The sequence below is a fragment of the Afipia sp. GAS231 genome (genome assembly GCF_900103365.1).
GTDB lineage: Bacteria > Pseudomonadota > Alphaproteobacteria > Rhizobiales > Xanthobacteraceae > Bradyrhizobium.
The window spans coordinates 7,441,273-7,498,943 of record NZ_LT629703.1 but is presented as its reverse complement, the minus strand read 5'-3'; the positions used below and the strand labels follow the sequence as shown (position 1 = coordinate 7,498,943).

The window sequence follows — 57,671 nt, the reverse complement described above, 5'->3', positions numbered from 1 at the left end:
CACGCTCCAGTGCGGATCGTAGTTTTGTGCCAGTGGCGCCTTGGTGAACATGGCGTAGGCGTCGCGCTCAGCGGCCGTGCGTTTGCGGCGGGACGCATAGGCGAGCGAATCTTCCTCGGCATAGGGGGAAGCACCCGACGGCGGCGCGGCAGGTGCGCCGCGGCCGTCGATGAAGGGATCGAGCAGGATGCCCAAAAACTGCGTCATCGCATTGAACGTGGTCTGCTGCGAACCGGTCGCGGCCTCGCCGGAGGCCTGCGTCAGGCCGTTGAGCAAGGCATTGCCTGATGCATTGAAGATCGCGTTGAACGCATTGGTAGGATTGTTTCCGGCAAGCAAGGCATTATCGATCGCACCCGCGACCTTGACCTGATTGGCAGGCGCATTGGCAGGCAGGACCGGCGACAACAGCCCGGGCAGCAGCGTGAGCAGCACATTGTCGCCCACATAAGTCAGCACCGCATCGCGGGCAAAATTGTTGTCCAGACGGACCGAGTTGAAGGTCCCGCTCAGCGGGTTGGCCGAGGAGAAGATGGTGTAGGTGGTCTTCTGCGTCAGCCGGCTCAGCACGTCGACCTCGACATTGCCGGCCAGGCTGGCGGCGCCGCGAACCGCGATCTGGCCCGCGTTCGACCCCGACACCTGCACCATATAAAGCGCGCCGGAAGTAAAGGCGAGGCTGCCGCTGACGGTCACAAGCTGCCGCTGACCGACGATAAAGGTTCCAGCCCCAGCGAGCGAGCCGACGCTGAGCCGGTCATCTCCGTTCGGCCCCGAACTGCCCGAAAAATCGATTGTCCCGCCCGCGCCGTTGATCAGATGCGCAGCTCCGCCGTCGCTTCGACCAAAAAAATCAACAAAACCGCTGTTGTTCGTGATGGTGGCGCTGCCGGCCGTGCTGGTGCCGTTGAAAAGGATGGAGCCGTTGTCATTCGTGATCGCGGCGTTGCCGGCCGTGCTGGCGTTGAGGAACTGGGTGAGGCCACCGCTGTTGTTCGCGATGGTGGCGTTGCCGGCGGTACTGGTGGCGTAGAAATAGATGTTGCCGCCGCCGTTGTTCGTGATCGCGGCGCTGCCGGCGCTGCTGGTGGCGTTGAAAAGGGTGCTGCCGTTGTTGTTGTTCGTGATCGCGGCGCTGCCGGCCGTGCTGGTGTTGTTGAACAGGGTGGAGCCGCTGTTATTCGTGATGACGGCGCTGCCGGCCGTGCTGGTGGCGTTGAACTGGGTGCTGCCGTAGTTGCTGTTCGTGATCGCGGCGCTGCCGGCCGTGGTGGTGGCGTTGAAAACGGTGACGCCGCCGTTATTCGTGATGACCGCGCTGCCGGCGCTGCTGGTGTCAGTACCTCCGGATTGACCGAACTGGGTGCCGCCGCCGCTATTGTTCGTGATTGCGGCGCTGCCGGCCGTGCTGGTCTGGAAGAACTTGGTGACGCCGCCGCTGTTGTTCGTGATCGTGGCGCTGCCGGCGGTGCTGGTGGCGTAGAAGGAGGTATTGCCGCTGTTGTTGGTGATGGTGGCGTTGCCGGCCGTGGCATTGGCGTAAAAGTAGGTGAAGCCGCCGCTATTATTCGTGATATGGGCGGTACCGGCGGTCGCGGTGTCGGTCCCTCCCACTGAACCGAACTGCGCCAGGCCGCCGCTATTATTCGTGATCGTTGCGCTGCCGGCGCTGCTGGCGTCGAAGACGTAGGTGCTGCCGTTATAGTTGTTGGTAAGGGTGGCGCTGCCGGCGGTGGTGTGGGCGAGGAAATATGTGCCACCGCCGCTGTTGTTCGTGATATTGGCGGTGCCGGCGCTGGCGGTGTCGGCCCCTCCGAATACACCGAAGCTGGTGAAGCCGCCGAAGTTGTTCGTGATGGTGGCGCTGCCGGCTGTGCTGGCGTTGAGGAAGTTGATGGTAAGGCTGTTCGTGATGGTGGCGCTGCCGCCGTTGATGACAATGCCAGCGCTGGTGAAGTCCAGGACCTGGCTGTTGCTGAAGCTGTAAGCGAACGCGCCCGGATTGAAGGTGAAGCCGCCGAGGGTGGTGTTGGCCGTGAACAACAGGCTGGTGATCGTCGACGGACCGAAAAAGGCGGTGCCGGTCGGCACGAAAGCCGGAGTCCAGTTCGACGCCGTGTTGAAATCACCTGAGCCGGGCGTGGTGCTCCAGGTCGCGTCCGCCACCGGCGCAGCCACCACCGGTCCGGTCCAGATCAGCACGACGCCAGCCAAAAGCGCCCGCCGCGTTTGCATCCTCTTAGCGACGCCCCGAACCAAATCGACCGCGCCGGTCCCCAAAACCGAGCTGAGCCCGGCTCCGACCGCATCGTTCCGCATATTTCACCCACCCCGGGCCGGCCATGCGCGCATCCATTGGCGGAGCGCGAGGCGACCGACGGCCAAGCTAGCAATGGTCGGGCCATACCGGTGAGGTCCGCGCAAAATGTTCCAAATTGTGGCAGGGAAATGTGAAGAGTGTGGCGCGAAATCCACATGCTCCCAAGGGAACGCTCGTCTGGCAGCAGTTCCGCGGACGGAACGGTAAAATATTGCCGAGTCCGGCTTGAAACAATTTGCGTTTATCCGTAGCTGCCGCGGCAGCGAAACCTCAACGCCGGTCCCTGATCGTTTATGTCCTCCCCTTCCCCGTCCGTTACCGGCTCCATTCACACACCCGCAGAAATTCTCGCTCACCCGCGCTTTGCGGCCGCCCGCGCGGCCTTCGTCGAGGCGGTTCTCGTGCTGCACGAGGGCGATCAATTCCGCAGCCGCTTGCTGGTCGAGGCGATGCGACAGATCACGTTCAATCTGATCGTGTCGCTTCATCTCCGCCATGACGCGGCCGATCGAACCACATGGGCGACCCCACAGCGGCTCAAGGACGAAATCAGGACGTTCGGGTTGGCGAGCCCGCGCCGGGTCGATGCGCTGGTGGCCCGGCTTGTCCAGCTTGGCTATGTCGACACCCGCCCCTCGGAGCACGACGGGCGGGTACGCATTCTCATCCCGACCGCCAAGATGATGTCACTCGATCGCGACTGGCTGCACTATCACTATACGCCGCTGCATGTGATGTTTCCGGATCCCGGCTACGGCGAGCCAATGGCGCGGGACGCCGCGTTCCAGCGCGCCCAGCGGCTGGTCGCTCTGGATTTTTCCGCCAAGGGCGCCGAGATCATGGCGAACCATCCGACCGTGATGCGATTCATGGGTCGCGATTCCGGCGTGCTGGTCCTGATCAAGCTCATTCAAATGTCCGTCGCAGGAAATGGGAATGGTCTCTCCTACTCGGATATCGGCGCCAAGTTTGGCATATCGCGGACCCATGTGCGGGCGCTGCTGGAAGACGCGGCGGAGCACGGCGACGTCAACCTTTCCGGCCGCGGCGGACGCCTGGTCGAACTCAAGCCTTCCCTCCTGGGGGCTTTCGACCGCTTCCTCGCCGACGCCATGTCGGGGCACGATATGCTCCACAAGCTCGCGCGCGAGCGGATGGCGAAGGCGCAACGGAGCGCGTAGTCAGGAAAAGACGACCGATCGACCGGCGGGATCGCAATCAGATTTTCGAGCTGGTAACGACGCTGGTAAAAGCTGGCTTTGGGCCGATTTCATCCGTAAAATCAGCGCGATCGAATCCGGCCCCGGGGAGCCGGCAAATTCAATTACTTCTCCGGGGGATCGCGCCACTTTGAGGGCCACATTTAAATGTCTCGCAGCATAGCCGGATTTGCGATCCGGTCACCTAGCGGCCGGACCGAGGTGCCAGCGTCGGGTCGGACCGACGCATGACCCAGGCAATGCCGCCGCATCTTGCGCAGCTCGAGGCGGAATCGATCGCGATCATGCGCGAGACCGTCGCCGAGTTCAAAAAGCCGGTGATGCTGTATTCGATCGGCAAAGATTCGAGCGCGCTGCTGCATCTCGCGTTGAAGGCTTTTTATCCCGGTCTTCCCCCCTTCCCGCTGCTGCATATCGATACGACCTGGAAATTTCGCGAGATGATCGCGTTCCGCGACGACACCGCTGATCGCCTCGGCCTCGAGTTGCTGGTCCACACCAATCAAGACGGTCTTGATCGTGGCATCGATCCGATTGCTTCCGGTTCGACGCTCTACACCGACGTCATGAAGACCGAAGCGCTGCGGCAGGCCATCGACCGCCACGGCTTCGACGCCGCGTTCGGCGGTGCGCGACGCGACGAGGAAAAATGCCGCGCCAAGGAACGGATTTTTTCGCTGCGACGGCGTGGTCATGTCTGGGATCCGCGCGACCAGCGGCCCGAATTGTGGAATCTGTTCAACACCAAACTCCAGCCCGGCGAAACGATGCGGGTTTTTCCGCTCTCCAACTGGACCGAGCTGGACGTTTGGCAATACATCCGGTTTGAGCAGATTCCGGTGGTCCCGCTCTATTTTGCCAGGCAGCGCCCGGTGGTTCGCCGCCAGGGAAACTGGATCGTGGTCGACGACCACCGCCTTCCGCTTTCGCCCGGCGAGCATCCTGAAACCAGGGAGGTCCGCTTCCGGACGCTGGGCTGCTATCCCCTCACCGGCGCCATCGACTCCAGCGCCCGCACCCTCGATGAGATCGTGGACGAGATGCGCACCGCCAGGATATCGGAACGAAACGGCCGCCTGATCGACAGCGACGAGGACGCCTCGATGGAGAAGAAGAAGCGGGAAGGATACTTCTGACATGGAGGCCCGTGACTTCGAGACGCATGCCATCGCGACCGGTGCAGGCGCGATGGCGTCGAATGACATCCTGCGCTTCATCACCTGCGGCTCGGTCGATGACGGAAAATCGACGCTGATAGGACGGCTGCTGCACGACACCCAACTGATCATGGAGGATCAGCTTGCGGCGCTGGCGCGCGATTCCGTCCGCTACGGCACCACCGGCAAGGACACGGATCTGGCACTTCTGGTCGATGGGCTCGAAGCCGAACGCGAGCAAGGCATCACGATCGACGTCGCCCACCGCTACTTCACGACCGGCCGGCGCTCGTTCGTCTCGATCGATACCCCCGGTCACGAGCAATATACCCGCAATATGGCAACGGCTGCTTCGAACGCCGACGTGGCTGTTATCCTGATCGATGCACGCAACGGCGTTCAGGTTCAGACCAAACGCCATTCGTTCATCTGCGCCCTGCTCGGCATCCGCACCGTCGTGCTGGCGATCAACAAGATCGACCTGGTCGATTTTCGAAAGGCCGATTACGACCGCAATGTGAGCGACTATCTCTCCTTCGCCAACGGACTGGACTTCGACCGGATCGTGCCGATCCCGATTTCCGCGCGCTTCGGCGACAATGTCGTCACCGCTTCCGCGAATACGCCATGGTACGACGGCCCGAGTTTGCTTCATTGCCTGGAAACGATGCGGGTGTCGCGGGATGCCGCCGCGCTGGCGTTCCGGTTTCCGGTGCAATGGGTCAACCGGCCGAACGCGGAATTTCGCGGCTATGCCGGCACCATCGCGGCCGGCCGGATCGCCGCCGGCGACGCCGTTGTGGTGGCGGGCTCCGGCCAGGCGACACGGGTCAGCCGGATCATCACCTATGACGGCGATCTCGAGCGGGCAGAAGCAGGTGCAGCCGTCACGCTGACGCTCGAGGATCAGATCGACGTCGCACGCGGCGACCTGCTGGCAGCTCCCGAAAGCCCTCCCAGCGTCGCCGATCAGTTCGCCGCCTGCGTGATCTGGATGGATCAAAAGCCATTGATTCCGGGGCGAGCCTATCATCTCAAGATCGGCACCCGCACGGTATCGGCGACGGTCACGACCCTCAAATACCGGATCGACGTCGGCACCCGCGAGCACATCAGCGCCAGCACCCTGAACCTGAACGAGATCGGCGTCTGCAACCTGTCAACGTCCGTCCCCGTCGCCTTCGACGGGTTCGCCGAAAACCGCAGGACCGGCTGCTTCATCCTGATCGATCGCGCGACCCATCGCACCGCCGGCGCGGGCATGATCGATTTTGCGCTGCGCCGTGCCAACAACATCAGTTGGCAGCCGCTTTCGATTGCCAAAGCCGACCGGGCAGCGCTCAAGAAGCAGAAGCCGATGATTGTCTGGCTCACCGGAATGTCCGGCGCCGGCAAGTCGACCATCGCCAACGAACTGGAAACGCGTCTGGCCGCGGCCGGCTACCACACCATGCTGCTCGATGGCGACAACGTCCGTCACGGACTCAATCGTGATCTCGGCTTCACCGAGCCCGACCGGGTCGAGAACATCCGCCGCGCCGGCGAGGTCGCGCGGCTGATGGCCGAAGCCGGCCTGATCGTGATCTGCTCGTTTATCTCGCCCTACCGCTCCGACCGGGATGCGGTCAGGACGCTGGTGCCGGACGGCGAATTCATCGAGGTCTTCGTCGACACACCGATCGAGGAATGTATCAGGCGCGACCCCAAGGGCCTCTACGCCAAGGCGGCCCAGCGCCAGATCAAGAATTTTACCGGATTCGACTCACCCTACGAGGCGCCGGAGGCGCCGGATGTGTGGCTCAAGACCGTCGGCCGGGCTGTCCCCGATCTCGCCGGCGAGATCTTGCGTGTGCTCAGGGATCGCGGCGCGATCTCTGAGGATCGCGATGCGACCTCTGAGGATCGCGATGCGACCTCGTCCTAGATTACTTTAACGTTGTAGGGATTGCGCGCGGGATCGAGCCAGAAGGAATCGTTCTCGTATTTGCGGATCAGTTCCATCGGCAGCACGCTACGGCGCTCGTTGGCGTGAATGCTGCGCCCGACCCGGTGCAGCCCCGGCGTGCCGATGCGGCGGTCGAACTCCTCGGCGTCGAATTCGATGTTGTTGAAGTCGTGCTTGAACGGCTTCTCGCCGATGAAATCATAGACCGCGGCCAGCGCCTCCGCCGGCTTCGTCGTCAGCGTCTCGTAGGTGACCGCGAGCAGGCACGAGGTCTGCTCGCCACAGAACGCCTCGCGCAGTGCATTCCAGGCAAAGCCGACCATGCCGCCCGGACCGGCGAGCCCGTCCACGCGCGAAAACACCGTTCCGCCGGTGTCGAAATTGAAGATGCCGGAGGGTTGTAGCGTGTTTTTCCGAACCAACCGCTCGATGGAATCCAGCACCCACGGCACCCTGCGCACGCAGCAGATCACCTTCGCCTTCGGGAACAGCTCGGTCAACAGCGGCAGCTTCGCGCACCACACGCGATTGGTGTCGAACACCACATCGCCCTTTGGCATGTCCAGGTAGAACGTCGTGAAAATGTTCTCGATGATCGCGCGGCGCTGCGCATCGCTGATGAAGATCGCGGTCTCATTGTTCATGCTCATGGTGCGCAGCATGCCATCGACCAGCGAGCCGACGGGCCCGGTCATGCTGGCGTGGAACCTGGGGTTCTGCTTGAGAATGGCCGACAGCAAGGTCGATCCGGCACGTGGCAGCCCGGAGATGAAGTGGAGATCAGCTTTCATGAGCGTCAGGAGCCTTGGTTGCAGAAGCTTTGGTTGAACGGGCGAACGGCACCCGTTCGAGCGGGTGATTCGGATAGAGGCGGCCAATCTGGAACCAGAGCCTGCATCAGTGCAAGTGGACGGCGTTGCCGAGCACGGCCTGGAGCTGCTGCGGACTCATGACGGGCACGGCGGCGTCGTGGCCGAGATCGATCGCCGCGTTGTTGTGGCTATCCGTCGTGACCAGCGAATTCAACTGCTCCACAGTTTGCGCGAGCCCAGCCGTATCGTGGCCGGTATCGAGGATGCTGGTCGTCCCGGCTCCCAGGCTCGGCAGGAACGCGAAATTGTTGCCGAGTTCGGTTGCCGCGGTCGGCACCGCTGCTGATGTCGCAGGCGGGTCGAACACCAGCGTGCCGCCGTGGCCGTCGGTGGCGAAGACGAACGTGTCGCTGAAGTTGCTGAACGTCAGGTGGGCGGTGTGGGTACCGTCGCTCACGGTCAGCACGCCGCCGGCATAGGATTGGGTAAAATGACCCGGACCGGCATTGTAGTCGATGCCGGCGAGGTCAATCACGTCGGAATCCGCGGCATCCGGCGCCGTGCCGTGGAAGCCCACGATGGTCCCGTTGAAGCCTCCGGGGTTGTCGAGCTTGAGTTCACCGGTGCCACCATCGAAGGTGACGGTCGTGCCGCTCGCAACCGAGCCGCCGAACTCCAGCGTCGCGCCGGCGGCGATGTGGAAGTCGCCGGTGCCGGTCACGGCGCTGGCAAAATCGAGCGCATGGCTGGTGTCGGAAGCGGTCACCGTGCCGGATACCGCAAGGTTGCCGCTGGCGGCGAAAACGTTGCCGTAGCCCTCGAAGGTCGCACCATTGGCGATATCGATCGCTGTCACGGTCTGGAGGCTGCCGCCGTCGAGATGGAGCGTGCCGGCGGTCAGCGTCAGCCCGCCGCTTAACGCCAGCGATCCCGCGTCGTCCAGCGTGGCATGCGCGTCGTTGATGGTGAGGTTATGTGCATAAGCCGAAGCACCGCTTGCGATCGAGACGGTGAAGTCAGCCGCCGCTCCGGGTGCGATGGTGACGTCATCAGCCGCGGTCGGCACCAGGCCGGGGCTCCAATCGGTCGAAGCGCTGCCGACGATACCCCAATTGCCGCCGGTGCCATTCGCCCAGGCCGTCGCAATGTCGGTGACGGTAATCGTCGTCGTATGGTTCACCGCATCGACGTTGAAGTGGAAATCGCCGAGCAATGTCCCGGCCGGATATTTGAACGTCAGGGACAGCGATCCCGTCGCGCCGGTCAGGGTCAGCAGGCCATTGCTGTAAGTTTCGCCGGTGACCTGGAAGTTGTCGATGACGATCATGTCGGTGGCATCGAAGCCATCGATGGCATTGCCGAACGCCCCCTTGCTGGCGTCGATCTCAAGCGTGGCCGCAGCACCGGATGTGAACCTCACATCGCCCGATCCCGCCCCGTGCGCGCTCGCCACATCCAGCCTGCCGCTATCGAGCGTGACGCCGCCGGTGAAGGTGTTGTTGCCGGAGAGCACCAGCGTGCCGGCGCCGTCGAGCACGAGCGTGCCGGTGCCGGTCTGGCCGGTGTGGTCGTGCGAACCGGTCATGTCGGCGATGTTGCCGCTCAGCGTGATCGACTTTCCGGCATCCGGTGCAAACGTGATGCTCTGGTCGCCCTGGAGGAAGATACCGCTGCCATAGGCCGAACCATTGTTGCCATAGACAACGCCGAGGCCGCCGGTAACACCATCGGACTGCTCGCTTCCGGAGCCGGCAAAAGTCAACGATCCGCCTTGCTGGACGAAGATTGCGCCGCCGGCACCGAGACCGCCGCCGCCGTAGCTGCCATTGCCGTTGGCGCCACCGAAGCCGCCATTGCCCGCGTTGCCGTAGGAGGAGCCACCGCCACCGCCGCCGAAGCCGCCGGTGCCGCCGCTGGGTCCGCCGGCGCCGCCGCCGCCGCCGAAGCCGCCTGCGCCGCCGGATCCAGGACCGGGATAGATCCAGCCGCCGCCGGCGCCACCGCCACCAAAGCCGCCTGTGCCGCCAACGGTCGCGGTACCCGCGGCGCCGCCAATTCCGCCGCCGCTACCTGGCCTGCCATATCCAGCAATTCCCCAATACCCGCTGCTGGTGGTGTAGAAGCCGGTGCCCTGGCCGCCGCCGCCGCCATTGGCCCCACCGAGATAAATCGGCGAATTGATATCGCCCGTCCGGCTGCCGCCCGCGGCCGCGCCAAGGACGATGCCCGTCCCCGCCGGCGTGTGGGCGCCATTGAGGTAGTGATTGCCGGCGCCGTTGGCATGAACGCCAATGCCGCCGCCGCCGGTGAAACCGCCGGCGCCGCCATTGAGGCCGCCACCGCCACCGAGTTGCTGCATGAAGTACGAGGAGTAGCTGCTGTTGCCGCCGACCGCCTGGTCGTTGCCGAAGTTCACGTCCGAAAGCGTGACATGACCCGCTGATGCGATGAACAAGCCGCCGCCGAGGCCCGCGCCGCCACCGCCATAAAATATGCTCGAGCCGCCTCGGCTCACGGCGTTGACGACGCTGAGGTCGTCGATCTCGACATCGCCCGCATAGACGAACAGGCCCGGATTGCCATGGGCATCGAGCGTATGATGGTTGCCGTTGATGGTGAGCGAGGCCCCCTGCGGCAGGTTGAACGCCGGCAACTGATCGGTGAGCGTCAGGTCGCCGACGACGTTGAAGGTATAGTGCGCTCCCGCCTGCGCATTCGAGCCCGAGACATCGATCGCGGCGATGGCCTTGGCGAGATCGTCGGCCGAGGTAATGGTCCAGGTGTTGGCCACCGCCACGACATCGACGTTTGCCGTCGCCGAGGCAGGGCCCTCGACACCCTGAATGCTTTCGGTCGCCGTGATGTTGTGCGAGCCGCCGCTGATCTGCTGGGTGTAGATGTCGTAGTGACCGGTGGAATCCACCGTACCGGTACCGATCACCACGGAGCCATTGTCGGCATAGAGCTTGATGACAGCGCCGACGTCGCCGGTGCCCTTCACCTCCGCGCGCCCCACGACATCCGGGACCGAGACAGCCGAACTGATGACGGGCGCGGACGACGCAACCTGTGCGACGAACGACGCCGCCGGGCCGGTGTGACCGTTGCCGTCGGTCTGCGTTACCGTGACGGTTTGCTGACCCGCATTGATGAGCGACGACTGCGCCGGATTCGACGTCACGTCAAAATGGCCGCTGCCGTCGACAACATCGGTGCCGATGACCGTGTTGCCAAGCATCAGCGTGACCGTGTCGCCAACCTGGCCGGAGCCCGTGAGCTCGATCGTGCCGTGATTGGGCGCGACGCCGACCTGGCCGAGATTGGTGACCGGCGCGGGGTCGACGTACATGTCGAATCCGGTTGACGGCGCGCTGACAGCGGAATTGGCCGTGTCGGTCGCGGTCAGCGTATGCTGGCCGTCGCCGAGCGGCGCCGTCAGAATCGTGAACGAGCCATCGCCGGCCACGGTGCCGCTGCCGATCGCGGTCGTGCCGCCATCGGCATAGATGGTGATGGTCTCGCCAACGTGCTGGCCGGTGCCCTTGACGACGATTCCATGGCTGGCGTCGATCTGTGCCCCAACCGAGGAGACGACCGAGGTAATGGTCGGGGCCGCCGTTGCGACACTCACCTGGATGCTGGCCGAGGAACTGCTGGTGAGACCGTCGCCGTCCTTTTGGCGCAGGGAGATCGCGTGACTGCCGCCCTTGATCGCTAGCGAGAAATCAAAAGCGCCGTTCTGGTCGGTCGTGCCCTGACCGAGAAGCGTGCCGTCGGCAAATACCTGGATGATCTCGTTGGCTTCCGCTGTGCCCTGTACTTCCACCAGTTGTGGCGCAGCGGATGACGAGAGAGCGGCGGAAAGAGTTGGGGCGCTGGGCGCCACGTTCAACGTGAACGCGGTCGCCTGGCTGGTGAAACCGTCGGGGGCGGTGACGGTCGCGGTCAGGTGATGGACACCATCCGTGACCGGTGCCGACGTCAGGAAGTCGAATTGACCGTTGCCGTCGACCAAGCCCGTACCGACGACGCTGCTACCCTCATAGAGCGTGATCGTGCCGTTCGCGATCGCCATGCCCTTGATCTCGGGATTCGATCCGTTGATCGGGGCGCCGACCACAGAAATGGTCGACGGTGCCTGCGGGATGACATCGACGGTAAACGGATCCGATGCGCTGCTATAGAGGTTGCCGGCAGCATTGTACGCTTCCGCCGTCAACGTATGCGCGCCTTCCGCGAACGTCGCAGTCGTCGTGATATCGAACTTGCCCGACGCGTTGGTCGTGCCGGTGCCGATCACGGTGGTTCCGTTGTCCGCAAACAGCACGATCGTGTGGTTGGGCTCGCCGGTCCCCTGGATCCGGACGGCGCCGCCGGCAGCGGGCTGGCCGATCAGGAGGCTGATGCTCGGCGCGGCCGGGTGGACATTGACGACGATATTCGATGCCGCGCTGACGAGACCCTGTCCGTCGGTCTCGGTGGCGGTGACTGTATGGACACCATCGGCCAACGCTGGCGTATTGATGGAGAACGTGGTGCCATTGCCGGTCGCGGCGGTCGCGAACGCGGTGGTGCTGCCGTCGAGATAGAACGAGACGGTGGCGTTGGCTTCGGCGGTACCGCTCACGGTGAAGCTGCTGCCGTTGACGATCGTGCCTGTCACCGGCGCGAGCGCCGGTGCGGTCGGGAGCACATCGACGACGAACGCCGCTGACGTCGCACCACCGGTTTGAACCGCCGTGAGCGAGTAAATACCGTCCGGCAGCGCCGACGTGGCGACCGTGAAATTGCCGTTGGCGTCAGCGACCGCCGTACCCACGGCACTCTGGATGCCCGCGGCAAAAATCTGGACGGTGTCTCCGGGCGCCGCCGTTCCCTGCAACTGGACGCCGCTGCCGTTGACGGGCTGGCCGGTGACGCCGGTGATCGCCGGCGTATTGCTGTCGGTGATGGCGGCACCGCCTGCATAGGGATTGGCGTTGAACTGGTAGCCCGAGTAGTTGAAGCCCGGCGTAAGATGCAGCGCGACGCTGTTTGTGCCATCGGTGACGTTGAGAATATTGCCCGCACCGAGCGTCGCGTGGGTCGTCGCGGCATTGAATCCCGCAAGTTCGATCGTGTCTCCGGGCAGGAAATAATTGATCTGGTTCGACGGATTCAACCCGACATCGATCAGCAACGTCGCAGTGGCGCCGATCGCAAAGCCGATCTGGCCAGTCCCGGCCGCGGAAGCGGAGGCAAGCTCCACCGTGCCGCTGCCATTGAGCATGATCCCGCCGGAATAGGAATCCGTGCCTGAGATCGTGAGGTATCCGTTGTCGGTGACGGCCAGCGCGCCCAATTGGCTGAAATTCGACACGGCGTAGTGCACCGAACCGCCAATCTCCAGGGTGTCGGTGCTCAGATCGGCCGGGAAGGTCACCTGCCCGGTCCCCGAGAGCTCGATCGTCGTGCCGGTGATCGCACCCAGAAAAACGACATTGCCCGGGCCTACGACATCGAGGAGTCCGATGCCGCCGCCGCCGATCGAATCCGAGATGGTAAGTGTCTCGCCCAGCGCCGGCGCGAGGTGGACGGTTTGCGATGCCGTAAACAGGCCGCTTCCAATTCCCTGGCCCGAGCCGGCGGGAGGATCGCCACCTCCGCCGGGTCCGGCTCCGCCCGCACCGCCCGTCACGCTGTTGCCGTAAAGCGATCCGCCGCCGATCGTCAGCGATCCGCCCGTTGCCACGAAGATGCCGCCGCCAAGGCCGGCGCCGCCGCCCCCGTTAGAGCTCGTCAGGAAGAAGGGCGGCGACACGCCGCCGGTCCCGCCGCCGTAGCCTGCGGGACCACCCGGCCCCGGGCTATTGTAGGCAGCGGCGCCGCCGCCGCCGCCAGCGCCGAAGCCGCCGCTGCCGCCCGGATGGGCCGGGCGGGTTGTGCCCTTAACCCCGTAGCCGCCGAGACCGAATCCACCCGAATACCGACCATCGAGCGATCCCCCGGCTCCGTTGTGAACAAAGCCGCCGCCGCCTAACGCCGTGCCGCCGGCGCCGCCAAACGCGCTGTCGTTGGTAAAATTGACATGGTTGAGCGTCGCGGAAGCGCCGGAGCCGATGAACAGGCCGCCGCCGGCGCCCAATCCACCGCCGCCGGCCCCGCCATAGATCGAATCACCGCCCTTGCCGCCGCGTTCAAAGAAGCCTTCGACGGTCACGTTCGCTAGCGACAGGTTGCCGGATTGCAGGAAGAGGCCACGCGATTGGCCGCCACCGTTGATCGCGTGAGTCTCGCCGTTGATGGTCAGTGTGTCGCCGCTACCGAGCAGGATCGTCGGAAGATCGCCGGTGATATTGGCATCGGCGGTCAGGTCGATCTCATAGTTGACGTTCGTGCCGTAAAGGGCGCCGCCGACGCTGATCGACGCCAACACGAACTTCAAGTCTGCGCCTGACCCGACCAAGAATGTCACCGGCGAACTGCCGCTCAGGATTGCCGGCCCGCCGCCTGCAGGAGGTGAAAAGACAAGACTGGATACCAGCACGCCATGGAGGATGTGGCCGTTCGGATTGATCGTCAGAGTGTCGCCGGCGGCGAGACTGATGCCTGGCACCCAGCTGTCCACATCGGCGGTGAGATTGACGGTGTAATTAACACCACCAAGCTGCCCGATCGCGTTGTTATTGACGGCATTGATCGCGTTCGCGAGGTCCGAGGCGGTCGCCACACTGTAGATCGGCTCAATGGTCAGCGTGCCCGAACCCGTGTCGTGAACGGTCTGGCTGCCGAAGAACGCCCCGGTGAGCGTCAGATTGCCGGCACCGACGAAATCGATCGTGCCGTTGCCCGTGATCGAAAGGTTCTCAGTCACCGTCTGCCCCGCCGGGACGTCGAGCGTGAGATTCCCGCCATTCAGGGAAAGGTCGGAACCGCTGATGTTATCGAGAGCGAGGCCCGACAGCGTCACGTTGCCGGATACCAGATTGAGACCGCCGAAGCTGCCCGCGCCGCTCAGGCTGAAGCCATTTCCGACAATGGACAGCGTATCACCGGCTGCAAGCGCGATCGGAGGCAGGTTGGCCGCCAGCGTCAGGTCGGCGCCGATGTCGATCTCATAGTGGGTGTTCGGCGACGAGAGGATGCCGCCCGAATTGATCGCCTGAATGACGTGCGCCAGATCGGCAACCGAGCTAACGCTGAAGCTCGGCTGGACGTCGGCTGTCAGGACGGTGCTGCCGCCCGGGCCTGACGCCGTATAGGTGAAATTGCCGTTGGTGCCGTTGGTGGCGCCGTCAAAAAGATGGCCGTTGGTAGCGATCGTCAGCGTGTCGCCAGTCCCGAGGGCGATCGACGACAGGTTGGCCGTCAACGCGATATCGCCGTGCAGGTTCATGACGTAGTTGGTGTCGGTGGAGGCCAACAGGACGCCCAAACCGATCGCCTGAATGGCAGCCGTAAGGTCGGCTACCGTCGAGATTTCGAAAGTCGTCGGCTGCGAATTGCCTACCAGGACGGTGCTGCCGTTCGGGCCGGTCGGCGTAAAGACGAGATCGGGGGTCGTGGCGCCGTCAAGAAGATGGCCGTTGGTGTGGATCGTCAGCGTGTCACCCGCCCCAAGGGTCAGCCTGGACAGGTTGTTCGTCAGCCCGATATCGCCGGTCAGATTGATGACGTAGTTGGTGTTGGTGGAGGCGAAAAAGCCGCCGGTGCTAATCGCCTGGAAGGCGGACGCCAGGTCGGTGGCCGACGCGACGGCGAAAGTCGGCTGCGTGTTGGCAGCCAGAACGGTGTGGCCGCCCTGGTCCGTCGTAAAGGTGAAATCTGCGTCCGTCGCGTTGGTGGCGCCGTCCAGCAGATGGCCGTGGGTGTCGATCGTCAAAGTCGAGCCCGACTTGAGCGCGAAAGCCGGCTCGTTGACGGTCAGCTGCACATCCGCGGTCAGATTGACCACGTAGCTGGCGTTGGCGAACAGGCCGCCATTGACGGCGGCGGTCGCACCATACAAATCGCTTGCCGACGCGACGGCGAATGTCACCGGCCCGCCGCCGGTCAGCACCGTGCTGCCGCCCGAGTCTGTCGCGTAGGCGAGATGGGCGTTCGAGGCGCCTTCGAGAAGATGGCCGTTGGTATCGATCGTCAGCGTGTCGCCGGCGGCAAGCGTGACGTTCAGCGGCCCGATGATCGCCGCCACATCGGCGGTGACGTTGATCTGATAGTTGACGCCGCCAAGCTGTCCGATCGGATCGGTGGCGATGGCATTGAGCACCGCGAAGAGATCGGCCTGTGATGCCACCGTGTAGACCGGGTGGACACTCAGCGTCCCCAAACCGGTATGGTTGATGGTCTGGCTGCCGAAGAAGGCGCCGGTCAGCGTGACATTGCCGTTGCCGGTGATATTGATGGTCTCGGTTCCGGAGTCGAAGCCGCCGATCGCGACATCGCCATCCCCTGAAATATTGATGGTGCCGCCGGGGCCGCCGATCGAGTTGGCCACGGTGATGGTGTGGCCCGCGGACTGGGTGAAATCGACCGTGCCGCCGTTGAGCCAGAAGGCAGCCCCGGCCGCCGCCGTATTGCCGGAGAGCGAACCGTCGCTGAACGTCAGGGTACTGCCTGCGGCGACCGCGATCGCGCCGCCGAGGCCGCCGTTCGCCTGGTTTCCAATGAAGGTGACATTGGACAAACTGGCAGAGACGTTCGCGCCCATGTTCAGCGCGCTGCCGTTGCCGCCCGTTTGTGAGATGATCAAGTCGCTGATCGAAAGGCTGCCGGCCTGCTGAATAAAGGCGGTGAACGCAGCACTGCCGTTCGACGCGCCGCTGATCGTGAAGCCGTGGCCGACAATGGACAGACTGTCGCCGCTGGCGAGACGGATCTCCGGCAAGTTCCCGGTCAGGGAGAACGAGGCCGTCAGGTCGATCTCGTAGTTCGTATTGGTTTGCGAATAAATGCCGCCGACGTGGATCTGGTTGATGATCGCAGCCAGCTGCGCCGCATTGCTGACGGTGAATACCGGGATGTTGTGCATCCGCACGGCGGCGCCGCCCAAGCCGTCGGCAACGAGCACGAGCGCATCCGACGACAGGTCCAGCGACGGATCGAAATGCAGCGTGCCGAGCGTCGCACCGGTTGACGAGGTCAATTTATAGTTGTTGCCGCCGAGCGAAGCGATGCCGGCCGCAGCGATCCCGGCGAGGTCGATGACGTCGCCGTCCGCCAGGCCGAAGAACGTCGTTGTGGGCACGCCGCTCGCGACTGTCAGCACCGTGTTGGGCTGGGTGAACGTGATAGCGCCGGTGCCGGTCACGGCGCCGCCGATGCCGACGACCTTGCTGCCAAGCGTGATGTTGCCGTTGTCGACGACCGTCTTGATGCTACCACCGGCCAGATTGAGCGTGGCACCGGATGCGACGGTCGTGCCGCCGGTATAGAAGTTCGCCGAGGTGAACGTGACCGTCCCGCCACCGATGACAATGGAGCCGCCATTACCGTTGTCGGCGATTTCGCCGATGGTCGAAGACTGGCCGGCGGAAGCGGACAGCGTAATGCTGTTGTTGCCGAGGATGCCGAGGCCATAGAACTGCGTACCAGCGATCGACAGGTCCTTGATGGCGACTCCGGCCGAATTGTCGAGGAATCCGGTGTAAGTGTTCGCGCCGTCAAGGTCGAAGCCCGCGCCGTTGATGAGGAGCGTGCTGCCGCTGCCTAGATTGATCGTCGAAAGCTGGCCGGAGAGCGACGCCAGCGAGATATTGCTGGTGAAGGTAATCGTATAGGTAGCGCCGATAGAATAGTCCGCACCGCCCTGGCTGATAACGGCGAGCGCCGCATTGAGATCCGCAGCCGAGCCGACCGAGAACGCGGTCTGGATCGCGCTGAGCTGGGTCCCCCCGTGGCCGTCCGACTGAATGCCGACGTGCATACCGGTCTGCGTCGGATCGAAGTTCAACGTGCCGAGCGTCGTGCCGTTGGCGCTCTTGAGCGTCAGGATATTGTTGGCACCGAGCGTAGCAGTGGCGGCCGCGATGCCGCGCAGGTCGATGATGTCGCCGTAGGTAAAGCCCTTGATCGTTCCGGTCAGCAGACCGCTGTTGATCTGGGCGGTCGAGTTGTAGCCGCTGCCGAACGTAAACGTGCCGCTGCCGGAAACCGAAGTAAAGGTGGTGGTGCCGTTGTTGTCGAGCTCGATGCCGCCATTGCCGTCGACGCCGGCGGCAAAGACGCTCGCGAATTTGACGTTCAGACTGCCGTTGTCGTGAACGGTCGTGTTGAACTGTGTCCCGGCATTGACGTTCATCGTGCCGTTGTCGGTCAGGACGCCAACCATGGTGGCCCCGCCGTTCAGGTTCAGCGTGCCATTGTTGGTCAGCGTATTGCCGAATGACGAGAATCCGTAATTCAGATTCACCGTTCCGTTGTTGACGACGCTGCCCGAACTGACCGAGCCTGCGGCGTCGATGTCGAAGATTGCGCCGGCATCGACGGTCGTCGTCCCGGTGTAGGTATTGGCGGCGGCAAAATGCACATGGCCCAGGCCTGCGATTTCGACGTTGCCAGTGCCGGCGTTTGCGCCGGTGCCGCCGCTACCGCTCTGGTCGGCGATGGTGTTCGCAACCGTCAGGGTCTCGCCGACCAGCGGCGCGAATTTGAGGGTCTGGTTGCCGTTGATGAATATGCCGGAGCCGAACCCTTGGCCGCCCTGGGCGCTACCACCACCTGACCCACCACCGGCCACGCCGTTGCCCGACAGCGAACCGCCGGCGAGCGTCAGCGATCCGCCCTGCTCCACAAAGATGCCGCCGCCGGCACCGAGCCCGCCACCGCCGCCGCTGTAGGCACCGCCGCTGGCGCCGTTGCCGGCGCCGAATCCGCCGTGACCGCCGTAACCCGCGGTACCGCGGCCGCCGCCCCCGCCGAAGCCGCCGTTACCGCCCACTCCGCCGGCATTGACCGAGCTACCCCACTGCGCCGCGCCGGCTCCGCCGCCGCCACCGAAGCCGCCGTTGCCGCCCGGCGAGAAGCTCCTCGAGTCCGCGAAGGTTTCGTAGGTGCCGCCGCCGCCCCCGCCCCCAAAGCTGCCGGTTTGTGCCTGAGTGACGCTGCCAAAACCGGCTGGAGGACGGAAGATATAAAAATTGCCGCTGTCACTGTTCACGTATTGGACGAAGTAACCCCTGTAATGAACAACGACGTTGCCCTGGTTCCCGTAGCCGCGAGAGCCGACGGCGTTGGTGCTACCGACGGTCGTGATGTTCGGCCGGCTCCCGATCGCGCCGTTTGCGTAGCTGCCGTGACCTGAAACATTCAGACCGAGCGTTCCGCCGTTTCCGCCTCCAAAGATTTGCGCGAGCTCGCTGCGGTTTGGGAACGAGTAGGAAGTATTCGACCTGTTGTGGACGACATACGATTTTCCGATCTGGGTTCTGAAGACGGAATCGCCGCCCGCGATACCCATGCCGCCGCCGCCGCCGCCGGAATACAGGCGAGCCCCTCCTCGGAAAGCACTTCCGCCATTACCTCCGACCGCCGCGTCGCCGCTGAAATTGACGTTGTCGATCGTCACGGCCGCACCCGTGCCAACGAACAATCCGCCGCCGAGCCCGGCGCCGCCGCCGCCGCCGGGGAAACCGCCCGTGCCGCCGCGCGCCAGCGTGTGATTGATATTCAGATTGTCGATCGCGACATTGCCGGAAAAGACGAAAAGGCCCCTGAACTGGCCGGCGCCGTCGAGATTGGTATTGTTGCCGTTGATGATGAGCGAGGTGTTGCTGCCGAGATTGATGGCCGCGAGATTGGAGGTCAGCGTGATGTTCGCGGTGAAATTGAACTCGGCGAAGGAAATGTACGAATAGATGCCGCCGACGCTGATATTGTTGATCGCGTTGACAAGGTCCGCCTGGCTCCCGATGTTGAAGACAACCGGCGAAATGACGACGCCCAACGGTGCGCTCGCGGCCGAGGCGGTCGTGCCGTCAGGAGCGGTGAAGGTGGCGACGGCCTCGATCAAATTGCCGATGTCGCTGAGCTGAATCGCGTAGTTCTGACCACTACCGATCGCGTGCGAGTAGCCATCTACCGAGCTGAACCATTGATAGGTGACGTTGGTCGGGTTGCCGCTTTCGAAGGCGCTGATCGTGTCAGTTGGCCGCAACACGTTGGACCCCAGCGTATCGTTGCTGGAGATCGTGGGCGGCGTGATCGCGGTAATGTGCTCGATCGCCGTGCTGCTGCTGGTCTGCCCGTCGCTGTCATGTTCGGTGACGGTCGCAGTGAGCGAGAACGCACCGTTGGTGGTCGGTGTGAACGTCAGGCCGCTGTAGTTCCAGCCGGTGACGTCGAGTGAACCACCCGTCACGGTCACGTGGTGACCGCCGCTCCCGTCGGTCAACGTCGCGCCGTTGGGGATGCTGCTGATGACGACCGAGGATATCGAATTGTGCGAGCCGTCGCCGTTCGGACCACCCTCGCCGCCTGGCGCCACGCTGAGCCCGATCGCGGTCGGCTGGCCGGTCGCGCCCGCGACCGAAGCCGAGGCGAACGAAACCACCGGCGGCAACGGATTGACCGTCACGCTCTCCGTACCTGTCGCGGAATACGAATAGCCCTGAGCGTCGGTCGCCGTAACGATCGCCGCCAGCTGGAAGTTGGTGTCGTTTGCTGGCGTGATGGTCAGCGAAGCGAGATTCCAGCTGTGAATATCGACCTGGCTGTGGGTTGCGTCCGCGGTAAAGCTGTGGCCGAGGCTGTCCCTCAGGATCGCGCCGGGGGGGATGCCGGAGATCAGATACGAGGTCAACGACGTGCTGGCATCGATATTGGTATTGAAACCGATCGCGATCGGTGCCCCTTCGGCGCCAGCGCCTGGCGTGCCGCTGCTGACATGCACGAGCTGCGTCGCGACCTTGAGGTCGGTGCCGCCGTGGCCATCGGTCTTGAACGCAAACGTATCGCCCGACGGCAGCCCGCCGGAGACGGTAAAACCGAGCTGCGAGCCATTGATGAACAGCTTGTTGCCGTCCCAGATCGAGCTGGTGACGGTGACACCCTTGAGATCGATCGTGTCGTCGGTATCGATCCCGGCGAGGGTCAGATTGAATTGGGCGCCGGCCTCGATATCGAGCTCCGCGGCGCCGACAAAGGTCAGCGTATCCGTGCCTGAGAAGGTGTCGCCGGCGCCGATGTCGACGATCCCGGCGTTGGAGATGCTGACATTGGTCAGTGTCGAATTGTCGACCTCGAGCGTGCCGTCGTCGCCGACATGGATGGTGCCGCCGGTGACGGTGGTGCCGCTCTTGAGCAGCAGCGTCGTGGTGCCGGGATCGACGATGACGTTGCCGTGGTTGACGAGATTGACGCCGCTCAGGATGACGAGCGAAGGATCGACCTGCAGCGTGCCTGTGGTGTCGATGGTCAGCGTGCCGCCGGTCATGGACGTGCCGCCGTCCATGGTCAGCGTCGACGTGCCGGCCTTGCCGATCTCGATGCCGTCGGCAGCGTCGTGGGCGGTCACGGTCACGCCATGCAGCGTGGCCCCGGTGACGCTTTCCACGTTGACCGTACCGGCGCCGCCGACGCCGAGCGCGAGCGTACCGTTGGAGAGCGAGGTGCCGTTCTTCAGCAGCAGCTTCGACGTGCCGGTCTGACCGACCTCGATGATGTCGGTAGCGTCGTATGCCGTGACCGCGACGCCGTCGAACGTGGCGCCGGAAGCGCTTTCGACGTCGACCGTCCCGATGTGGCCTGCCGCGCCAATCGCGAGCGAACCGCCCGTGATCGACGTGCCGTCATTCATCAGCAGCGTCGCCGCGCTGGTCTGACCGACCTCAAGGATGCCCTTCGTGAGGTACGAGGTGACGGCCACGCCGTCGAGCGTTTCAAGCGAAGTGCCTTCGAAATCGACCGCGCCGGTACCGGCCGCGGAGCCGAGCGCGAGCGTCCCGCCCGTCATCGACGTGCCGTCCTTCAACAGCAGCGTCGCGTTGCCGGTCTGCCCCACATCGATGGTGTTGAGGGCGCCAGCTGCGGCGACGGTGACAGCATCAAACGTCGCGCCGGCGGCGCTTTCGACGGCGACGGTGACAGCATCAAACGTCGCGCCGACGGCGCTTTCGACGTCGACGGTACCGGTGCTACCGACGGCACCGATGAGAAGCGTCGCGTTCGTGATCGAGGTGCCGTCCTTCAGCAGCAGCGTGGACGCACCGGTCTGTCCGACTTCGACGATGCTGAGCGCATTAGAAGCGCCGACAGTGACGCCGTCGAGCGTCGCCCCCGCAGCACTCTCGACGTCGACCTTGCCGCTGCCACCGGCCGCACCCAGCACGAGCGTGCCGCCGGCCATCGACGTGCCGTCCTTCAGCAGCAAAGTCGACGCGCTGTTCTGTCCCACTTCGATCGTATCAGCGGTGGCGAAGGCCGTGACCGTGACGCCGTCGAAGGTGGCGCCGGACGCCGTTTCGACGTCGACCGTGCCGGTATGGCCGGAAGCGCCGATGACGAGCGAACCGCTGAGGATTCGGGTGCCGTCCTTCAGCAGCAAGGTCGACGGACCGGTCTGTCCCACCTCGACGCCGTCGGCCGCCGCAAAGTTCCTGACGGTGACGTCATCGAGCGTCGCACCGGCTGCGCTCTCGACGTCGACCGTTGCCGCATTGCCCGCAGCGCCGATCACGATCGTCGTGCCGCTGACCGAGGTGCCATTCTTCAACAGCAGCGTCGATGGGCCAGCCTGACCGACCTCAATGCTTTCGGCGATGGAGTTGGCCGTCACCGCGACATCGTCAAGCGTCGCACCCGCGTCGCTCTCCACATCGACGGTGCCGCCGGCCGCGCCGAGGACGAGCGAGCCGCGCGTGATGGACGTGCCGCCCTTCAGGAGCAGCGTCGATGTAGTGGCCTGACCGACCTTGATGGTGTCGGTGGCGTCATATGCCGAGACCGTGACGCCGTCCAACGTGGCGCCATCAGCGGTTTCGACATCGACCGTACCGGTGTGGCCCGTCGCACCGACCGCGAGCGAGCCGCCCGTCATCGCGGTGCCGTTCTCCAGCAGCAAGGCCGACGCGCTGGTCTGTCCCACTTCGATCACGTCAGCGGTGGCAAAGGCCGTGACCTTGACGCCGTCGAACGTGGCGCCATCAGCGGTTTCCACGTCGACCGTGCCGGTATGGCCGGAAGCGCCGATGACGAGCGAACCGCCCTTGATGGAGGTGCCGTCGTCCAGCAGCAGCGTGGCCGTCCCAGTTTGGGCGATCTCGATGGCATCGGTGACGGAATAGGCCGTGATGGCAACGCCATCCAGCGTCGCGCCGGCAGCGCTTTCGACATCAACGGTGCCGACCCCACCGGCAGCGCCAATGGTGAGCTTGCCGCCTGTGATCGCCGTGCCGCCCTTCAGCGCCAGCGTCGCGGCACTGGTCTGGCCGACCGCGATGCTGTCGGCCGAAGTTCCGGTCGTCACCGCGATGCCGTCGAGCGTGGCGCCGTGCGCGCCCGAGCCTGTGCCCTGCTCGACGTCGAGCGTCGAACCGGACTTGATCTCGATCGACCCGATCCCGGAGATCGCCGTGCCGTCGTCGAGCGTGAGAATAGCGGGCGTCCCGCTCGCACCGATTTCGATCGCGCCTTTATCGGTGACGGCCAGGCCGTCCAGCCGTGCGCCGGTACCGCCGGGGCCAGTTCCTTGCTCGACGTCGATCCTGGAGCCGGACTTGATGGTCAGGGTGCCGATGCCGCCGATGACGGTGCCGCCGCCGAGCGTCAGCGTCGTGGTGACGTCATCGCCGACGTCAAAGTCGCCGTTGTCGGTGACCACGACACCATTGAGAGTCGCCGTCGTTTCGGTATCGACCTTCGACCCGGCATTGACCTTCAGCTTGCCGGTGCCGCCGCCGTCGATGCTGGTGCCGCCGCCCACTACGAGGGTGGTGCCGGTCTCGGTGTCGCCTACATCGATAGTGCCCTGGTCAACGACGCTGAGGCCGCTGAAGACCGCGCCAAAATCCGGACCGCTGCCATCGCCCTTCTCGACATCGATCATCGAGCCGGAGTTGACCGTCAGTGTGCCGCCGCCGCCAATAATCGTGCCGTCCTCGAGCTTCAGCACCGCGCCCGCAACGTCGCCGACATCGAACGCGCCGGCGTCGGTCACGGCAACGCCATCCAGCTTGGCGCCGTGAGCGCCCGTGCCGGTGCCCTGCTCGATATCGAGCGTCGAACCGGATTCGATCGCGAACGTGCCCGACCCGGAGACCGACGTGCCGTCCTCGAGGGTGAGGACCGCACCCGTCGCCGTCGCGCCGATATCGATCGCGCCGCTGTTGCTGACGGCGACGCCATCCAGCGCCGCACCGTGCGGGCCGTTGATATGGACGCCATATTCGATATCGAGCGTACCGACACCGTTCACCGTCAGCGAGCCGCCGTCGATGGCGGTGCCGTCTTCGAGCACCAGCGTTGCCGGATCGGCCAGGTCGACGATGATGGCGCCGACGCTGTTGTCGACATGGACTCCGTCGAACTGCACGGTGTCTTCGATGTGCAGCGTGGCGCCGGTCTCCATTACCAGCTCGCCGCCGGCAACGGTCAAGCCGCCTTCCATCGTGTCGGTGCCGTTGACCTGCACCACGTGGTGGTTCGAGACCAGCCCGCCATCCAGCGTGGACCAGACCAGTTCGAGCAGGCCTGAGAGGTTGACCGAGATCGTCCCGAAATTGTGGATCGTGCCGGTCAATTTCAGCGTGGCGTCGACATCGACTTCGCTGCCCGACGTGATGGTCAGATCCTTCAAGGTGCTGATGCCGCCGACCGCGACGATCAGGCCGCCGGAAGCGCTCGTGAGCTGCCCGCCGGTCACGTCGCCATCGTCGAAATCGACCGTCGAGCCGATGCCGGTCGCCCAGATCACACCGCCATTGTTATGGACATCGGTATGATCAAAATAGACGGCGCCATTCAGCCGCGCCTGGATCGTACCATCGTTGTCGACGCGGTCCCGATCGAACCTGACTTGCGAGTCCTTGCCGGCCGCTTCGATCGTGCCATCATCGTTGTTGTCGATATGCGATTTGGTGAACTTCACCTCGCCGCCGTGTTCGGCCTCGATGTGCCCTGAATTCTCAACGTGATCGCGGTCGAACTTGACCGCCGAACCGCTTCCATCGGCTTCGATCGTGCCGCCGTGCGCGTCCTTGATCCAGGACTGCTCGAACAGGGCGAAACCGCCCCATGTCGCCGATATCTCGCCCCGGTTGTTGACGCGGTCACGCTCGAACTTGAGCTCCGAGCCCCGCCCGCGCGCTTCGATCTCGCCGTCATGATGGTTATCGACGTGCGACTTGATGAACGTCACTTCGCCGCCGTGCTCGGCCTCGATGCGTCCGGCATTGTCGACGTGATCGCGGTCAAACCTGACTTCCGAACCGCGGCCGTCGGCCTCAATCGTGCCATGGCTGCCATTGTCGACATCGGACTTGTCGAACGTGACCTCGCCGCCGCGTTCGGCCTCGATGCGACCGGAATTGCCGACATGGCTACGGTCGAACTTGACCTCCGAGCCGCGACCGTCGGCCTCGATCGCACCACCGCGCTCGTTGTCGACATGCGATTTGGTGAATTTCACTTCGCCGCTATGCGCCGCCTCGATGCGGCCGGCATTTTCGACGTGATCGCGATCGAACTTGACCAGCGAACCGCCACCATCGGCCTCGATCGTGCCCCAGCGCTCGTTCCGGATACGGGACTCGTCGAACAGCACGTAACCGCCCGAGGCGGCAGCGATGTCGCCGGAATTATCGACCCGATCGCGCTTGAACTCGACGCGCGAGCCACGTCCGTCCGCCTCGATGGTGCCGCGGCTGTCATTGTCGACGTGCGATTTGGTGAACGTCACCTCGCCGTCATGCTCGGCTTCGATACGGCCGGAATTGTCGACATGGCTGCGGTCGAACCTGACTTCCGAGCCGCGGCCGTCGGCCTCGATCTTGCCGTGACGCTCGTTGTCGACGTCCGACCTGGAAAACGTCACTTCGCCATGATGACCGGCCGTGATGTGGCCGGAATTGTCGACGTGATCGTGCTCGAACTTGACCTCTGAACCGCGACCGTCGGCCTCGATCGCGCCGCTGCGCTCGTTGCTGATCCGGGATTCATCGAACAGCACGAAGCCGCCCGAGGCGGCGGTGATTTCGCCGGAATTGTCGACGCGGTCACGCTTGAATTCGACGCGCGAGCCGCGTCCATCGGCTTCGATCGTGCCGCGACTGATGTTGTCGATGTGCGATTTGGTGAACTTTACTTCGCCGCCGCGTTCGGCCTCGATACGCCCGGAATTGTCGACATGGCTGCGATCGAACTCGACTTCCGAGCCGCGCCCGTCCGCCTCGATCGTGCCGCGACTGACGTTGTCGATGTGCGATTTGGTGAACTTTACTTCGCCGCCGTGTTCGGCCTCGATACGCCCGGAATTGTCGACATGGCCGCGATCGAACTCGACTTCCGAGCCGCGCCCGTCGGCCTCGATCGTACCGTCGCGCTGGTTGTCGACGTGCGATTGAGTGAACGTCACCTCGCCGTGATTTTCCGCCTCGATGCCGCCGGAATTCTTGACGTGGTCGCGGTCGAACCTGACCTTCGAGCCACGGCCGTCGGCTTCGATCGTGCCGCTGCGCTCATTACTGACCCAGGACTCGTCGAGCCGCAGCGAGCCGCCCCACGTCGCCGACATCTCCCCGAAATTATCGACGCGGTCATGCTCGAACGTGACGCGTGAGCCCTTGCCAACAGCGTTGATCGATCCGTCCAGTTCGTTGACGATTTTGGAGTGCTCGAACCTGACTTGTCCGTGCCGCTCGGCCTTGATCTCACCGCTGTTGTCGACGTGGCTGCGGTCAAAACTGATTTTGGAATGATCGCCCTTGGCAACGATCAAGCCGTCGATTTCGTTCTCGACGCGGTCATGACGGAATTCGACCTTGCCGCCGTGCTTCGCAGCGATCACGCCGTCATTGTCGAGCGAGCTATGCCGGATATCGACCTTGGAACCCTTGCCGTCGGCGACAATCCTGCCGGTCGGATCGAGCTTGTCCGCCCCCTCGTTAGTGATGTCGGCATGTTCGAACGAGACGGTGCCGCCGCGCTCGGCTGAGATGTCGCCGGCATTGTCGACGGTGATACGGTCACCGGCGACGCCGCGGAAATCGACGGTCGCGCCCTTGTTGCGCGCGACGATCTTGCCGCCGCTTTCATTGGCGACGTCGGCCTCGATCAGGACTTCGCTTCCGGACCGGGCGATGACCTTGCCGGAATTGTCGAGATCGCTGGCGATTTCGAGCTTTCCGCCATGGGTCGCTTCAAACAGGCCTTCGTTGACGGTCGTATTGGCGCCAAGGTCGATCAGCAGCGTCTGACCGTTGAGGTTGGCGTCGACCGTTCCTTGTTCGTCGTTCTTGAACGCCAGCGCGTCGTCGCCCTGACCGATGGCGCCGGCGCCGGAAATGGTGTTGTCGCGGTTTTCCAGGTTCGTCGTCTTGAAGCCCGGCCCCGCCACGCCGCCGATGATGTCCTGGGCGCCTTTGACTTCCTCGTCGCCTTCTTTGCTGCCCTTGTCGCCATCGAGAATAACGTTGCCGCCGCCCGACAGGATCGCAAACGGCTGGTTGAACAGCAGCAGCGTCTTGTCGCCGGTCGACGCAAGCTCGATCGTGCCGGCGTTCTCGATATCGAAGGGGCTGACAAGCGTCAGCGAGCTGTCGTCGTTGACAACAACCGTGCCGTTGTTGACGAGACTCGGCGTGGTGGTGTTGCGCGTCCCGTTCGACGTGTCGATCCGGTTGACGGTCCCGGAGACGGTCTCGAGCTTGCCGCCGGCGTCGATCGAAAACAGGCCCTGTAAAATGGTGCCATTTTCCAGCAGGATTTCCGAGCCGGCCGCGGCTTCGATCAGGCCGTCGACGGTCTTGCCACCGGTGTCGGCACCCGAATTGACGATCGTGCTGTCCTTGATCGTGACGGTGCCGCCGCCGATGGCCTCGACGAGGCCGGTGTTGACGCTGGTCTTGTTGTCGATGACGACGGAAGATCCCGCGCCAATCGCTTCGACCCGGCCGGAATTGGACAGTCGATCTTCGATCAGCAGTTTACCGCCGAGCGTCGCCTCGAACAGCCCGGAATTGGTCACCGCGTTGCCGGTGTGAACCACCAGCAGTCCGCTGTCGGCGGCATTGATCGGCGTGGCGTCGACCGTTGCCTTGTTGATGAAAGTCAGGTGACCGTCGTCGATCCCGATATTGCCGCTGCCGGCGATCAGGTTGTCGACGTTGGTTAGCACGGCGCCGCCGAGCCCGTAGATGAAATTGCCGGTGGTCGGGCCCAGCATTTCAATGGTGCCGCCACCCGTCAGGGTGATCGCGCCGCTGAGCATCAGCACCGGATCGACGCCCGACGAATTGAGCGCGATCAGGCCGGCGTTGGTGAGGCCTGAGGTCGTGAGCACACCGGCAGTGATGTTGAGCGTGGCGCCGAAATTGACGGTCAGGTTGGCGAGCGTGGAAGTGCTACTGAAAGTCGACTTGCCGGTTTGAATGAAGACGATGTCGATCGAGGAATCCGGCGCAAAGCCCTGATTCCAGTTGAACAGCTCCCGGTCCCAGTTGCCGAGCCCGTTCCAGATGAAAATGTTCGAGGCCGGCTTCGGCGAGTTGGTGTCATTGTGCGACGAGAAGTCGAACGGACTGCCGCCGCCATTGGGGTTGAAATCGAAGGAACGGCCGCTCTGGTTGAGATTAACCGCCAGCGGAAATGACGAGGCGTCGATCGAACTACCGCTGCCGTGCACCCCCACCGCGCCCGGCCTGGCGTCGTTGTTCTGCAGCCACTGCAGCAGATCGGCGAACTCACCCGGGGAATCCAAAGGCAGCGAAATCAGGTTGCCGTCCTGGTCGAGATACGAAACCATGTGCGGATCGGCGATGCTGCCGATCACCTTGCCGCCGGCGACGAGATCGTAGATGTCGTCGGACTGGCCAGCGTGCTTGTGGACCACGGCAAACGAATAGGTCACATGGCCGAGCTTGGTCGAGATCGCCGCGATCTCGCTCGCGGTCAGTTTGTGGGCCCACCCGGTCGAGCCGTCGTGGACGCTCATGGTTGCGACCGGCGTCACGATCTTCATGTTGCCGGCATCGGCGGCCTTGCCGATGACGAACGCGAAGGTACCCTCGATCAGGCTGAACAGCGCCGAATTCGCATCGGAATTGGCGTGATACGAATATTCGCTGAGCGCCATCCGCGTATTGGCGACGAGGTTGACCGCGGTGCCGTCGGCAAAGGAGATACCGACCGAAGACGCGCCACCGGTCTGGATAATATCGCTCTTGTAGACGGCGTCCCCCAGATGCAGCGCAACCACGACGCCGTTGCGCATCACGGTGACGTCGCCAGTGACGTTCTGAACATGGCCGATCGCGTCAGGTCCGGCGTGGTGGTTCGCATCCGACGCTGTTGCGGTCGGCTGCACCTCTGCAAACCTCGCGGGCGCAGCGGGACCTGCAAGCAGTGCGACGACATCGGACGTCAGGCGTCCGCCATTCGGCGCCACCAGCGTCAACGGATGCTCGCTCGCGAAATAGCCGGGAACGATCACGTGCTCGCCGTCGGCGCCGCTCAGATGCAGGTCCGAACCGGCGCGATGAAACGTTCCGCCGAACAACAAATCCGCATCGGCAATTTTGACGACGTCAGGCTGCGAGGAATCCGGATGAGCGACCGTCTGCGCGGCGACAAGATCCTTCTCGGAAGACATAAAATTCATTCGAGGTAACCTGGCGCGCGTGTGAACGCGTGTTCACAATTCTTCAACAAATCCCGATAGATACGGTCGGCCGGCACTTTGCTCGATTCCGGTTTCAGCGCAACAACGTCGTAAATAAATGATTAATTGCAGGCGTAGATTGTATTCGCCAAAATTCTACTGCTAGTCGAAGCATTCGCAGGGCATCCTCCAGCGTGAAGTAACCATGATCGATCGCGTCCGCGGCGGCGTCCTGCCTGAACGGCATTCTGACGTCGCGGCATGCATGTACGATGGGCGCGGCTGTCGCCGCGCCGCTCTACTCACAATACGAAAGCTACTCAGCCAGGAACGACGTCGTCTTGGTCCCGGAGTCGTAACGCAGTCTCAGCACGTTGAACTTGCAGAGATTGACGTTCTTCCACAGCACTGACTCGTTGTAATTCGCCCAGTCGACCTTGATGTTCCAGACACAACCCTCGTCGTCCTCTTCGAATTCGACGTAGGCGGTATCCTGGTTGTTCAGGGTTTTCTCGAGCTCGTTATCCCACTCGTCGAGGCCGTCGTCTGGGCCGTTGAAGCCCAGAAACTTGATGGCATAGCCGGTCTCGTTGATGACCGAGACGTTGCGGCTGTCGGCGGCAAAGGCGCTTCCGGTGGCGAAAGAAAGTCCCAATACGATCAACGCAGAAAAAATAAGCTTCATCCCAACCTTCCAATGGCTCGTCCGGCTAGACCAGTCTAAGCGACATCCGAACATCGGGAAACGCTATCATTTTGTAACTGCGGGTGAGTGACCATTTTTGGGAGGGATGATTTCAGATCGCGAAGCAGATTGTTGACCTGCGTTCACACCGATCGACATTCGGGATGTACCGACCTTATTGCTCGAACACCGCCGCGCAGGCCGGGCTCAAGCTCGCTCGCTGCCGCCGCAGGCAGGCGGTGATTGCCTTGGCATTGGGGATCTCGCCGGCGCAGAGCCGATAGACGTCCGGGGTGCAGGCCTTGCGTTGCTCGGGCGTGCCTTGACCGGTCCCTTGCGCGGACGCCGATCCCGCCGCCAGCAGCGTCAGGAGGAAACCAAGCGTCGACGCCCGGTGGGCGCGGCCGAGCGGTGCCGCACTACGTGCAAACCTTGCTTTCATGACCGCGTCTCCATGATCCGCGTCCGCCTTGACAAGGCAGGCACCGTCACGGCCAATACGCGGATTAAATTTCAAAGAATGTGATTTTTCTCACAATTGCTCCCGCGCTGGCGGGGATACCGTCCACGCGGGGAAACTCTTTAGTAACCAAACCTGCCGCGATCGCGCGTTCATTAAAATGCGAGCGATCTGTTCAATCTGGAAACAAAACCCTTTTGGCATCGTGAGCTCTCGAACCCCGGAGAGCGCGATGAGTGAAGTTGAATTCGACCTATTGCTGGATGCCGTGCAGACGGCAATTGCGCCCGAACCGGAGGATCATTTCTTGGCCCAGTCCCTGCCCCGCTATCAGCCGCCGCGCGCCGCTAATGACAACCGGGCCCCGTGGCCGCTGGTTCCGTTTCCCGAAGGCTGGTACGCCGCCTGCTGAGACACCGGGATTGCTTAAATCCCGGGGAGATTGTAGCTAGTCCGCCGATGGGGCCACGTGGCGGAGTGGTTACGCAACGGTCTGCAAAACCGTGTACACCGGTTCAATTCCGGTCGTGGCCTCCATCCATTAAATCAATAGCTTAGCCTGATTGTGTGAGAGATCGCGGGAACTATCGCCGCGGTGATACCGCACCCGTCGTCGTCCGATTCTCTCGAACAAGTCGGCCTTGGCTGGCGTTCGGCGGCCCGAACTGCAGATATCGGCCAGCCCTATTTGGCGCGCGGTTTTGCAGTCTTTTTCGCGCCTTTCCTGACGCCTTTCCTGCCCTTGTAGCCGCGATAGTCCTTCTTTTTCGGCTTGGGCGCGAGTTCGGGCATTTCGGCCTGCACTTCCCGATAGCGCGCCAGCATCCGCTCAAAACTCGCGTTGAGCGTCTCGGCGATATCGGGCCGCTTCTCGAGCCCCGCCAGCAGCAGGCCAGCGGCCTCGATGGTGGAAAGGCCGTCTTGGCGCGGCTCCTTGCGCAGCACGCCGTAGCGCGACGCCCGCTTCGGGCCGAGGATGACCCGCTGACACTTCAACATCCAGGCATTGCGCCACCACAGCGCCTTGGCCTGGCTCCAGGTGCCGTCGAGCAGCACGATGCCCTCGATATCCCCGAGGATGGCGCGCTGGTGCTCCTCCAGTTCGCCCTTGCGGTTGATCGCGACGATCTCCTTGTCGGTATCGAGGTCGGCGACCTTGGCCGAGCCGAGATAGAGGATCGCCCAGCGCGAGGGATCGTGGACGGTGCGCCCCAGCGCTTTCGACAGGCTCGGCCAGGACAGGCCGATCTTGACCACCGCATCCGGAAAATGCAGCGCGGCCAGCCGTGCGGTGCCGAGCGCCCTGTCCTGCTCTTGCGGATGCTGCAGGATCAGGAGCTGGATCCGGTTCTCGATCGGCTCGATGCTCTCACAGATGCACAACGGCTCCGGCTTGCCGCAATGCTGGCAGTCGGGAATTTCGTCGGGAATCGGGCTGATCGCGTCTGACTTGTCTGACATCCGCCCGCTATACGCTTCGTGGCCAGTAATTCAACTATTCGGCAGGCGCATGTACCGGGCGCGGCCGGGCCCGCCGCTGCCGCAGGCGGTCGATCAGCAGGTAGATCACCGGCGTGGTGTAGAGCGTCAGGATCTGCGAGACGAACAATCCGCCGATGATGGTGATGCCGAGCGGCCGGCGCAGTTCGGTGCCGGGACCGGTGGCGATGACCAGCGGAATGCCGGCAAACGCCGCCGCCATCGTCGTCATCAGGATCGGCCTGAAGCGGACGCTGCAGGCCTCGAAAATCGCCTCCGCCGACGACAGGCCGCGATGGCGCTCGGCATCGAGCGCGAAGTCGACCATCATGATGCCGTTCTTCTTGACGATGCCGATCAGAAGAATGATGCCGATGAAGGCGATCACCGTCAGCGGCGTGTTGGTCACCTGCAACGCCAGCAGCGCGCCGAGGCCCGCGGACGGCAGCGTCGAAATGATGGTGATCGGATGCGCGAGGCTCTCGTAGAGCACGCCGAGCACGATATACATCGCCACCAGCGCGCCGAGGATCAGCAGCGGCTGCCGCCCGCTGGTCTTGTTGAAATCGCCGGCATTGCCGTCAAAACTGCCGCGGATACCCTCGGGCATGTGCAATTCGTCGACCGCGCGCTGGATGTTCGAGGTGGCGACTTGCAGCGGCACGTCGGGCAGAAGATTGAACGACACCGTCGTCGAGGGAAACGACTGCGAGTGAAATACCGCGAGCGCCGACAGGCCGCGCTGGTAGTGCACCAAAGCCGACAGCGGCACCTGCACGTCGTTGGCGCCGGCGACGTAGATCCGCTCGAGGTTGGAGGGATCAGCCTGGAATTTCGGGTCGATCTCCAGCACCACCATGTACTGGTTGCGCTGGGTATAAACGATCGATATCTGCCGCTGCGAGAAGGCGTTGTTCAGCGCGTTGTCGATGTCCTGGACGCGAACGCCGAGGCTCGACGCGGTCTTGCGGTCGATCACCAGGTTGAGCTGCAGCCCGCCGGGATCGCGGTCGCTGGAGACATCGGTGATGCCCTCGACCGTCTCCATCCGCTTGGCAACGATTGGCGCCCATTTCTGCAACAGGTCGAGGTCGGTGCTCGACAACGTGTATTGATAATCGGAATCGCTCTGCCGTCCGCCGGCGCGGATATCCTGGGCCGCAAACATGAACAGGCGAATGCCGGCAACCCGATAGAGATTCCGGCGCAGCCGGTCGATCACCTGCGCCGTCGACAGCCCATCCCGCTCCGCGGGCTCCTTCAGGCTGATGAACATGACACCGCGGTTGGAGCCGCCGCCGCCCGGACCACCGCCGCCGCCCAGCGAGGAGCCGACGCCGGCTACGGCCGGATCCGCCATGACGATGTCGGCCAGTTGCTGTTGCAGCCCGAGCATCGACTGGAACGAGATATCGGCGGAGGCGCGCGTCGCCCCGATCACGAAACCGGAATCGTCGGTCGGGAAGTAACCCTTCGGGGTCTTGATGTAGAGCACCACCGTCAGCGCGATGGTGGCAAAGAACACGATCAGGGTCAGGAACGGAAAACCCAGTACCACGCGGAGCGTCCGTTCGTAGAACGAGACGATCCGCGACAGCGTGCCCTCGACGATGCGGTCGAACAGGGTCGCGCGGTCCGGGGTCGTTTGCTTGATGTAATGCGCGCAGATCATCGGCGTGATCGTCAGCGACACCACGGTCGACACCACGATGGCGAACGTCAGCGTCAGCGAGAATTCACGCAACAGCCGGCCGACGATCCCGTCCATGAAGATCAGCGGCGTGAAGGCCGCGATCAGCGACAGGCTGATCGACAGCACGGTAAACCCGATCTGCTTGGCGCCTTCGAGCGCCGCAGCCAACGGCGCCATGCCGTGTTCGAGGTTGCGATACATGTTCTCGATCATGACGATGGCGTCGTCGACCACGAAGCCGATCGAGATCGCCAGCGCCATTAGCGACAGATTGTCGATCGAGAAACCGGCCAGCCACATACCGGCGCAGGTGCCGGCCAGCGCCAACGGCACCGAAACGCCGGCTGCGATCGTCGGCACCACCCGGCGCAGGAACACGAAGACCACCAGCATGACCAGAAATGCGGTCGCCAGCAGCGTCCACTGCATGTCCCGCACGCTGGCGCGGATGGTCCCGGTGCGATCGACCAGCGTTGAAATCTCGACGCCGCCGGGCAGCCATTCCTTCAGCTCGGGGATCAGCGCCCTCACCCGGTCGACGGTTTCGATGACGTTGGCGTCGCCCTGCTTGGTGATCTGGATCAGCACAGCCGGCTGCTTGTTGAACCAGGCGATCGAGCGGCTGTTACGGACGGAATCTTCCACTTCCGCCACATCCGACAGCCGTACGAAGTTGCCGCCCGAGCTCTTGACGATGATGTCGCGGAATCCGGCCGCGGTGCGCATCTGCTTGTTGATCGACAGCGTCTCGCTTTGGCGGCTGCCGTTGAAGATGCCGACCGGACCGAGTGGATTGGCGTTGATGATGGCGAGGCGAACGTCGTCGGTCGCGATCCCCGCATTCGCCAGCGCCACCGGGTTGAGCGAGATGCGCACCGCAGGCTGGTCGGCGCCGCTGACGGTGACTTCGCCGACGCCTGGCACCTGCGATATCCGTTGCGCGATCACGGTATCGGCCGCGTCGTACATCGCGCTGGTCGTCAGCGTCTTCGAGGTCAGCGCCAGCACGAACACCGGGGCTGCCGCCGGGTTGGCCTTGCGGAATTTCGGCAGCGACGGCAGGTCGCTCGGCAGATCCGCCAGCGAGGCGTTGATCGCGGCCTGCACGTCGCGCGCGGCGCGGTCGATGTTGCGCCCGATAGAGAATTGCACCTGGATGCTGGTGTTGCCGAGCGAGCTGGTCGACGTAATCTGGTCGATGCCGGCGATCGTGCCGAGCTTGCGCTCCAGCGGCGCCGCGACGGTTGAGGCCATGATCGAGGGATCGGCGCCGGGCCGCGTGGCCGACACCCGGATCATGGGAAAATCGACGTTGGGCACGGCCGAAACCGGCAGAAAATTATAGGCAACGACGCCGACCAGAAAGAGCCCGATCGCCAGCAGCGTGGTGCCAACCGGCCGGCGGATGAAGGGCTCCGAGATCGACGCCATTACTGCATCCCCTCGGTCGCGCCCGCGACCGGCGGGCCGGTCGGTCCCGGCTCAGGCACCGCCTTCTCGATCTTCCGATTGAGCCGGTCGAGCGCCAAATAGATCACCGGCGTCGTGTACAGCGTCAGCAACTGGCTCAGCAGCAGGCCGCCGATGATGGAGATGCCGAGCGGGAACCTTAGTTCGGCGCCGGTGCCGCTTTCGACCGCCAGCGGCAACGCGCCGAACAGCGCGGCCAGCGTCGTCATCATGATCGGACGAAACCGCAGCAGGCAGGCCTGCACGATCGCCTCGTCGGCCCTCATGCCCTTGTGCCGCTCCGCTTCCAGCGCGAAGTCGATCATCATGATCGCGTTCTTCTTGACGATACCCATCAGCAATATGATGCCGATCAGGCCGATCACGGAAAGATCCTGCCCGAACAGCATCAGCGCCAGGATGGCGCCGACGCCCGCCGACGGCAGCGTCGAGAGAATGGTGATCGGGTGGATGTAGCTCTCATAGAGCACGCCGAGCACGATGTAGATGGTGACGATCGCGGCCAGGATCAGCCATGGCTGTCCGGCCAGCGATTTGGAGAATTCGGCGGCATCGCCGCCGAACACGCCGGCAATGCTGCCGGGCATGCCGATCCGGGTTTCGATGGTCTTGACCGCCTCGACCGCGTCGCCCAGGGCCTCGCCGGGCGCCAGGTTGAAGCTGAGCGACACCGCCGGAAACTGCGCCTGATGCGAAATCGCCAGCGGCGCGGTGGTGCGCGTCAGTTTCGCCACCGCCGACAGCGGCACCTGCGCGCCCGCCACTCCCGGCAGATAGAGTTTTGACAGGATCGACGGATCGCGTTGGTACATCGGCAGCGCCTCCAGCACCACGCGGTACTGGTTGGCCTGGCCGTAGATGGTTGAAATCTGCCGCTGCGCGAAGGCGTCGTTGAGCGTGTCGGTGACACCCTGAAGGCTGACACCGAGCTGGCCGGCGCGCTGGCGGTCGATGTCGAGGGCTGCGCGCAGGCCGCCCTCCTGCGCCTCCGAAGACACGTCGCGGAACATCGGGTCGCGGCGCATTTCGGCGACCAGCTTGCTGGCCCACAAGGTCACCTCGGCGGCATCGGTCGCGGTCAGCGTGTACTGGTATTGCGAGCGGCTCGACTGGGTCGAGATCTGCACGTCCTGCACCGGCTGGAAATAGATGGTCATGCCGGGGATCTGCGCCGTACGCGCCTTCAACCGCTCGATCACGGCAGAGACGTCGCCGCGCCGCTGGTCACGCGGCTTCAGCGTCATCACCAGCCGTCCCACATTGGTGGTCGGATTGACCGAGCCCGCGCCGATCACCGAGACAACGCCGATGACGTCCGGATCGGCCTGGATCGCGGTTGCCGCCTCCGTCTGCAGGCTCTGCATCTCGGCAAAGGAAACGTCGGCGCCGGCTTCGGTTACGGCCGTAATCGAACTGGTGTCCTGCAGCGGCAAGAAGCCCTTCGGCGCCATCACATACATGATTAGGGTCAAGGCAATGGTGGCGAACGTCACCACCAAGGTCATGGTGCGGTGCTGCAGCACCATGAGCAGCGTGCGATGGTAGAATTCGACCATGCGGTCGATGAAGCGGCTGACCGCCGCCAGCCCGGGAACTGTCATCTCCTCGCCGGCATGCTTCAAGAGCCGCGAGCACATCATCGGCGTCAGCGTGAGCGATACGACCGCCGACGTCACCACCGCGATCGTCAGCGTCAGCGCGAATTCGCGGAACATGCGCCCGACGAGGCCAGACATGAACAATAGCGGAATGAACACCGCGATCAGCGACACCGTCAGCGAGATCACGGTAAAGCCGATTTCGCTGGCGCCCTTCAGCGAGGCTTCCATCACGGACTCGCCGTCCTCCATATGGCGGACGATGTTCTCGATCATCACGATGGCGTCGTCGACCACAAAACCGGTGCCGATCGTCAGCGCCATCAGCGACAGGTTGTCGAGGCTGAAGCCCGAGAAATACATGATGCCGAAGCTCGTGATCAGCGATAGCGGCAGCGCCACGCCCGCGATCAAGGTCGCGCGCAGCGACCGCAGGAACAACAGCACCACCAGCGTCACCAGCACCACGCTCAGGATCAGCGTGAACTGCACGTCGTGAACGGAGGCGCGAATGGTGACCGTGCGGTCCGAGACCACGGTCAGTTTGACGCCGGCCGGGATTGCCCGCTGCACCTTGGGAATTTCGGCGCGGATTTGCTGGACGACGTCGATCACATTGGCGCCGGGTTGCCGCTGGATATCGATGATGACGGCCGGTGTGCCCTGATACCAGCCGCCGGTACGGTCGTTCTCCAGCCCGTCGATGATGATGGCGACGTCGCCGATGGTGACGGGCGCGCCGTTGCGATAGGCGATGATGATGGGCTTGTAGGCTTCGGCCGCCGCGATCTGGTCGTTGGCCGCGATGGTGTAGGACTGCTGCGCGCCGTCGAGCGATCCCTTCGGCCCGGAGACGTTGGCCCCCGCAATGGCGTTGCGCAGGTCTTCCATCGCAATCCCGTAGGAGGCGAGCCGCGCCAGATCGGCCTGCACCCGCACCGCGGGCTTCAACCCGCCGAGGATGGCGACGCGGCCGACGCCGGAAATCTGGCTGAGCCGCTGGCCCAGAATCGTATCGGCGATATCGCTCATCGCGCGCAGCGAAATCGTATCCGAGGTCAGCGCCAGCGTCAGCACCGGCGCGTCGGCCGGGTTTACCTTGGCGTAGGTCGGCGGATACGGCAGCGTCTTCGGCAGGATGCCGGCGGCGGCGTTGATCGCGGCCTGCACGTCCTGGGTCGCGCCATCGATGTCGCGGTTGAGATCGAACTGCAGTGAAATCTGGCTGACGCCGAACGAACTGGTCGACTGCATCGAGGACAGCGACGGAATTTGCCCGAGCTGGCGCTCCAAGGGTGCGGTGATCAGCGAGGCGATCACGTCGGGGCTGGCGCCCGGCAGTTGCGTCGTGACTTGAACCGTCGGGAAATCGACCTGCGGCAGCGCCGACACCGGCAGCGCCCAATAGCCGAGCGCGCCGCCGATCAACAGCGCGATCCCCAACAGCGAGGTCGCGATCGGACGGCGGATGAATGGTTCGGAGACGCTCATGGTGGCGTGCTGCTCATGGTTGCGTACTCAGGACGCGATTGCGTACTCAAGGCGCGCGAAGTCGGATATTCAGGCAACAGAGGTCTCGGTCATGGCTGCAACTTCGCGGCGCCGCCTGACGGTTCGTTCCCCGAAGCTGATCCCTTCTGATTGCCCTCGCCGCGTTTGCCCTGCCCGTCCTTCTTCTGTCCGTCCCCGGCGGCACCGTCCTTGGTTTGACCGTCCTTGGCCTGGCCATCCTTTTGACCGCCCTTGGCGTCGGGCGTGCGGCTGCGCTTGGCTTTGGGCGCGAGGTCGGCGGTCGGCGCCTGCTCGTCCTTGCCGATCAGCACTTTGGCGCCGTCGGACAGGTTGGCGAAGCCGGTCGTCACCACGCGGTCGGAAGTCGTAAGTCCGCTGGCGATCACGGCATCGGTCTCGTTCTGCTGCGTCACCACCACCGGCTTGGCGGTGGCGACATTGTCGGGGCTGATCACATAGCTGAACGTGCCGGCGGGTCCGCGCTGCACCGCGGAGGTCGGCACCACGATGGCTTTCTCGATCGTTTCGACCTTCAGCCGCACGTTGACGAACTGACCCGGCCATAGCTGGAATTTGTCGTTCGGGAATTCCGCCTTCAGCTTCAGCGTGCCTGTCGTGGGATCGACCTGGTTGTCGATGCCCGTCAGCTTGCCGGTATCGACGACCGTCACGCCGTCATTGCCGAACACGTCGACCGCCAGCACGCCCTTGGCCGAGGCGGCGTTGACCCGCACGATCTGCTGCTGCGGCAGGCTGAACTGCACCGCGATCGGCTGCAATTGCGTGATGATCACAAGCCCGGTCACATCGGCGGCGTGGATGATGTTGCCCTGGTCGACCTGGCGCAGGCCGGCGCGCCCGGCCAGCGGCGCAATGATCTTGGTATAGCCCAGCGTCGCCTGCGTGTTATCGATCGCCGCCTGGTCGGCGTTGACGAGCGCTTCCTGCTGGGCGACCACGGCGCGCTGGGTATCGGCCTGTTGCTTCGAGCCGGCGTTGGACGCGGCAAGCTGCTGGTAGCGGGCGAGATCGATACGCTGGTTGGCGAGCAGCGCTTCATCCTGCGCCTTCTTGGCGACGGCCTGATCGTACTGCGCCTTGTAGATGACGGGATCGATTTCGCCGAGCACGTCGCCCTTTTTGACGTCCTGGCCTTCGGTGAAATTCACCGCGATCAGTTTGCCGTCGACCTGCGCGCGCACGATGACATTGTTCAGCGCGCGGACCGAGCCGACGCCGTCGAGGTAAACCGGAACGTCCTGGATGCGCGGCATCGCCGCCAACACCGGGACCGGCAGGTCGAGGCGTGCACCGGGCCCGCCGCGATTAGCGCCGCCCGCCTTCGGCTGAAATGCGTACCAGCCGATGTAAGCGAGACCACCGAGGATCACCAGCAAAACGGTCAGCGACACCATGCGCCTGAGCAGCCGCGAGACCAGGCTGGGCTTGCGCCCGTCCACAGTGTTCGCCTTGTTCTTTTCATCCGGCTTAAAGAGCATCGACCGGCCTCTCCATCCTCGGCTCCCAGCCGCCGCCGAGCGCCTGATACAGGCTGACGATCGCGAGCAGCCGGGCCAATTGGGCCTGCCATAGCGCATCCTCCGCCTGGAATAACGTCAATTGGGTGTTTAGCACAGTAACGATGTCGGCGGTTCCAGCCCGCAACTGCTGTTCGGACAGTTGAAACGCCCGCCGCGACGACGCCACCACTTCGCGCTGCAGCCGCAGCTTCTCGGTGGTCTGGCGGATCGCGTACAACGCGGTGTCAGTGTCGGCAAACGCCTGCACCACAGCCTTGCGATAGGTCTGCAACAACTCGTCCTGCTTGGCTTTGGTGTATTCGAAATTGCCGAGGATCTTGCCGCCGTCGAAGATCGGCTGGGTCAGGCCGCCGACCAGGCTGAAGAACGCGGCATGCGGCTGGAACAGCGACACCAGCGCCGAGCTCTGATAGCCGCCCTGCCCGGTCAACTGAATGCTCGGAAAGAACTGCGCGCGAGCGTTGCCGACATTGGCCGTCGCGGAAGCCAACTGTGCCTCCTGGCGCCTGATATCGGGACGTTGCGTCAGCAATTCCGACGGCAGACCCGGCGTCACCCGCGGCGAGGCGATCCGATTGAGCGACCCGCCGATGACGCGCACGGCTTCCGGCGGCCGCGACACCAGTATCGCCAGCGCATTGACGTTCTGATCGAGCGTTTGCTTCAGTGGCGGCACCGACGCGCGCTGGTTGGCGAGGACGCTCTCCTGCTGGGCAACATCGAGATCCGTGCCCGTACCGGCTTTAAACCGCTGCTTGATCGCCTCGAGGATGCGCGTGGCGCTCGCGATGTTTTGTTGCGCGGTGCGAATCCGGTCCTGCGAGGTCAGCACCTGGAAATAGGCGTTGGCAACGGTGGTCAGCGTGGTCAGCGCGACGACATCGCGGTCGAAACGGTTGGCGACGGCGGTCTCTTCCGCGGCCTGGGCGGCGTCGCGATTCTTGCCCCAGAAATCGAGCTCGTAGCTGGCGCTGAGCGAGGCCGAATAGTTGACGACCTCGCGGCCGCCATTGGTCAGGCCGCTGGCGCTCGAGCCTGAGGTGCGCGAATAGGTCTCCTGGCCGTTGCCGTTCAGGCTCGGCAACAGCGGCGCGCCGGCGATCCGCGCCTGTGCATCGGCCTGCACGAACCGCGCCGTGGCGGCGGCGATGTCGAGATTGACGGTCTGCGCCTCCTCCATCAACTGGGTCAGTTCAGCCGAACGAAAGCCGCGCCACCAGTCGAGCGTCGGCGGCGCATCCGTGGCCGTCGCCAGCCGCGCCGCCTTATAGCCATTGGGCACTTCCAGCGCCGGATCGGGCAGATCGCTGGTCAGGACGCAGCCGGCGGAACTGGCAACGAGGCACACCACCGCAAGCGAACGCGCCAGCCTTACAGGACCCGACCTTGCCGGACCAGACAGGCGGGCAATCCGGTCAGCGGCGAAAGCCCGGAAGACGGTCACGTCCGCACCCCGACGCGTGCCGAATCCCGTCGCGATGCGCGAGCAACGCCGGGATGTGGGAACTGCGAGCTATTCACGGGTGATGCTTCCGTTGGAACCGAACCGTCACTGTACCCGGTGGAACAGGCAGCGGACAGTCCCGCGCCGGTTTCCGCTCGCCGCGCACTGGGGTCGATTATGACTGTCCGGAATCCAACTTCCCCTTGTCCTGCAGGCGCTAATCCGATTAAGGCGGTCTTCGGACGAGGCTGATTCTTACAAAGATTTCATGGGGATTTCTCCGCCCTGATGCGCCGAATCCACAGACCGCCGTGGGTCGCACGAATCGCAGCAATCCGTGAACCAAGCGAGCCGTTGCGACGTATCTTCCAGGAAGATCGTCAGCGGCGCCGTTCGCTGAGACGATTGATCCAGCAGCGAGCGCGCCATGATGGTCTATCTCTATGCCTATTTGTCGACGCTCGCCGTGTTCCTGCCCTGCGACATGGTCTGGCTGGGGACGATGGCGAGCCGCCTGTACCGTCCGACGCTCGGCAACATCCTGCTCAGCGACGCCAATCTGCCTGCCGCCGCGGCGTTCTACGGCATCTATCCGGTTGGCCTGGTGTTCTTCGCGGTCGTTCCGGCGCTGAAATCCGGCAGCCTCGGTCAGGCGACGCTGAGCGGCGCGCTGTTCGGCTTCTTCACCTACATGACCTACGATCTCACCAATCAGGCAACGCTGAAGAACTGGACGACGCAGCTCACCTTGGTCGATATCGGGTGGGGAACACTGCTCGGCGCGCTCTCCGCAACCGCCGCTTTCTGGGTGACCTCAAAACTCAGCGCCTGACGGCCGGCTCCCGCAGCCCCGCCACATCCGGATCAGTGGCAACACCGGAAGGGCGTTCGGAACCCGCGATTTCACCTGTGAGGCGACAGCCCGGCGTTGAAACTCCAGATCGACCTCGGCCGTACCGTATGTCGGGGTCCGCTTCAGGCGGCCGAGGCTGGATGAGAGGTTTTAAATGCGCGTCGCGGTGATCGGGACCGGAATCGCCGGCAATGCCGCGGCCTGGAGCCTCTCGAAGCGTTACCCCGTCACGGTCTATGACCGGGAAATGCGCGCCGGCGGGCACAGCCACACCGTCACCATCGACTACGACGGCACGGAGCTTACCGTCGACATCGGCTTCATCGTCTACAACGAACTGAACTATCCGGACCTGACCGCGCTGTTCGCCCATCTCGGCGTCGAAACGATAGAAAGCTGCATGAGTTTTGCGGTGACCGCGGATACCGGCAGGTTCGAATGGAAAGGCGGCGGCAACAACTGGCTCGAGACCTTCAGCGGCCTGTTCGCGCAACGCCGGAACCTGCTGTCGCCGTCCTATCTCTGGATGCTGCGCGACGTCCTGACCTTCAACGAGCAGAGCACAAGGGATTACGCCGCCGGCAAGCTCGCCGGGCTCACGCTCGGCGACTACTTCCGCACCAACCATTTCGCGCCGCGGCTATTGACCGACTATCTGGCGCCGATGGGGGCTGCGATCTGGTCGGCGCCGGCGAGCGAGATTCTGGATTTCCCGGCCGAAAACTTCGTCGCCTTCTTCGCCAACCATCGGCTGTTGCAATATGACCGCCCGGTCTGGCGCACGGTGAAGGGCGGCAGCCGGCGCTATGTCGAGAAACTGACCGCTGATTTCCGCGACCGGATCAGGCTCGGCTGCGCCGTCACGGCGATCGAGCGAACGTCGCATGGCGTCGTCGTCCATGACAACCACGGTCACGCCGAGAGCTACGACCATGTCGTGGTCGCCTCGCACAGCGATCAGGCACTCGCGATGCTGGCGGACGCCGACATGCGGGAACGTGCGATCCTGGGTGCGATCGGCTATTCTCCCAACACCGTCTACCTGCACCGCGACCGCAGACTGATGCCGAAGCGCAAGCGCGCCTGGGCGTCGTGGAATTTCCTGCGCTGGCCGCGCCAAGATTCTGGTAGCACTGGATCGGTCGACAACGATGTCTCCGTGACCTACTGGATGAACCCGTTGCAGGGCATCGATCCGGACAAGCCGTTGTTCGTCAGCCTCAACCCGCCGATCGAGCCAGATCCGGCGTTGACGTTCGACAAATTCATGTTCGAACATCCGCAATACAATGCCGCAGCGTTTGCCGCCCAAAAACGCCTCGGCGAGATCCAGGGCAGGCGTCACACCTGGTTCTGCGGCGCGTGGACCGGATACGGATTCCATGAGGACGGGTTACGATCCGGCCTTGCCGTCGCGGAGGCGCTGGGCGCAGTCGCGCCGTGGCGTGAACTGCCGGCCGACCTCGCGGAAGCCGCGGAGTAGCAATGCGAAGGGAGCCCAGCAGCACCGGAACGCCGGACGACGTCGCGGACACCGCGGCGGCGCTGTACGTCGGCGACGTCATGCACGCACGGCTGAAGCCGATGGGCCATCGCTTCAGCTACCGCGTCATGAGCCTGTTGATCGACCTCGACCGGCTCGCGGAAGCCGACCGGCAATCCATGCTGTTCGGCGTCAACCGCGCTGCGCTCTACAGTTTCCACGAGGCCGACCACGGCGAACGCGACGGCTCGCCGTTGCGCGCCCATGCGCAGCGCTGCGCGGCCGAGCAAGGCATCGATCTCACCGGCGGGCGGGTGCTGCTGCTCTGCTATCCCCGCCTGCTCGGCTACACCTTCAATCCGCTCTCGGTCTACTTTTGCTATCGCGCCGATGGCGACCTGGCGCTGATGATCTACGAGGTGCGGAACACGTTCGGCGACATCCACGCTTACGTCCTGCCGGTGGCCCCGGATCAGCGCAGCGCAGCCGGCATCCGCCAGCAGCATGAAAAGCTGTTCTACGTCTCGCCCTTCATCGAGATGGCGATGCGCTACCATTTCCGCGTTCTGCCGCCGGATCGGCGCGTCAAGCTGCGGATCCTGGAGACCGACGGCGATGGCCCCCTGCTCGCCGCAACTTTCAATGGGTGTCGTCGCCGGCTGAACACGGCACAGTTGCTGCGCGCATTCGTTGCCTTCCCGATGGTCACCTTCAAAATCATGGCGGCGATCCACTGGGAGGCGCTGCGGCTTTGGCTCAAGGGCGCGCGGCTGGTGCCGCGTCAGAACGCCGCCATCAAGACCGGCTTGCCGACCGGAAAAAGTAACGATTATACTTCGCCGGCGTTATCCGTTGGCGGCAAGCAGTGAGCAGGCCGACCATGCTAGCGTTAGGTGTCATGTCGCTCGATCAATCGCCCTCGCCCCAGCCGAGTTCGGTTACATCGGAAACCGTGGATGCCGCATTTCCGGAACTTCCACGGCTGGTCCGGCTGGCGTTGCAGTTCGGCTCGAAATTGCAACGCGGCACCCTCGACGTCACCCTCGCCGATGGCCGCATGGTCCGCCTCGGCGGCCATGCGCCCGGACCGGCCGCCGCCATGAAAATCTACGATTACGGCTTTGCCTCGCGGCTGGTGCGCAGCGGCGACATCGGGATCGCCGAAGCCTATTTGCGCGGCGAATGGGACACGCCCGACCTGACCCAGTTCCTCTATCTGTTCTGCGTCAACCAGGCCTGGATGCAGACCATGCTGGCCGGAACGCCGCTGACGCGTACCATCCAGTTCTTCCGGCACTGGCTCAACCGCAACACCCGGCGTCAGGCCCGCCGCAACATCCATGCCCATTACGATATCGGCAACGCCTTCTATTCGGCATGGCTCGACCCCAGCATGACCTATTCCTCGGCCCTGTTCGAGGACCACACGTCCGACCTGACCGCGGCGCAAAACAACAAATACCGGCGGCTTGCCGAAGCGATCGATCTGCGGCCCGGCCAGAAGCTGCTCGAAATCGGCTGCGGCTGGGGTGGCTTTGCCGAGTATGTGGCGAAAACCTTCGGCACCACGGTGGTCGGCCTCACCATCAGCAAGGAGCAGCGTGATTTCGCGCAAGCGCGCATCCAGGCGGCGGGCTTGAGCGATCGCGTCGAGATCCGGCTGCAGGACTATCGCGACGAGCGCGACCAGTACGACCGGATTGCATCGATCGAGATGATCGAAGCGGTCGGCGAGCAATTTTGGCCGAATTACTTCTCACAGTTGCGCGACCGCCTGCTGCCAGGCGGCCTCGCCGGCATTCAGGCCATCACGATCCAGGACAGCCTGTTCAAGACCTACCGCCGCGACGTCGACTTCATCCAGCGTTACGTCTTCCCGGGCGGCATGCTGCCTTCGCCGGAGATCCTGAAATCGCTCGGCGAGAGGTTCGGCGTTCCCGTCATCCGCGAACGCATTTTCGGGCAAGATTATGCCAAGACGCTTGCGATCTGGCGAAGCAATTTCCGCGCGGCCTGGCCGAACCTGGTGCCATCGGGTTTCGACGACCGCTTCCGGCGGTTGTGGGAATATTACCTGGCCTATTGCGAGGCCGGATTCCTGTCCGGAAATATCGACGTGCGTCAGGTGGTGTTCGCGAAATCCAACTGACGGCGCTGCCTTTTCGCTGGCTTGTATGCCCTGCGGCGCTCCTTTAGGGTCGCCCAACGATTGGGCAATGAAACCGGCGAATTGATAGACATGATCTTCAACAAAGACGTCGTCCAGGCGATCGGCAACACGCCGCTGATCAAGCTGAAGCATGCATCCGAATTGACCGGCTGCACCATTCTCGGCAAGGCCGAATTCATGAATCCGGGCCAGTCGGTCAAGGACCGCGCCGGCAAGTGGATGATCCTCGAAGCCGAGAAGCGCGGCGAGCTCAAGCCCGGCGGCCTCGTGGTGGAATCGACCGCCGGCAATACCGGCATCGGGCTTGCCGTCGTCGCCAGCGCCCGCGGTTACCGCACCCTGATCGTGATTCCGGAGACGCAGAGCCAGGAAAAGAAGGACATGCTGCGGCTGTGCGGCGCCGAGCTCGTCGAAGCGCCGGCGCTTCCCTTCGCCAATCCGAACAACTATCAGCATCTCGGCAGGCGTCTCGCCGAGCAGCTCCGCAAGACCGAACCGAACGGCGTGTTGTTCGCCGACCAGTGGAACAACCTCGACAATCCCAAGGCGCATTACGACTCGACCGGACCGGAAATCTGGGCGCAGACCAACGGCAAGTTGGACGGCTTCATCTGCTCGGTCGGCACCGGCGGCACGCTCGCCGGCATCAGCCGGTACCTGAAGGAAAAGAACAAAGACATCGTCACCGCCTGCGCCGACCCGCACGGCTTCGCAATGTACGAGCTGTTCAAGCATGGTCAGGTCAAATCGACGCCAGGCGACTCGATCACCGAAGGCATCGGGCTCGGACGCAAGACGTCGGTCATCGAGACCGCGAACGTCGACGACGCGTTCCTGATCTCCGACGAGGAAGCCGTGACGATCATCTATGAGCTGCTGGAGCACGAAGGCCTGTGCCTGGGCGGCTCGACCGGCATCAACATCGCGGGCGCGATCCGCCTCGCCAAGCAGCTCGGCCCCGGCAAGACCATCGTCACGATTCTCTGCGACTCCGGTAATCGCTATCAGTCGAAGCTGTTCAACCCGGCGTTCATGCGCTCCAAGAACCTGCCGGTGCCGGCTTGGCTGGAGAAGCGCAGCCAGATCGAATTGCCGTTGGTGAAAGTGTGAACGAGCCGTCGTAGGGTGGGTTAGCTTTGGTGTCTCAGGAGGTTGTCCATCTGGTCTGAACCGAGGAAGCTGAGGTTGCGAAGCTTCAGTGTTCCAGGGAGAGACCAGATGAACGTCCACAAGAATGCGCCTTTGACGCCCAAAGGTCGAGAGGCGATGGTGCGAGGTGTGGTCGAGGGTGGGCTGAGCCAGGCCGACGCGGCTTGCCAGTTCAACACGACACCCAAAACAGTCGCCAAGTGGGTCAAGCGGTTCCGCGCAGAAGGTGTCGATGGGTTGCGCGACCGCTCGTCGCGACCTCATTCATCGCCAAGCCAAACCCTGCCTGCCAGGCGCGCCGCCGTCGAGACGTTGCGCCGGCAGCGCCACACCGGCAAGCAAATCGCAGCCGAGGTTGGAGTGTCACCGGCCACCGTCAGCCGCATCCTTCGCCGCTTGGGATTAAGCCGGATACGCGATCTGGAGCCGGCCGAGCCGGTACGGCGCTACGAGCGCGAACAGCCCGGCGAGCTCATCCATATCGACATCAAGAAGCTCGGCAGGTTCGTCAGACCAGGCCACCGCATCACCCATGATCGCCAGAAGGGCGAAAGCCGCGGCGCCGGCCACGAGTTCGTCCACGTCGCCATCGACGATGCCTCGCGCCTGGCCTTCTCCCAGATCCGGCGGGATCAGAAGAAGGAGAGCGCCATCGCCTTCCTCACGGAGGCCGTCACTTACTACCGCAGCCTCGGCATGAAGGTCACCGGCATCATGACCGACAACGGCTCCTGCTACCGTGCCAAGGCCTTCGCCAGAGCGTGCAGGAAGCTCGGCCTCACGCACATCTTCACCAGACCCTACAGGCCGCAAACAAACGGCAAGGCCGAGCGCTTCATCCAGACGTCGCTGCGCGAGTGGGCCTATGCTCGCGCCTATGACACCTCAGACCAGCGGGCCAAAGACCTGCCGATCTGGCTTCATTACTACAACTGGCATCGACCACACGGCAGCCTGCAAGCCAAACCGCCCATCAGCCGCCTCGGCCTCCCGGCGGACGACCTGTTGAGATTCCACAGCTAGCGCAGCGGAACCCCCCAACTTCGTGCGGCCCGATTGGTGTCGCGGTGGGTTACGGCTTCCGCCTTCGCTCTTCGAGCTACGGCGGACAAGTCGCCTAACCCACCCTATGCATCCAAATCAATGCCGCAGAATCTGGCTTAAGAACAACTTCGTCCGCGCGTGCTGCGGATTGGAGAAGAATTCCTCCGGCGTATTCGCCTCGATGATCTGGCCGGCGTCCATGAAGACGACGCGGTTGGCGACTTCGCGGGCAAATCCCATTTCGTGGGTGACCACCAGCATGGTCATGCCCTCCTTGGCGAGATCGACCATGGTGTCGAGCACTTCCTTGACCATTTCCGGGTCGAGCGCCGACGTCGGTTCGTCGAACAGCATCACCTTCGGATTCATCGTCAGCGCCCGCGCAATCGCAACGCGCTGTTGCTGTCCGCCCGACATCTGGCCCGGATATTTGTTGGCCTGATGCGGGATCTTGACCCGCTCCAGGTATTTCATCGCCGCCGCCTCGGCATCCTTTTTCGGGATGTTGCGCACCCAGATCGGCGCCAGCGTGCAGTTCTCCAGCACGGTCAGATGCGGAAACAGGTTAAAGCTCTGGAATACCATGCCGACGTCGCGGCGGACTTCGTCGACCCGCTTCAGGTTCGGCCCGAGTTCGGTGCCGTCGACGACGATGCGGCCTTCCTGGAATTCCTCGAGCGCGTTGATGCAGCGGATCAGCGTCGACTTGCCGGAGCCGGACGGCCCGCAGATCACGATGCGCTCGCCCTTGGCGACGTCGAGGTTGATGTCGCGCAGGACATGAAAGTCGCCGTACCACTTGTTGAGGCCGTTGATGCCGACGATCGAGTTGGTTGCCATGCTGATATACTCAATTGCGGCGATGCGCGTTCAGCCTGTTCTCGACGAACAGCGAGTAACGCGACATGCCAAAGCAGAAGACGAAATAGATGATGCCGGTGAAGGCAAAGCCGGTGAACAGCGTTGTCGGCGTCGACCAGACCGGATCGGAGAACGAGGCGCGCAACTGCCCGAGCAGGTCGAACAAAGCGACGATAGAGACCAGCGAAGTATCCTTGAACAGCGCGATGAAGGAGTTGACGAGGCCCGGTATGACGTGGCGCAGCGCCTGCGGCATCACGATCAGCGCCGTGGTCTTGGCCCAGGACAGGCCGAGCGCGCTCGCCGCCTCGCCCTGCCCGCGCGGAATCGCGTTGAGGCCGCCGCGGATAACTTCGGCCTGATAGGCGCCGGCGAACAGCGCGATGCCGATCAAAGCGCGCATCAGGCCGTCGATGGTGAAACCGGTCGGGACGAACAGCGGCAGCATGTAGGTCGCAAAGAACAGCACCGTGATCAGCGGCACCCCGCGCCAGAACTCGATGAAAGTGATCGAGAAGATTCGAATGAGCGGAATGCTGGCGCGCCGGCCGAGCGCCAGCGCAATGCCGACCGGCATCGAGGCGACGATGCCGACCACCGACACCACCAGCGTGACCAGCAGGCCGCCCCAGAGCCTTGTATCGACCACCGGCAACCCGCCGCGGTCGAGCCCCATCACCACAATGACGATGCCGATGCCGGCAAACACCCCAAGGCAGGTGATCAGCGGCCGCCAGCCCGTGCGCGTGCCGCCGCCCAGCCAGAACAGCAGGCCTGAAACGATCACGGCGGTCGCCACAAAGTCGGCCCAAACCGGACGGCCAAACGCTTGGATCTGATCGCGCAGCCACGTCAGCGGCAGCAACACCCAGGAGATCAGCGTGCTGATCAGCACGATCAGCTTGCCGAGGCCCCACAACAGCGGCCCGATCACGGCCGTGGTCTCGCCGGCCGCCACGACCTTGCGGCCGCCCTCGCCGATGCTGTCGTTGAATCCAGACAGGAACCCGGCGATCCAGCTCACGCCAAAACCCTGCAAGCCGCCGCCGTATAGCAGGAAGAAAGCCACGACGGGGAACGCCAGGAAAAACAGAATGGCGTTCGGCCCCTTGGCCGGCAGTCGCGGAATCAGCAGCGGCAGCAACAGGATAACGGCAAGAATGAAAGTCAGATTGACGCGCCAGCGTTCGGCTTCCGGATAGAAGCCGTAGATGAACTGGCTGAACTTGGCTTGCACGAACGGCCAGCAGGCGCCGACGGCATGTCCGACATTTTCAGCAAGACACGCGTTGCGGTCCGCGCCGGTCCAGACCGCATCGACCAGCACGAATCTCAACGCGGGCACGACGATGAACCAGAGCAGCAGCGCGCTGACGATCGTGATCATGATGTTGGTCGGCGAATTGAACAGCCGCGTGCGCAGGAAGCCGACGAAGCCGGTGGTCTTGATCGGCGCCGGACGCTCGGCGATCAACTTGTCGCTGACGAAGGGCTGAGAGGTGATGGTGTCGGTCATGAGTTGCCAATCATGAGTTGCCAAGGCTCCGGCCCAGCCGCCATCCGTAAAAACTCATCACCGCGCTGGTGATCAGCGAGATCAGCAGATAGACGCCCATGGTGATGCCGATGATTTCAATCGCCTGGCCGGTCTGGCTCAGCGTGGTGCCGGCGAACACCGAGACCAGGTCGGGATAGCCGATCGCCACCGCCAGCGACGAGTTCTTGGTCAGGTTGAGATACTGGTTGGTGAGCGGCGGCAGGATCACGCGCATCGCCTGCGGGATCACGATCAGCCGCAGCACCGAGCCGCGCTGCAGCCCGAGCGAGGAACCGGCCTCCATCTGGCCCTTGTGGACCGACAGAATGCCGGCACGCACGATCTCGGCGATGAAGGCCGCCGTATAGGTCGACAGCGCCAGCGTCAGCGCCACGAATTCCGGAATGACGCGGGAGCCGCCGGAGAAGTTAAAGCCCTTCAGCACCGGCACTTCGAACATCACAGGTGCACCGAAAATCAGCGCGCTGATGAGCGGCAGGCCAATCAACAGGCCAAGCGCATAGGGCCAGACCTTGATCACCTTGCCGCTGTCGAACAACTGCTTGCGCGCGTAGCGCCACAGCCCGATCGCGGCGACGATCGCGACCACAAGCGCGATGGCAAACGGCTCGAACCCGGGTTCGCCGATCGGTTTTGGAATCACGAGGCCGCGATTGGAAAGAAAGAACTTGTCGAAGATCGAGATGCTCTGCCGGGGATTGGGCAACGCCGCGAGCACGGCCAGGTACCAGAACAGGATCTGGAACAGCGGCGGCAGATTGCGCACCAGTTCGACATAGCCGCCGGCAATTTTCGACAGCAGCCAGTTCGGCGACAACCGGCCGAGCGCCACGGTGAACCCGATCAGCGTGGCGAAGAAGATGCCGATGACCGACACCAGCAGTGTATTGAGCAGGCCGACCAGGAACACCCGCGTATAGGTGTCCGATCCCGAATACGAAATCAGGTTTTGACTGACGTCAAAACCTGCCGTGTTTTCAAGGAAGCCAAAGCCCGCGGTGATCCGCTGCGCCTGCAAATTGGCGCGGGCATTGGCGACGATCTCGTAGGCGATCCAGGCGAGCACGGCGACGAACAGGAGCTGGATGACGAAGCCGCTCCAGCCTGCCCGGCCGCCAAGCGCCCGCTGCAGCCTGGGCAATAGCTGCGACGGTGGTTGTCGAGGTTCGATGGCCATCGCCGCAGCCCCCTGCCGGCGGTTAGCGGATCGGCGGCGCGTACTGGATACCGCCCTTGTTCCAGAGATTGTTGAGGCCGCGGGCGATGCCGAGCTTGGAGCCGGCGCCGACATTGCGATCGAAGGATTCGCCGTAGTTGCCGACCGCTTTCACGATCCGCGACACCCAGTCCTTGGTCAGGCCGAGCTGTTCGCCGAGATTGCCGTCGGTGCCGAAGGCGCGCTTGAGTTCGGGCTTGTCTGACTTCGCCATCTCGTCGACGTTCTTCTGGGTAACGCCGAGCTCTTCGGCGTCGAGCATCGCAAACAGCGTCCATTTGACAATGTCGAACCACTGGTCGTCGCCATGGCGGACCATCGGGCCGAGCGGCTCCTTGGAGATCACCTCGGGCAGCACGGCGTGATCGGCGGGATTGGCGAGCTTCAGGCGCTCGGCGTAGAGCTGGGAGACGTCGGAGGTGAAGACGTCGCAGCGGCCGGATTCATAGGCCTTGACGGTTTCGTCGGCGGAGGCGAACGCGATCACCTCGTACTTCATGTTATTGCCCTTGAAGTAGTCGGCGAGGTTCTGCTCGGTCGTGGTTCCCGTCTGCACGCAGACCGAGGCGCTGTTCAGTTCCAGCGCCGAATTCACCTTCAGCGACTTCTTCACCAGGAAGCCCTGGCCGTCATAATAAGTCACGCCGGTGAAGTTGGCGCCGAGCGACGTATCGCGCGACAGCGTCCAGGTGGTGTTGCGCGACAGCACGTCGATTTCGCCGGACTGCAGCGCGGTGAAACGATCCTTGGCCGACAGCGGCACGAACTTGATCTTGGTGGCGTCGTTGAAAATGGCGGCCGCGACCGCGCGGCAGACATCGACGTCGAGACCGGTCCAGTTACCCTTGTCGTCCGGCGACGAGAAACCCGGCAGGCCCTGGCTGACGCCGCAGGACAGCAAGCCCCGGTCCTTGACCGTCTTGAGGGTTTGCGCCGACGCTGCCTGGGCCGAAAGGCCGGCGGCAACGACAAGGGTAAGAACCAGGGATACGCGTTTCATGGGCAAGTGCCTTTCAGGGAGTCGTGCGGGAACATTTGCTTCGTAGCCTGCAGTTATTGGGCCAACCCGATGATCCCTCACGCAAATACGTCAATCCGACCGGCAGTTTGACATGCGGTTCGGTCAGGCGATGGATCTGATATCGCGGCAGGCCCCTCAACGTGCGGCGACTGGTAGTTGTGATGCATCACAGAACGACTGGCCGGCCGGGTCAAGGGGTTGACGGCCGTCTTTGGCGTTCTGTTGTTAACTTACCCGTCCTCAACTGCGCCGCCCGGCGGGGTTTTCGGCAACCACGGCGGCTGCGGCATAACGTCTTGGTGACGGTTTCCGCCCTGCTTCATCCGACCGCCGATGGTCGCAAAGCCGGCGTCGATGTCCGCTTTGCACCGTTCACGCCCCCCAGGCTTACGCCGCGCGGTCACCTATCCGGGCAGCCCCTGCCATCTCCGCCGCCAGCAGCACGGCGGCGCGGCTGGCGCCGACCGAAGCGATGCCTTGGCCCGCGATGTCATATGCCGTGCCATGCGCGGGCGTGCAGATCGGAAACGGGAAGCCGCCCAAAATCGTTACGCCGCGATCGAACCCCATCAGCTTCATCGCGATCTGGCCCTGGTCGTGATACATCGTGAGCACCGCATCGAAGGCGCCGCCCTTGGCGCGAAGGAAAACCGTGTCGGCCGGAAACGGCCCCTCCGCGGCGATGCCTTCGGCCCGGCCCGCCTGCACCGCCGGCTCAATGATATCGATCTCCTCGCGGCCGAAATTACCGCCATCGCCGGCATGCGGGTTGAGCCCGGCCACCGCGATGCGGGGCGTTGCAAATCCGGCCCGCCGCATGCACGCGTTCGTCAGCGTGAGCGCGCGATGAATGCGTTCGACCGATAGAAGCGAGGCGACATCCTTGAGCGCGATGTGCGAAGTGACCCGCGCGTTCCAGAGCTTGTCGAGCACGTTGAATTCGCTGGCCGGTGTTTTCAACCCGGCAATTTCGGCGGAAAACGCGATCTCGTCGTCATATTGCGGACGAGCCAGCCGCATCGCCTTCTTGTTGAACGGGGTAAAGCAGACCGCATCGGCCTGCCCTTCCCGTGCCAGCACCAGCGCGCGACGATAGTTTTCGAGCGCAAACGCGCCGCCCGCCTTCACCGCAACGCCGCGTTCGATCGTCGCGGGATCGAGATGGCCGAGATCCATGAAAGCGGCTTCGCCCGCGATCGACCTCGGATCCGTCGAGGGCGACAGGTTCGGCAGGTCCGGCGTGAGACCGGCAATCCGAGCGCCTTCGTCGAACACGCGGCGATCGCCGATCACGAGCAGGCGCGCGACGGCGCGGACTTCGTCAAGACACGTAAGCTTTGCGGTCAATTCCGGACTGATGCCGGCAGGGTCGCCCATCGCGAGCGCAATCACTGGCCTATGAGGGTCGTGAACGGTCATATGATCCTCGCTTTCTCCTGTGCGGCCTGCCCTGGTCCTCGCCACAGACGCACGATCTGCAAGGCGAGCGGAAGCAGCAACAGCGCCATTCCGGCCACGACGAGACACGTCACCAGCCGATTTTCAAAGAATATTCCGAGCGATCCCTTCGACATCAGCATGGACTGCCGGAACGCGTCCTCGGCCTTGTCGCCGATCACGATCGCAAGCACGAGCGGCGCCAGCGGGTAATGCAGCTTCTTGAAGAGATAGCCGACGATGCCGAAGCCGAGCATCATGACGACATCGAGATAGGAATTCGAGACCGAATAGGCGCCGACCGCGCAGATGATGACGATCAGCGGCGCGATCACCACGAAGGGTATCCGCATCAAGGCCGCGAACACGGGAACGGTGAGCAGCACCAGCACGACCGCGACGATGTTGCCGACATACATCGAAGCGATCAGCCCCCAGACGAAATCCTTCTGGTCGACGAACAGCATCGGCCCGGGGTTCAATCCCCAGATCATCAGCCCGCCCATCATCACGGCGGCCGTCGCCGAGCCGGGAATGCCGAGAGAGAGCATCGGCAGCAACGCGCTGGTGCCGGCGGCGTGGTCGGCGGTTTCCGGCGCGATGATGCCTTCGACCTCGCCGGTACCGAAGCGCTCGCCATGGCGGGAAAAGCGCTTGGCGATGCCATAGCTCATGAAGGAAGCCGCCGTCGGGCCGCCCGGCGTGATCCCCATCCAGCAGCCGATGGCGGCGCTGCGCAGCAAGGCCACGCTGTGCCTGGGCAATTGCCCAAGCGCGCGGAAGACTTCCCGCCACTCGACCCGCGACGACACAGCGCGCGCCTGAAATTCGTCTTCGACGGCAATCAGGAGTTCGCCGATGCCGAACAGCCCCATGACGGCGACGACGAAGTTGACGCCCTTCACCAGTTCGTCGATCCCCATGGTCAGCCGCACACTGCCGGACACCGTATCGATGCCGATAGCCGCGATCGCAAAGCCGATCGCCAGAGCCACCACGGTCTTGATCGGCGCCGCCCCACCCATGCCGACGAAGCTGGCGAAGGCGAGGAAATAGACCGCGAAATATTCGGCCGGTCCGAACGCGAGCGCCACCTGCGCGACCCAGGAGGCGAGAAACGTAATCAGGATCACGCCGACCAGCGCGCCGAAGGCCGCCGAGCCGAACGCCGTGGCCAGCGCCGTGCTCGGCCGGCCGTCGCGCGCCATCGGATAGCCGTCGAACGTCGTCGCGACCGACGAAGGCTCGCCGGGGATGTTGAACAGGATCGAGGTCACGGAGCCGCCGAACAGCGCGCCCCAATACATGCTGGACAGCAGGATGATCGCCGAGACCGGCTGCATGCCGAAGGTCAGCGGCAACAACAGCGACACGCCGTTCGGCGCGCCGAGCCCCGGCAGCACGCCGACGAGAATGCCGAGCAGCACGCCGACCACCATCAGGGCCAAATGCGGCACGGTGACCGCGATGGAAAAACCGTGCAACAGCAGTTCGAGGTTTTCCATTCGCGGCCCCGGTCAGAAGCCAAACGCGGCGGCAAGCGCGCCGTGCGGCAGCGACACCTGAAACAGGCGCTCGAAGACGATGTAAAGTGCGACCGGCGTCGCCACGGCGACCGCGAGTGCATGAAAGACCAATTGCCGTTTCGGCAGCGCCAGCGCGGCGAGAACGTAGCCGGCCGATGCCAGATACATTCCGAGGACCGGAATGGCGGCAACGAAAATCGCGGCCGGAACGAACAGGGCGGCGAGACGGCCAAGTTCGGATCGCGTGATCCCCACCGTGAGGCCTGCAAGCGAGCCACGCCCCAGCGCGCCCTGTGCCAGATTGTACAGGCTGCCGAGCACGACGATGATTCCGGTCAGGAACGGAAACGTGCCGGCGTCGACGCCCTCGCGCGACCAGCCGATCCCGTTGTCGATGCTCGATACCACGACCGCAACACCGAAGATTCCGGTCAGGGCCGCCGTGAATATCTCAAGCGCGCGTCGCGATATCATCGATGCCTCATCCCGTCGGCCCCTCGGCTCACTTGGCAACCAGCCAGCCCTGTTCGCCGGCGACCTGCTTCAAATGCTCGAGGTCCTGCTTGATGAAGGCGTCGAAGGCATCGCCGGTCAGGAACGTATCAACCTGCGAGGTCTTCTCGATGTAGTCCTTCCACTCCGGCGTCGCCTGCACCTTCTTCATCAGGTCGACATAATAGGCCGCTTGCTCGGCACTGACCTTGCCTGGCAGCCACACGGTCCGCGGTTGCTCGTATTGGGTGATCGGCAGCCCCTGCTCGGCGCAGGTCGGCACATCGCTCCAGCCTTCGGTCGCCGTCACTTTCGGTCCCTGCGGCAATCGCTTCGGGCTGAAGGCACAGAGCGGGCGCTGGGTCGAGCCTCGCCATTGTCCGAGGCTTTCGCTGGGGTTGTTGACGTGGGAATCGATGTGGCCGCCGGCCAGTTGCACCGCGGCCTCGGCGCCGCTCTTGAACGGGATGTAGGTGAATTTGACCTTCGCCGCCTTCTCGATCATGCGGGTCAGCACCTCATCGGTGTCCTTGGACTGCGCGCCGCCCATCTTGAATTCGGTCGCGGCCGCCGCCTTGAGGAAATCGCCCGCGGTCTTGTAGGGCGCATCCTGTTTCACCCAGAGCAGGAATTCGTCCTGCGCCATCGCCGCGATCGGCGTCAGATCGGTGTAGTTGAAGGCGACCTTGGACACGAGGGGCTGCTGCCAGGCGTTCGAGGTGCCGAAGATCACCCTGTAGGGATCGCCGGCGGAAGCCTTGCCGTAGACATACCCTTCCGCCCCGCTGCCGCCGCCCTTGTTGACGACCACGACCGGCTGGTCGGTCAACTTGTATTTGGTGATGATGGCCTGGACCGCACGCGCGAGATTGTCGGTACCGCCGCCCGGCCCCGCGGTTGCGACGAACTCGATCGGCTTCTGCGGCGCCCACGCGGCATGCGCCGGAATGGAGCCGGCGAGCAGGATCGCCACCGCGGACGTCAACAAACTCGAAGTGAACCTCATCATTTCCTCCCGGTCGCTGTTTTTGTCGTTGTTGGTACCGATAAATCGTCAGGCGACCTGCTCCTTGCGGGGCAGCGACGCAGAGACGACAGCGCCTTCGCGCTCGAACGCCTCGATCTGCGCGGGTTCGAAGCCATATTCGCGCAACACCTCGCGGGTGTGTTCGCCATAGACGGGCGCGCCCGAGTTCACCTTGCCAGGCGTCGCCGAGAACTTGACCGGGAGCCCGATGGTTTTCACCGGTCCGACCGTCGAGTGCTCGACCTCGACCACCATCTCGCGCGCCAGGGTTTGCGGATCGTTCAGCGCTTCCAACATGTCATGGACGGGACCGCAGGGCACGCCCTTGCCGTCCAGTGCGGCCAGCCAATGCGCCCTGCTCCTGGCGCGGAAGCGCGCACTCAATTCGGATTCGAGTTGCTTCAGGTTCGCCATGCGGTCGGAGCCGTTGACGAAGCGCGGATCGGCCGCCAGTTCCGACGCGCCGAGCGCCTCCAGCATCAACAGCCAATGCTTCTTGTTGGCGCCGCCGACCACCAGCCAGCCGTCGGAAGCCTCGAAGGCCTGATAAGGCGCGTTCAGCGGATGCGCTGAGCCCATGGCGCGCGGTGCCACATCGGTGGCGAGCGCAATCGTCGACTGCCAGTAGGTCTGCACCAGCGCCGCTTCGTAGAGCGAGGTTTCCACCCACTGCCCTTCACCGGTCTTGAGCCGGTGTGAATAGGCCGC

The 57,671-nt window shown here is 63.8% G+C and carries 29 protein-coding genes and 1 tRNA gene (2 of these 30 only partly in view); 11 read left to right on the top strand and 19 right to left on the bottom strand.

The window, feature by feature from the left end:
- Positions 1-2,235, bottom strand: the 5' portion of a protein-coding gene (locus tag BLS26_RS35050; RefSeq protein ID WP_244541793.1) for an autotransporter domain-containing protein. The gene continues 834 nt to the left of window position 1, outside the view; 2,235 of the gene's 3,069 nt are visible here — the first part of the coding sequence; its start codon is at positions 2,233-2,235; its stop codon lies off the left edge, out of view.
- 378 nt (positions 2,236-2,613) lie between these two features.
- Between BLS26_RS35050 and BLS26_RS35045 the strand changes: the two genes are divergently transcribed.
- From BLS26_RS35045 to cysN, 3 genes are all read left to right on the top strand, one after another.
- Positions 2,614-3,501, top strand: coding sequence for a helix-turn-helix domain-containing protein (locus tag BLS26_RS35045; protein ID WP_092517273.1), 888 nt, complete (start codon positions 2,614-2,616; stop codon positions 3,499-3,501).
- Positions 3,502-3,767: 266 nt separating this feature from the next.
- The gene (cysD, locus tag BLS26_RS35040) at positions 3,768-4,676 is read left to right on the top strand and encodes a sulfate adenylyltransferase subunit CysD (RefSeq protein WP_092517271.1); all 909 of its coding nucleotides are present in this window, start codon (positions 3,768-3,770) and stop codon (positions 4,674-4,676) included.
- 1 nt (position 4,677) lies between these two features.
- Positions 4,678-6,621 (top strand): sulfate adenylyltransferase subunit CysN, encoded by a 1,944-nt coding sequence (gene cysN, locus BLS26_RS35035; RefSeq protein ID WP_092517269.1) that lies wholly within the window; start codon positions 4,678-4,680, stop codon positions 6,619-6,621.
- On the opposite strand, the gene BLS26_RS35030 is transcribed toward cysN, so the two are convergent.
- The 4 genes from BLS26_RS35030 to BLS26_RS35015 all read right to left on the bottom strand — a co-directional run bounded on the left by BLS26_RS35030 (position 6,618) and on the right by BLS26_RS35015 (position 30,371).
- On the bottom strand, positions 6,618-7,433 hold the full coding sequence (locus tag BLS26_RS35030) for a sulfotransferase (protein ID WP_092517267.1): 816 nt from the start codon (positions 7,431-7,433) through the stop codon (positions 6,618-6,620). The genes cysN and BLS26_RS35030 overlap by 4 nt on opposite strands.
- A gap of 106 nt (positions 7,434-7,539) precedes the next feature.
- Positions 7,540-29,244 carry an Ig-like domain-containing protein gene (locus tag BLS26_RS35025; protein ID WP_092517265.1) on the bottom strand — a complete coding sequence of 7,235 codons (21,705 nt, stop codon included), beginning with the start codon at positions 29,242-29,244 and terminating at the stop codon, positions 7,540-7,542.
- A 316-nt stretch (positions 29,245-29,560) separates the two neighbouring features.
- A complete protein-coding gene (locus BLS26_RS35020) occupies positions 29,561-29,929 on the bottom strand; it encodes a hypothetical protein (RefSeq protein ID WP_092517263.1) in 369 nt (122 codons plus the stop codon).
- A 175-nt stretch (positions 29,930-30,104) separates the two neighbouring features.
- Positions 30,105-30,371: a hypothetical protein gene (locus tag BLS26_RS35015; RefSeq protein ID WP_092519007.1), complete on the bottom strand. Its 267-nt coding sequence runs from the start codon at positions 30,369-30,371 to the stop codon at positions 30,105-30,107.
- Between the two features lie 250 nt (positions 30,372-30,621).
- Between BLS26_RS35015 and BLS26_RS35010 the strand changes: the two genes are divergently transcribed.
- Positions 30,622-30,801 carry a hypothetical protein gene (locus BLS26_RS35010; protein ID WP_092517261.1) on the top strand — a complete coding sequence of 60 codons (180 nt, stop codon included), beginning with the start codon at positions 30,622-30,624 and terminating at the stop codon, positions 30,799-30,801.
- A 51-nt stretch (positions 30,802-30,852) separates the two neighbouring features.
- Positions 30,853-30,926: transfer RNA gene (locus BLS26_RS35005), tRNA-Cys, on the top strand.
- A 147-nt stretch (positions 30,927-31,073) separates the two neighbouring features.
- Here BLS26_RS35005 and BLS26_RS35000 read toward each other — a convergent pair.
- The 5 genes from BLS26_RS35000 to BLS26_RS34980 all read right to left on the bottom strand — a co-directional run bounded on the left by BLS26_RS35000 (position 31,074) and on the right by BLS26_RS34980 (position 41,051).
- On the bottom strand, positions 31,074-31,850 hold the full coding sequence (locus tag BLS26_RS35000; RefSeq protein ID WP_092517259.1) for a tRNA-uridine aminocarboxypropyltransferase: 777 nt from the start codon (positions 31,848-31,850) through the stop codon (positions 31,074-31,076).
- Positions 31,851-31,884: 34 nt separating this feature from the next.
- Entirely contained in the window at positions 31,885-34,992 is a 3,108-nt protein-coding gene (locus tag BLS26_RS34995) for an efflux RND transporter permease subunit (protein WP_092517256.1), read from the bottom strand.
- Positions 34,992-38,120 (bottom strand): efflux RND transporter permease subunit, encoded by a 3,129-nt coding sequence (locus BLS26_RS34990; protein ID WP_092517254.1) that lies wholly within the window; start codon positions 38,118-38,120, stop codon positions 34,992-34,994. The genes BLS26_RS34995 and BLS26_RS34990 overlap by 1 nt, the downstream gene beginning before the upstream one ends.
- A gap of 89 nt (positions 38,121-38,209) precedes the next feature.
- A complete protein-coding gene (locus BLS26_RS34985; RefSeq protein ID WP_092517252.1) occupies positions 38,210-39,640 on the bottom strand; it encodes an efflux RND transporter periplasmic adaptor subunit in 1,431 nt (476 codons plus the stop codon).
- Positions 39,630-41,051 (bottom strand): efflux transporter outer membrane subunit, encoded by a 1,422-nt coding sequence (locus tag BLS26_RS34980; protein ID WP_244542055.1) that lies wholly within the window; start codon positions 41,049-41,051, stop codon positions 39,630-39,632. The genes BLS26_RS34985 and BLS26_RS34980 overlap by 11 nt, the downstream gene beginning before the upstream one ends.
- A gap of 502 nt (positions 41,052-41,553) precedes the next feature.
- Between BLS26_RS34980 and BLS26_RS34975 the strand changes: the two genes are divergently transcribed.
- From BLS26_RS34975 to BLS26_RS34950, 6 genes are all read left to right on the top strand, one after another.
- Complete coding sequence (locus tag BLS26_RS34975; RefSeq protein ID WP_092517250.1) at positions 41,554-41,958, top strand: DUF2177 family protein; 405 nt, start codon at positions 41,554-41,556, stop codon at positions 41,956-41,958.
- A 175-nt stretch (positions 41,959-42,133) separates the two neighbouring features.
- Positions 42,134-43,462 carry an NAD(P)/FAD-dependent oxidoreductase gene (locus BLS26_RS34970; RefSeq protein WP_092517248.1) on the top strand — a complete coding sequence of 443 codons (1,329 nt, stop codon included), beginning with the start codon at positions 42,134-42,136 and terminating at the stop codon, positions 43,460-43,462.
- Positions 43,463-43,464: 2 nt separating this feature from the next.
- The gene (locus tag BLS26_RS34965; protein WP_092517246.1) at positions 43,465-44,331 is read left to right on the top strand and encodes a DUF1365 domain-containing protein; all 867 of its coding nucleotides are present in this window, start codon (positions 43,465-43,467) and stop codon (positions 44,329-44,331) included.
- A gap of 11 nt (positions 44,332-44,342) precedes the next feature.
- Positions 44,343-45,611, top strand: coding sequence for a cyclopropane-fatty-acyl-phospholipid synthase family protein (locus BLS26_RS34960; protein ID WP_244541792.1), 1,269 nt, complete (start codon positions 44,343-44,345; stop codon positions 45,609-45,611).
- A gap of 90 nt (positions 45,612-45,701) precedes the next feature.
- Positions 45,702-46,742, top strand: coding sequence for a cysteine synthase A (locus BLS26_RS34955; RefSeq protein ID WP_092519003.1), 1,041 nt, complete (start codon positions 45,702-45,704; stop codon positions 46,740-46,742).
- A gap of 108 nt (positions 46,743-46,850) precedes the next feature.
- Complete coding sequence (locus tag BLS26_RS34950; RefSeq protein WP_092517242.1) at positions 46,851-47,804, top strand: IS481 family transposase; 954 nt, start codon at positions 46,851-46,853, stop codon at positions 47,802-47,804.
- A 117-nt stretch (positions 47,805-47,921) separates the two neighbouring features.
- On the opposite strand, the gene BLS26_RS34945 is transcribed toward BLS26_RS34950, so the two are convergent.
- The 9 genes from BLS26_RS34945 to BLS26_RS34905 all read right to left on the bottom strand — a co-directional run.
- Positions 47,922-48,665 carry an amino acid ABC transporter ATP-binding protein gene (locus BLS26_RS34945; RefSeq protein WP_092517240.1) on the bottom strand — a complete coding sequence of 248 codons (744 nt, stop codon included), beginning with the start codon at positions 48,663-48,665 and terminating at the stop codon, positions 47,922-47,924.
- Between the two features lie 10 nt (positions 48,666-48,675).
- Positions 48,676-50,202 (bottom strand): amino acid ABC transporter permease, encoded by a 1,527-nt coding sequence (locus BLS26_RS34940; protein ID WP_092517238.1) that lies wholly within the window; start codon positions 50,200-50,202, stop codon positions 48,676-48,678.
- Positions 50,203-50,212: 10 nt separating this feature from the next.
- Complete coding sequence (locus tag BLS26_RS34935; protein WP_092517236.1) at positions 50,213-51,421, bottom strand: amino acid ABC transporter permease; 1,209 nt, start codon at positions 51,419-51,421, stop codon at positions 50,213-50,215.
- A 22-nt stretch (positions 51,422-51,443) separates the two neighbouring features.
- A complete protein-coding gene (locus BLS26_RS34930) occupies positions 51,444-52,460 on the bottom strand; it encodes an amino acid ABC transporter substrate-binding protein (protein ID WP_092517234.1) in 1,017 nt (338 codons plus the stop codon).
- Between the two features lie 408 nt (positions 52,461-52,868).
- The gene (locus BLS26_RS34925; protein WP_092517232.1) at positions 52,869-53,900 is read right to left on the bottom strand and encodes a 4-hydroxythreonine-4-phosphate dehydrogenase PdxA; all 1,032 of its coding nucleotides are present in this window, start codon (positions 53,898-53,900) and stop codon (positions 52,869-52,871) included.
- The gene (locus BLS26_RS34920) at positions 53,897-55,423 is read right to left on the bottom strand and encodes a tripartite tricarboxylate transporter permease (RefSeq protein ID WP_092517230.1); all 1,527 of its coding nucleotides are present in this window, start codon (positions 55,421-55,423) and stop codon (positions 53,897-53,899) included. Before BLS26_RS34920 ends, BLS26_RS34925 begins: the two co-directional genes overlap by 4 nt.
- Before the next feature lie 12 nt (positions 55,424-55,435).
- Positions 55,436-55,918, bottom strand: coding sequence for a tripartite tricarboxylate transporter TctB family protein (locus BLS26_RS34915; RefSeq protein ID WP_092517227.1), 483 nt, complete (start codon positions 55,916-55,918; stop codon positions 55,436-55,438).
- 28 nt (positions 55,919-55,946) lie between these two features.
- Positions 55,947-56,942 carry a tripartite tricarboxylate transporter substrate binding protein gene (locus tag BLS26_RS34910; RefSeq protein WP_092519001.1) on the bottom strand — a complete coding sequence of 332 codons (996 nt, stop codon included), beginning with the start codon at positions 56,940-56,942 and terminating at the stop codon, positions 55,947-55,949.
- 48 nt (positions 56,943-56,990) lie between these two features.
- Positions 56,991-57,671: the 3' portion of a CaiB/BaiF CoA-transferase family protein gene (locus tag BLS26_RS34905; RefSeq protein WP_092517225.1), read on the bottom strand. Its footprint extends 570 nt past the window's final position; 681 of the gene's 1,251 nt are visible here — the last part of the coding sequence; its start codon lies off the right edge, out of view; it ends in the stop codon at positions 56,991-56,993.

Excerpts from the sequence above, each read along its gene's own strand:
- BLS26_RS35045 (WP_092517273.1), top strand. The coding sequence starts at position 2,614 with ATGTCCTCCCCTTCCCCGTCCGTTACCGGCTCCATTCACACACCCGCA.
- cysD (WP_092517271.1), top strand. The coding sequence starts at position 3,768 with ATGACCCAGGCAATGCCGCCGCATCTTGCGCAGCTCGAGGCGGAATCG.
- cysN (WP_092517269.1), top strand. The coding sequence starts at position 4,678 with ATGGAGGCCCGTGACTTCGAGACGCATGCCATCGCGACCGGTGCAGGC.
- BLS26_RS35030 (WP_092517267.1), bottom strand. The coding sequence starts at position 7,433 with ATGAAAGCTGATCTCCACTTCATCTCCGGGCTGCCACGTGCCGGATCG.
- BLS26_RS35025 (WP_092517265.1), bottom strand. The coding sequence starts at position 29,244 with ATGAATTTTATGTCTTCCGAGAAGGATCTTGTCGCCGCGCAGACGGTC.
- BLS26_RS35020 (WP_092517263.1), bottom strand. The coding sequence starts at position 29,929 with ATGAAGCTTATTTTTTCTGCGTTGATCGTATTGGGACTTTCTTTCGCC.
- BLS26_RS35015 (WP_092519007.1), bottom strand. The coding sequence starts at position 30,371 with ATGAAAGCAAGGTTTGCACGTAGTGCGGCACCGCTCGGCCGCGCCCAC.
- BLS26_RS35010 (WP_092517261.1), top strand. The coding sequence starts at position 30,622 with ATGAGTGAAGTTGAATTCGACCTATTGCTGGATGCCGTGCAGACGGCA.
- BLS26_RS35000 (WP_092517259.1), bottom strand. The coding sequence starts at position 31,850 with ATGTCAGACAAGTCAGACGCGATCAGCCCGATTCCCGACGAAATTCCC.
- BLS26_RS34995 (WP_092517256.1), bottom strand. The coding sequence starts at position 34,992 with ATGGCGTCGATCTCGGAGCCCTTCATCCGCCGGCCGGTTGGCACCACG.
- BLS26_RS34990 (WP_092517254.1), bottom strand. The coding sequence starts at position 38,120 with ATGAGCGTCTCCGAACCATTCATCCGCCGTCCGATCGCGACCTCGCTG.
- BLS26_RS34985 (WP_092517252.1), bottom strand. The coding sequence starts at position 39,640 with ATGCTCTTTAAGCCGGATGAAAAGAACAAGGCGAACACTGTGGACGGG.
- BLS26_RS34975 (WP_092517250.1), top strand. The coding sequence starts at position 41,554 with ATGATGGTCTATCTCTATGCCTATTTGTCGACGCTCGCCGTGTTCCTG.
- BLS26_RS34970 (WP_092517248.1), top strand. The coding sequence starts at position 42,134 with ATGCGCGTCGCGGTGATCGGGACCGGAATCGCCGGCAATGCCGCGGCC.
- BLS26_RS34965 (WP_092517246.1), top strand. The coding sequence starts at position 43,465 with ATGCGAAGGGAGCCCAGCAGCACCGGAACGCCGGACGACGTCGCGGAC.
- BLS26_RS34960 (WP_244541792.1), top strand. The coding sequence starts at position 44,343 with ATGCTAGCGTTAGGTGTCATGTCGCTCGATCAATCGCCCTCGCCCCAG.
- BLS26_RS34955 (WP_092519003.1), top strand. The coding sequence starts at position 45,702 with ATGATCTTCAACAAAGACGTCGTCCAGGCGATCGGCAACACGCCGCTG.
- BLS26_RS34950 (WP_092517242.1), top strand. The coding sequence starts at position 46,851 with ATGAACGTCCACAAGAATGCGCCTTTGACGCCCAAAGGTCGAGAGGCG.
- BLS26_RS34945 (WP_092517240.1), bottom strand. The coding sequence starts at position 48,665 with ATGGCAACCAACTCGATCGTCGGCATCAACGGCCTCAACAAGTGGTAC.
- BLS26_RS34940 (WP_092517238.1), bottom strand. The coding sequence starts at position 50,202 with ATGACCGACACCATCACCTCTCAGCCCTTCGTCAGCGACAAGTTGATC.
- BLS26_RS34935 (WP_092517236.1), bottom strand. The coding sequence starts at position 51,421 with ATGGCCATCGAACCTCGACAACCACCGTCGCAGCTATTGCCCAGGCTG.
- BLS26_RS34930 (WP_092517234.1), bottom strand. The coding sequence starts at position 52,460 with ATGAAACGCGTATCCCTGGTTCTTACCCTTGTCGTTGCCGCCGGCCTT.
- BLS26_RS34925 (WP_092517232.1), bottom strand. The coding sequence starts at position 53,900 with ATGACCGTTCACGACCCTCATAGGCCAGTGATTGCGCTCGCGATGGGC.
- BLS26_RS34920 (WP_092517230.1), bottom strand. The coding sequence starts at position 55,423 with ATGGAAAACCTCGAACTGCTGTTGCACGGTTTTTCCATCGCGGTCACC.
- BLS26_RS34915 (WP_092517227.1), bottom strand. The coding sequence starts at position 55,918 with ATGATATCGCGACGCGCGCTTGAGATATTCACGGCGGCCCTGACCGGA.
- BLS26_RS34910 (WP_092519001.1), bottom strand. The coding sequence starts at position 56,942 with ATGAGGTTCACTTCGAGTTTGTTGACGTCCGCGGTGGCGATCCTGCTC.